50 protein-coding genes are annotated in these 57,671 nt (G+C 39.4%); 36 read left to right on the top strand and 14 right to left on the bottom strand.

What is annotated here, in order from left to right; genetic code table 11:
- Window positions 1-115: 115 nt before the first annotated feature.
- The 4 genes from cdaA to glmS all read left to right on the top strand — a co-directional run bounded on the left by cdaA (window position 116) and on the right by glmS (window position 6,660).
- On the top strand, window positions 116-940 hold the full coding sequence (gene cdaA / locus PaeCFBP13512_RS20220; protein WP_069325696.1) for a diadenylate cyclase CdaA: 825 nt from the start codon (window positions 116-118) through the stop codon (window positions 938-940).
- Window positions 940-2,538 (top strand): CdaR family protein, encoded by a 1,599-nt coding sequence (locus PaeCFBP13512_RS20215; RefSeq protein ID WP_137225628.1) that lies wholly within the window; start codon window positions 940-942, stop codon window positions 2,536-2,538. The genes cdaA and PaeCFBP13512_RS20215 overlap by 1 nt, the downstream gene beginning before the upstream one ends.
- Before the next feature lie 171 nt (window positions 2,539-2,709).
- Entirely contained in the window at window positions 2,710-4,053 is a 1,344-nt protein-coding gene (glmM, locus tag PaeCFBP13512_RS20210) for a phosphoglucosamine mutase (protein ID WP_137225626.1), read from the top strand.
- Window positions 4,054-4,827: 774 nt separating this feature from the next.
- A complete protein-coding gene (gene glmS, locus PaeCFBP13512_RS20205) occupies window positions 4,828-6,660 on the top strand; it encodes a glutamine--fructose-6-phosphate transaminase (isomerizing) (protein ID WP_069325692.1) in 1,833 nt (610 codons plus the stop codon).
- A 142-nt stretch (window positions 6,661-6,802) separates the two neighbouring features.
- On the opposite strand, the gene PaeCFBP13512_RS20200 is transcribed toward glmS, so the two are convergent.
- The 7 genes from PaeCFBP13512_RS20200 to PaeCFBP13512_RS20170 form a co-directional block, all read right to left on the bottom strand.
- Window positions 6,803-7,654 (bottom strand): carbohydrate ABC transporter permease, encoded by an 852-nt coding sequence (locus tag PaeCFBP13512_RS20200; protein WP_069325691.1) that lies wholly within the window; start codon window positions 7,652-7,654, stop codon window positions 6,803-6,805.
- A 90-nt stretch (window positions 7,655-7,744) separates the two neighbouring features.
- Window positions 7,745-8,641, bottom strand: coding sequence for a carbohydrate ABC transporter permease (locus PaeCFBP13512_RS20195; RefSeq protein WP_069325690.1), 897 nt, complete (start codon window positions 8,639-8,641; stop codon window positions 7,745-7,747).
- Window positions 8,642-8,745: 104 nt separating this feature from the next.
- Window positions 8,746-10,077 (bottom strand): ABC transporter substrate-binding protein, encoded by a 1,332-nt coding sequence (locus PaeCFBP13512_RS20190; protein ID WP_137225624.1) that lies wholly within the window; start codon window positions 10,075-10,077, stop codon window positions 8,746-8,748.
- A gap of 206 nt (window positions 10,078-10,283) precedes the next feature.
- The gene (locus tag PaeCFBP13512_RS20185) at window positions 10,284-11,567 is read right to left on the bottom strand and encodes an extracellular solute-binding protein (protein WP_137225623.1); all 1,284 of its coding nucleotides are present in this window, start codon (window positions 11,565-11,567) and stop codon (window positions 10,284-10,286) included.
- Between the two features lie 20 nt (window positions 11,568-11,587).
- Window positions 11,588-12,571: a substrate-binding domain-containing protein gene (locus PaeCFBP13512_RS20180; RefSeq protein ID WP_137225621.1), complete on the bottom strand. Its 984-nt coding sequence runs from the start codon at window positions 12,569-12,571 to the stop codon at window positions 11,588-11,590.
- Window positions 12,572-12,593: 22 nt separating this feature from the next.
- Window positions 12,594-14,378 carry a sensor histidine kinase gene (locus tag PaeCFBP13512_RS20175; RefSeq protein ID WP_137225619.1) on the bottom strand — a complete coding sequence of 595 codons (1,785 nt, stop codon included), beginning with the start codon at window positions 14,376-14,378 and terminating at the stop codon, window positions 12,594-12,596.
- Window positions 14,379-16,016, bottom strand: a complete 1,638-nt coding sequence (locus PaeCFBP13512_RS20170) for a helix-turn-helix domain-containing protein (protein WP_161594328.1) — start codon at window positions 16,014-16,016, stop codon at window positions 14,379-14,381.
- Between the two features lie 192 nt (window positions 16,017-16,208).
- Here PaeCFBP13512_RS20170 and PaeCFBP13512_RS20165 point away from each other — a divergent pair, with 192 nt between their 5' ends.
- Together PaeCFBP13512_RS20165 and PaeCFBP13512_RS20160 are read left to right on the top strand one after the other, a co-directional pair.
- Window positions 16,209-16,556, top strand: coding sequence for a hypothetical protein (locus PaeCFBP13512_RS20165; RefSeq protein ID WP_137225616.1), 348 nt, complete (start codon window positions 16,209-16,211; stop codon window positions 16,554-16,556).
- A 386-nt stretch (window positions 16,557-16,942) separates the two neighbouring features.
- Window positions 16,943-18,202, top strand: a complete 1,260-nt coding sequence (locus tag PaeCFBP13512_RS20160; RefSeq protein WP_137225614.1) for an MFS transporter — start codon at window positions 16,943-16,945, stop codon at window positions 18,200-18,202.
- A 31-nt stretch (window positions 18,203-18,233) separates the two neighbouring features.
- Here the strand turns inward: PaeCFBP13512_RS20160 and PaeCFBP13512_RS20155 are convergent, their stop codons facing one another.
- Window positions 18,234-19,133, bottom strand: a complete 900-nt coding sequence (locus PaeCFBP13512_RS20155) for a LysR family transcriptional regulator (RefSeq protein WP_137225630.1) — start codon at window positions 19,131-19,133, stop codon at window positions 18,234-18,236.
- A gap of 144 nt (window positions 19,134-19,277) precedes the next feature.
- On the opposite strand from PaeCFBP13512_RS20155, the gene PaeCFBP13512_RS20150 reads away from it, so the two are divergent.
- The gene (locus PaeCFBP13512_RS20150) at window positions 19,278-19,946 is read left to right on the top strand and encodes an O-methyltransferase (RefSeq protein ID WP_137225612.1); all 669 of its coding nucleotides are present in this window, start codon (window positions 19,278-19,280) and stop codon (window positions 19,944-19,946) included.
- Window positions 19,947-19,954: 8 nt separating this feature from the next.
- On the opposite strand, the gene PaeCFBP13512_RS20145 is transcribed toward PaeCFBP13512_RS20150, so the two are convergent.
- Entirely contained in the window at window positions 19,955-20,398 is a 444-nt protein-coding gene (locus PaeCFBP13512_RS20145; protein WP_069325681.1) for a rhodanese-like domain-containing protein, read from the bottom strand.
- A 187-nt stretch (window positions 20,399-20,585) separates the two neighbouring features.
- Here PaeCFBP13512_RS20145 and PaeCFBP13512_RS20140 point away from each other — a divergent pair, with 187 nt between their 5' ends.
- From PaeCFBP13512_RS20140 to PaeCFBP13512_RS20130, 3 genes are all read left to right on the top strand, one after another.
- On the top strand, window positions 20,586-21,482 hold the full coding sequence (locus PaeCFBP13512_RS20140; protein ID WP_137225610.1) for a LysR family transcriptional regulator: 897 nt from the start codon (window positions 20,586-20,588) through the stop codon (window positions 21,480-21,482).
- Window positions 21,483-21,625: 143 nt separating this feature from the next.
- On the top strand, window positions 21,626-22,555 hold the full coding sequence (locus PaeCFBP13512_RS20135) for a manganese-dependent inorganic pyrophosphatase (RefSeq protein ID WP_069325679.1): 930 nt from the start codon (window positions 21,626-21,628) through the stop codon (window positions 22,553-22,555).
- Window positions 22,556-22,660: 105 nt separating this feature from the next.
- Window positions 22,661-23,104, top strand: a complete 444-nt coding sequence (locus PaeCFBP13512_RS20130) for an RrF2 family transcriptional regulator (RefSeq protein ID WP_137225608.1) — start codon at window positions 22,661-22,663, stop codon at window positions 23,102-23,104.
- Window positions 23,105-23,212: 108 nt separating this feature from the next.
- Here the strand turns inward: PaeCFBP13512_RS20130 and PaeCFBP13512_RS20125 are convergent, their stop codons facing one another.
- The 4 genes from PaeCFBP13512_RS20125 to PaeCFBP13512_RS20110 form a co-directional block, all read right to left on the bottom strand.
- Window positions 23,213-24,436 (bottom strand): ABC transporter permease, encoded by a 1,224-nt coding sequence (locus PaeCFBP13512_RS20125; protein ID WP_137225606.1) that lies wholly within the window; start codon window positions 24,434-24,436, stop codon window positions 23,213-23,215.
- Complete coding sequence (locus PaeCFBP13512_RS20120; RefSeq protein ID WP_137225604.1) at window positions 24,420-25,781, bottom strand: HlyD family secretion protein; 1,362 nt, start codon at window positions 25,779-25,781, stop codon at window positions 24,420-24,422. Before PaeCFBP13512_RS20120 ends, PaeCFBP13512_RS20125 begins: the two co-directional genes overlap by 17 nt.
- A 90-nt stretch (window positions 25,782-25,871) precedes the next feature.
- Window positions 25,872-26,555 carry a MarR family winged helix-turn-helix transcriptional regulator gene (locus tag PaeCFBP13512_RS20115; RefSeq protein WP_241669443.1) on the bottom strand — a complete coding sequence of 228 codons (684 nt, stop codon included), beginning with the start codon at window positions 26,553-26,555 and terminating at the stop codon, window positions 25,872-25,874.
- A gap of 240 nt (window positions 26,556-26,795) precedes the next feature.
- Window positions 26,796-27,758 (bottom strand): bile acid:sodium symporter family protein, encoded by a 963-nt coding sequence (locus PaeCFBP13512_RS20110; protein WP_069325676.1) that lies wholly within the window; start codon window positions 27,756-27,758, stop codon window positions 26,796-26,798.
- Window positions 27,759-28,012: 254 nt separating this feature from the next.
- Here PaeCFBP13512_RS20110 and PaeCFBP13512_RS20105 point away from each other — a divergent pair, with 254 nt between their 5' ends.
- The 14 genes from PaeCFBP13512_RS20105 to PaeCFBP13512_RS20040 all read left to right on the top strand — a co-directional run bounded on the left by PaeCFBP13512_RS20105 (window position 28,013) and on the right by PaeCFBP13512_RS20040 (window position 41,001).
- Window positions 28,013-28,606, top strand: a complete 594-nt coding sequence (locus tag PaeCFBP13512_RS20105; RefSeq protein WP_206665613.1) for a DJ-1/PfpI family protein — start codon at window positions 28,013-28,015, stop codon at window positions 28,604-28,606.
- Window positions 28,607-28,643: 37 nt separating this feature from the next.
- The gene (locus PaeCFBP13512_RS20100) at window positions 28,644-29,204 is read left to right on the top strand and encodes a glycerol-3-phosphate responsive antiterminator (RefSeq protein ID WP_069325674.1); all 561 of its coding nucleotides are present in this window, start codon (window positions 28,644-28,646) and stop codon (window positions 29,202-29,204) included.
- A gap of 206 nt (window positions 29,205-29,410) precedes the next feature.
- Complete coding sequence (locus PaeCFBP13512_RS20095) at window positions 29,411-30,232, top strand: MIP/aquaporin family protein (protein ID WP_137225600.1); 822 nt, start codon at window positions 29,411-29,413, stop codon at window positions 30,230-30,232.
- Between the two features lie 47 nt (window positions 30,233-30,279).
- Window positions 30,280-31,773, top strand: coding sequence for a glycerol kinase GlpK (gene glpK / locus PaeCFBP13512_RS20090; protein ID WP_069325672.1), 1,494 nt, complete (start codon window positions 30,280-30,282; stop codon window positions 31,771-31,773).
- Window positions 31,774-31,955: 182 nt separating this feature from the next.
- The gene (locus PaeCFBP13512_RS20085; protein ID WP_137225598.1) at window positions 31,956-32,933 is read left to right on the top strand and encodes an iron-hydroxamate ABC transporter substrate-binding protein; all 978 of its coding nucleotides are present in this window, start codon (window positions 31,956-31,958) and stop codon (window positions 32,931-32,933) included.
- Window positions 32,934-33,159: 226 nt separating this feature from the next.
- Window positions 33,160-34,848, top strand: a complete 1,689-nt coding sequence (locus tag PaeCFBP13512_RS20080; protein ID WP_137225596.1) for a glycerol-3-phosphate dehydrogenase/oxidase — start codon at window positions 33,160-33,162, stop codon at window positions 34,846-34,848.
- A gap of 190 nt (window positions 34,849-35,038) precedes the next feature.
- Complete coding sequence (locus tag PaeCFBP13512_RS20075) at window positions 35,039-35,545, top strand: hypothetical protein (protein WP_069325669.1); 507 nt, start codon at window positions 35,039-35,041, stop codon at window positions 35,543-35,545.
- A 209-nt stretch (window positions 35,546-35,754) separates the two neighbouring features.
- Entirely contained in the window at window positions 35,755-37,083 is a 1,329-nt protein-coding gene (locus PaeCFBP13512_RS20070; RefSeq protein ID WP_137225594.1) for a hemolysin family protein, read from the top strand.
- A 68-nt stretch (window positions 37,084-37,151) separates the two neighbouring features.
- Window positions 37,152-37,415 (top strand): YqkE family protein, encoded by a 264-nt coding sequence (locus PaeCFBP13512_RS20065; RefSeq protein ID WP_069325667.1) that lies wholly within the window; start codon window positions 37,152-37,154, stop codon window positions 37,413-37,415.
- 143 nt (window positions 37,416-37,558) lie between these two features.
- Entirely contained in the window at window positions 37,559-37,762 is a 204-nt protein-coding gene (locus PaeCFBP13512_RS20060; RefSeq protein ID WP_137225592.1) for a YwbE family protein, read from the top strand.
- 41 nt (window positions 37,763-37,803) lie between these two features.
- Window positions 37,804-38,712, top strand: a complete 909-nt coding sequence (locus tag PaeCFBP13512_RS20055; RefSeq protein ID WP_137225590.1) for an aldo/keto reductase — start codon at window positions 37,804-37,806, stop codon at window positions 38,710-38,712.
- A gap of 135 nt (window positions 38,713-38,847) precedes the next feature.
- Window positions 38,848-39,624 (top strand): ZIP family metal transporter, encoded by a 777-nt coding sequence (locus tag PaeCFBP13512_RS20050; protein WP_069325664.1) that lies wholly within the window; start codon window positions 38,848-38,850, stop codon window positions 39,622-39,624.
- Window positions 39,625-39,758: 134 nt separating this feature from the next.
- On the top strand, window positions 39,759-40,532 hold the full coding sequence (locus PaeCFBP13512_RS20045; protein WP_137225588.1) for an alpha/beta hydrolase: 774 nt from the start codon (window positions 39,759-39,761) through the stop codon (window positions 40,530-40,532).
- Between the two features lie 151 nt (window positions 40,533-40,683).
- Complete coding sequence (locus PaeCFBP13512_RS20040; protein WP_069325662.1) at window positions 40,684-41,001, top strand: thioredoxin family protein; 318 nt, start codon at window positions 40,684-40,686, stop codon at window positions 40,999-41,001.
- A gap of 78 nt (window positions 41,002-41,079) precedes the next feature.
- On the opposite strand, the gene PaeCFBP13512_RS20035 is transcribed toward PaeCFBP13512_RS20040, so the two are convergent.
- Window positions 41,080-41,547, bottom strand: a complete 468-nt coding sequence (locus PaeCFBP13512_RS20035; RefSeq protein WP_069325661.1) for a MarR family winged helix-turn-helix transcriptional regulator — start codon at window positions 41,545-41,547, stop codon at window positions 41,080-41,082.
- A gap of 326 nt (window positions 41,548-41,873) precedes the next feature.
- Between PaeCFBP13512_RS20035 and def the strand changes: the two genes are divergently transcribed.
- From def to cyoD, 12 genes are all read left to right on the top strand, one after another.
- Window positions 41,874-42,449, top strand: a complete 576-nt coding sequence (gene def, locus PaeCFBP13512_RS20030; protein WP_069325660.1) for a peptide deformylase — start codon at window positions 41,874-41,876, stop codon at window positions 42,447-42,449.
- Window positions 42,450-42,702: 253 nt separating this feature from the next.
- Window positions 42,703-44,481, top strand: a complete 1,779-nt coding sequence (locus PaeCFBP13512_RS20025) for a sensor histidine kinase (RefSeq protein ID WP_137225586.1) — start codon at window positions 42,703-42,705, stop codon at window positions 44,479-44,481.
- A gap of 23 nt (window positions 44,482-44,504) precedes the next feature.
- Window positions 44,505-46,040 carry a response regulator transcription factor gene (locus PaeCFBP13512_RS20020; protein WP_137225584.1) on the top strand — a complete coding sequence of 512 codons (1,536 nt, stop codon included), beginning with the start codon at window positions 44,505-44,507 and terminating at the stop codon, window positions 46,038-46,040.
- Between the two features lie 241 nt (window positions 46,041-46,281).
- On the top strand, window positions 46,282-47,262 hold the full coding sequence (locus PaeCFBP13512_RS20015) for an ABC transporter permease (RefSeq protein ID WP_137225582.1): 981 nt from the start codon (window positions 46,282-46,284) through the stop codon (window positions 47,260-47,262).
- Window positions 47,263-47,293: 31 nt separating this feature from the next.
- Window positions 47,294-48,196: a carbohydrate ABC transporter permease gene (locus tag PaeCFBP13512_RS20010; RefSeq protein WP_069325656.1), complete on the top strand. Its 903-nt coding sequence runs from the start codon at window positions 47,294-47,296 to the stop codon at window positions 48,194-48,196.
- Window positions 48,197-48,296: 100 nt separating this feature from the next.
- Window positions 48,297-49,988: an ABC transporter substrate-binding protein gene (locus PaeCFBP13512_RS20005; RefSeq protein ID WP_137225580.1), complete on the top strand. Its 1,692-nt coding sequence runs from the start codon at window positions 48,297-48,299 to the stop codon at window positions 49,986-49,988.
- 98 nt (window positions 49,989-50,086) lie between these two features.
- A complete protein-coding gene (locus tag PaeCFBP13512_RS20000) occupies window positions 50,087-52,504 on the top strand; it encodes a glycoside hydrolase family 95 protein (protein ID WP_137225578.1) in 2,418 nt (805 codons plus the stop codon).
- Window positions 52,505-52,859: 355 nt separating this feature from the next.
- Window positions 52,860-53,129, top strand: a complete 270-nt coding sequence (locus PaeCFBP13512_RS19995) for a hypothetical protein (RefSeq protein ID WP_069325653.1) — start codon at window positions 52,860-52,862, stop codon at window positions 53,127-53,129.
- Window positions 53,130-53,415: 286 nt separating this feature from the next.
- Complete coding sequence (gene qoxA, locus PaeCFBP13512_RS19990) at window positions 53,416-54,447, top strand: cytochrome aa3 quinol oxidase subunit II (RefSeq protein WP_069325652.1); 1,032 nt, start codon at window positions 53,416-53,418, stop codon at window positions 54,445-54,447.
- A 68-nt stretch (window positions 54,448-54,515) separates the two neighbouring features.
- Complete coding sequence (locus PaeCFBP13512_RS19985) at window positions 54,516-56,492, top strand: cbb3-type cytochrome c oxidase subunit I (RefSeq protein ID WP_137225576.1); 1,977 nt, start codon at window positions 54,516-54,518, stop codon at window positions 56,490-56,492.
- Window positions 56,492-57,112, top strand: a complete 621-nt coding sequence (gene cyoC / locus PaeCFBP13512_RS19980) for a cytochrome o ubiquinol oxidase subunit III (protein WP_137225574.1) — start codon at window positions 56,492-56,494, stop codon at window positions 57,110-57,112. Before PaeCFBP13512_RS19985 ends, cyoC begins: the two co-directional genes overlap by 1 nt.
- Window position 57,113: 1 nt before the next feature.
- Complete coding sequence (gene cyoD / locus PaeCFBP13512_RS19975) at window positions 57,114-57,455, top strand: cytochrome o ubiquinol oxidase subunit IV (RefSeq protein WP_069325649.1); 342 nt, start codon at window positions 57,114-57,116, stop codon at window positions 57,453-57,455.
- Window positions 57,456-57,671 lie beyond the last annotated feature (216 nt).

Here is a 57,671-nt window from a genome sequence, read left to right as displayed (position 1 = left end):
CATTTGGTGGCAGGTTTGGGTAATCTTTTATACAAAACCTACTTTCTGTATATACAGTCATGAGGAAAATAATAGATTAAGGGTCCACTAGATAGAACATGACGGGGGTTTCAGTATGGATTATTTTACGAGCTTAACCTGGAAAGATTCGATCAAAGATATCATTGATATTTTAATCGTCACTTATATTATTTATCAGTTAATTCTATTGGTTCGTGGTACACGAGCTGTACAATTACTGAAAGGTATTTTGGTGCTTGTATTTATCTGGGCAATTAGTAGTTGGTTTGATTTGTATACATTGAAATGGTTAATGAATCAGGCGTTTACGTTTGGTGTACTGGCGATATTTATTATTTTCCAACCCGAACTGCGACGTGGACTAGAGCAATTAGGTCGAGGTAAAATTTTTGGTCGAACGTTAGCGGATGATGAAGAGATCACCAAGATGGTCAACGAAGTAATCAAAGCAGTTCATTATCTATCCAGACGTAAAATAGGAGCTCTTATTGTATTTGAACGTACAACAGGTCTAAATGAGTATACGGAATCGGGAATCAAAATGCAGTCGATGGTGAGTTCAGAACTGCTTATTAATATTTTTATTCCAAATACCCCTCTACATGACGGAGCTGTTATTATACAAGGTCAACAAATTTCAGCAGCAGCTTGTTATTTACCACTGTCTGAGAATCCATTTATAAGCAAGGAATTAGGAACAAGGCATCGTGCAGCTATAGGAATTAGTGAAGTTGGCGATGGCGTATCTCTGATTGTATCGGAAGAAACAGGTCAAGTATCACTGGCTATGAATGGACAAGTTATTCGTGATATCCATGAAGAATCATTGATCTCTAAATTGCATGATGCATTGAAACCAAAAGTAACCACAAAAGAGAAAAAAAGCCCGTTCTGGAAACGTAAAGGAGGGGAGCAGTAATGATGGATAAATGGATCAATAACAACACAGTTGCTAAAGTATTGGCTCTGGTTGTAAGTATACTACTGTGGGTTATGGTCCATCTGGATGGAGGAGCCGCTTCAATTCGTACAACCTCCGTTTCTTCAGCGATGGGAACCAATGTGATTGATAATGTACAGGTTCAAGCGTATGGATTTGATGAAGATAAATATGTACTCAAGTCGCTTGATCCGACACGGGTGAGTATTCAGGTAAGAGGACAGCAGTCTGATCTGACTTCATATTTCTCATCAGAGAGCTACAAAGTGAAGGTAGATCTCAGTCAAGTTACTCAAGCAGGGACAGTGACATTACCTTTAATTCCTGAACTACCAGCCAGCGTACAGTATGTATCCATGAGTCCAAGTACAGTTAAAGTCACGATAGAAGAAAAAACATCCAATGCTTTTGAACCGGAAATTGTAACTCAAGGAGAACCGGCTACAGGTAATCAAGCAGGCAATCCTGTGATTACAGATGGAACAGACAAAGTGACGGTTACACTACCTCAAAGCAGACTTGAAGATGTGCAAAAAGTTCAAGGTGTGGTCAATATTGAGGGAGCAACGGATACCGTCTCCAAAACTGTATCTCTAGTGGTCTATGCCAAAGATGGATCTGTGATCAAAGATGCTGTCGTCTCACCAGCCAGTGTCAAAGTAGAAGTGCCTATAGGGACGTCTGTGAAGACTTTACCTCTCAATCTTAGTTATACCGGTGAACTTCCTAAGAGCCTGATATTAGCCAATACAGAAGCAAGTGTGAACGAAGTGACTGTATATGGATCAGAGAAATCGCTAGCGGCGTTAGGAGATTCGATTACAGCCACAGTAGATTTAGGATCGATCAAAGAAGCAGGGACAACAAATCTCACAGTGAAGTTAGATATTCCTGAGGGTGCTGATCGAATAGCGCCGTCTACAGTTCAAGTAAAAATTACTGCGGAAGCTTTCTCACAAAAAGATATTGCTAATATTCCAGTGATCTTTAAAGGGGCTAGTGAGAATTATACCAATGTGATTACAGATCCAGCTAATCAGCAGGTGACACTCAATGTTAAAGGTACACCTGAAGCGCTAGAAGCTTTAAAACCAGCTGATATTGAAGTGTCGGCTAATATTAGTGGCAGAAAGCCAGGCACGTATAAAATTCCTGTACAAGTGATTTTGCCAGATACGATTGCTCTATCTGATCCAGCTAGCGCACCTACAGTTACAGTAACTATCAGTGAAAAAACAGATACCACAACGCCAAAGGATCCGGCGGATACGGATAATTCAGGAACAGATACTACCGATGGTACAGGTAGTGGGACTGATTCAGGTACGGGTACAAGTGGAACGACAACACCGGATACAAGTAACCCGGAAACGACAATTCCTTCAGAAGAAACGCCTACCACTCCAGAAGGAACCACACCTGAACAGAATCCTGAAAGCAACGGATCTGCCGGAGCAGAGAATGGTGGGACAACAACGATTCCTCCAGATAACAGTAACAGCAATAGTAATAGTAATGGTACAACATCAGAGGCGGCTACCAATACAAAAGCTGTTTTTCCCAGTACGTACCGATAAGTTATAGATGACGTATAGTATTGACTTTATGATGGGGTCAGCGTATAAAGGATAAGATTGTCTATTGGGTTGTATCCTGTCCTATAAGATGTATTTTCTACAATATCGTAAATGAAGTTGCTACAATCATAGAAATTATAATTTGAACAATAATAAGGAGCACAATAAATAATGGGTAAATATTTCGGAACAGACGGTGTACGAGGCGTTGCTAACAAAGAATTAACAGCAGAGATGGCTTACCAGATCGGACGCTGTGGAGGGTATGTACTTACTCATGGAGCAGAGAAACCGACAGTAGTCATCGGGATGGACACTCGTATTTCTGGTCTGATGCTGGAATCTGCATTGGTTGCTGGATTATTATCAATCGGTGCACATATCATCCGCTTGGGTGTAGTGAGTACACCAGCAGTAGCTTATATTACGCGTCTACTGAAAGCCGATGCAGGTGTAATGATTTCAGCTTCGCATAATCCGGTAGAAGATAACGGAATTAAATTTTTCGGTGGAGACGGCTTTAAATTAACCGATGAAACTGAACTTGAAATCGAAGCTTTGATGGATGCTAAAGAAGATACATTGCCACGTCCAGTCGGAGCAGAACTTGGAACAATTATTAATGACGATACATCCAAATTCAAGTACTTGGAGCATTTGAAATCTACAATCACTCATTCTTTTGCAGGGATGAAAATTGTAATGGACTGTGCAAATGGAGCAGCTTACGAATTGGCACCTACTTTTTTCAAAGAGTTGGGCGCAGAAGTCATTACGATTGCAGCAGAACCTAATGGTCTGAATATCAACGACCACTGTGGATCTACTCATCCTGAAAAGTTAAAAGAAGAAGTTCTTCGTCATGGCGCACATATCGGTCTTGCTTTTGATGGAGATGCAGATCGTCTTATTGCGATTGATGATAAAGGGGAAGAAGTCGATGGTGACTATATCCTTTGTATCTGCGGAGATGCGATGAATCGTGCAGGTAAATTGAAAGATAGCATGATTGTATCCACTGTGATGAGTAATATCGGTTTCTTTAAAGCGACTAAAGCGCTTTCTTTGGAAACGAAGATTACAGCTGTAGGCGATCGCTATGTGATGGAAGAAATGAAACGTGGAGGATATACGCTAGGTGGCGAACAATCCGGTCATGTGATTTTCCTCGACTATATTACAACAGGTGATGGAATCTTAACAGCAGTACAATTAGTAGATACATTAGTAGGCTCTGGCAAATCATTGAGCGAACTCAAATCAATGATGGATAAATATCCGCAAGTACTGGTAAATGTACGTGTAGAAAGCAAAGCACGTTATGAAGGCAATACTGCTATTGCAGCTGCTGTTAAATCAGTCGAAGATCAATTAGGCGATAACGGTCGGGTATTGGTTCGTCCATCAGGAACAGAATCTCTTATTCGTGTTATGGCTGAAGGTCCAAACAAAAATGAATTAGAGCAATATGTAGACCAAATTGTAGATGTAGTTAAAAAAGAATTAGTCGTGTAAATCATTTATATTTGAATAGAAGGTTACTAGATGACGATATTATGGGCAGATATATGCTGTTCAGTAGATCGATTCTAGTGACCTTTTTTATAGAAGATAATGCGTCAGATCAAGGAATAAGGTTAAATAGTAAGAGGCTTGTCTGTGATAAAATAGCTGGTTAGAAAGACTGAAAATGATTTGTGAGTATTTTGTCAGATTTTTATCATTGTTTTATAAAAGATTAATAGATATAATGTACAAGTTACCAAATGTAATGTAACTGTAATGTAAATGAAATCTAACGTACTCAAATATAGAAAGTGAGGATAGAGGTAGGCATAAAGATTCACTAAGCGCCAGAGCTTGATCGCTACGGAGAAATTAGATCAAGCTGACGAGGTGGAGGTGTTCGAATGTTCGGCGGGGGCCTCCCGGTGACGCATCAAACCGTGAAGCAGAATTTAAAAGTAGAGAGTGATCTCTGCGACAAAGATTCTGTTTGGTGCATATGTATACACACAAAGCTGAATGATCAGCATAAGATAGAACGACTATTTTCAAAAAAATTACTAATGTGCATAGAGCATGAGCAGGATAACAGCATCACATAGAATGTACATTGAAAGCTAAATGATTGATTAAGTGATCAATCCTAGGACTCCAAACTAAATATGGTTCAGAGATAAAACACAGTGCATACCTATTCTAATGTCATGATCTGTATATCCCTGACTCTTGTTCTGATGTGCAATTCACGTCATTAGACGAACATTCGAACGGAGGAATACAACGATGTGTGGTATTGTTGGATATATTGGGAATAAAGATACGCAAGCTATTTTGGTGGATGGACTTCGCAAGTTAGAATATCGTGGTTATGATTCAGCGGGGATTTCTGTTTTTACAAGTAAAGGATTGCAAGTGGTTAAAGCTTTGGGTCGCATGACGAACCTGGAAGCAAAATTAGAAGATCATCCTTTGGTAGGTAATGCAGGGATTGGACATACACGCTGGGCAACTCATGGTAAACCATCTGATCTTAACTCTCACCCACATACAGATGGAACAAGCAAATTCTCTGTTGTGCATAACGGAATTATTGAAAACTATTTGGAGCTTAAAGATGAATTGATCTCTTCTGGTGTTGTATTTGTATCGGAAACAGATACAGAAGTTATTGCTCACCTTGTGGCTCGTGAATATGACGGAGATATCGTTAAAGCTGTACAAAAAGCAGTAACATTTATGCGTGGTGCTTTTGCACTTGGCGTATTAACAGAATATGAGCCTAATAAATTAGTCGCTGTACGTCAAGCAAGTCCGCTTGTTATCGGTGTAGGTAAAGGCGAGAACTTTATCGGTTCCGATATTCCTGCAATCTTGAAATACACCCGTGATGTGTACATTTTGGAAGATGGCGAAATGGCTGTATTGACTGAAGATGCAGTAGAATTGATGACGATTGAAGGCAACTTTATTTCTCGGGAAATATTCCATGTCGATTGGGATGCAGTAACCGCAGAAAAAGGCGGATTCGACCATTTCATGTTAAAAGAAATTTATGAGCAACCTAAAGCTTACCGTGATACAATGCTTGGTCGTATTAACGAAGATGGTAAAGGTGTTCATTTCACAGACTTGAAATTAACTAAAGAACAAATTAAAAATATTCGTAATATCCAGATCGTTGCTTGTGGTACAGCGTATCATGCAGGTCTTGTAGGACGTAATATTATTGAAAACCTAGCGAAGATTCCTGTAGAAACAGATGTAGCTTCTGAATATCGTTACCGTTCACCAATCATTGCTAAAGACACTTTGGTGATTGTAGTGAGTCAATCCGGTGAAACAGCAGATACATTAGCGGCTCTACGTGAAGCACAAGCAAATGGTGCTCATGTTATTGCTGTAACGAATGTCGTGGGTAGTTCGATTGCTCGTGATGCCAATGATGTTATTGCTACATTAGCAGGTCCAGAGATTGCTGTAGCTTCTACTAAAGCGTACACGTCTCAATTGATTGCTTTCTACCTACTAGGTCTATATATGGCTGAAATTCGTGGAACGAAAACTACTGAAGAAATCGCTCATATTCTTGCAGCAATGGATTCATTGCCTGAGCAAGTAGAGCAAGTATTAACACAAGCGCCGATCATCAAAGAATATGCAGAGCATATCGCTCAACATAAACATTTGTTCTTTATCGGACGTGGTGTGGATTATGCGGTAGTACAAGAAGGTTCTCTGAAATTAAAAGAGATTTCTTATATCCACTCAGAAGCTTATGCAGCAGGCGAATTGAAGCATGGTACACTTGCTTTGATTGAAGAAGGTATTCCTGTAATTGCGCTAGCTACACAAGAAGATGTGCTTGAGAAAACACTAAGCAACATCAAAGAAGTGAAAGCTCGCGGTGCAGAAGTGATGGTTGTAAGTTATGAAGAACGTCGTGAAGAGCTAATGAAATCGGTAGATAAAGTATTATCGATTCCAAGAACATTGCCATTATTGACTCCAGCATTGTCTGTAGTTGTATTGCAGTTGTTAGCTTATTACGCTTCACTAGCACTTGAGCATGATGTGGACAAACCACGTAACCTTGCGAAAAGTGTAACGGTAGAGTAGTATTTCCGAGTGATTAAAGTTTAATTTTTTACAAAATAAGATTTAACCATATGAAAAAGCCGAGTACTATTCAGGTTCATTCCTGATAGTGACTCGGCTTTTTTTGCTCATAAGCACATATTAAATGATTCGACTATAGTAATTACTTCACAGCACCTGCGGTAATCCCACTAGCAATCTGACGCTGGAAAAAGATATACATAATCAATACCGGTACAATACTGATAAACAATCCTGCAAACAGTGGACCCCACTCTGTACGATACTGCATCTCAGCTTGCATTACAGCGATACCAATTGGGAGTGTATAATGATCAGGATCATTGACCAATACCAGTCCAACAAAATACTCATTCCAGATATTCAGAATATTAACGATAGCTACGGTGACAAGTCCGGGTTGAGAAAGGGGAAGCATGACTCTAAAAAAGGTACCAAAGTAAGAAGCACCATCAATTGCTGCGGCTTCTTCTAATTCTTTCGGTAATGTTTTGAAAAAGCCAACGAGCACAAACACTCCAAAAGCGATCAATGTAGTGGCATATACCAGAATCAAACCGATCGAAGTATTAATCAGATTAAGCTTGTTCATTAAGAAAAATAACGGAATCAATGCCAGACTAAATGGAACCATCATTGAACTGATGTATAAAAGAAACAATACGTTACTACCTCTAAATGGATAACGAGCCAGTACATAAGCTGTAGTTGCTGATAAAACCAAGCCCAAAACAGTTGAACCCAGTGTGACGATTAATGAATTTGTAAAATATTTACCGAAGTTATACGTTTCCCATACATACGTAAAGTTGCTCCATAACAAAGGAACATCCGGTAACGCCCACGGAGGGTTGGCATAAAATTGTTTGTTATCTTTGAGTGCATCGAGCAATGTCCATAGTAGTGGATAAAGTACGGTAATACTCCAAGCACCTAGAATAAGATAGAAAAAGATACGAATAATAGGATGACGAATACCCATAATACTGCCCATCGAACTCCTCCTTGATTAACGCTCTGATAACCCGCGATGTGGAGTCAGACCGATTGAATAATGTGATTTACATCAATTAGGGTAATTCTATTAATTCATTTCGACTGTTTCCTGACGCATAATACGCTGTAACGCTACGGTAGTAATCAACGACATGATCAAAATGACAACACCAATTGCCGCTCCATAACCAAAGTGGAATTGTTGGAAAGCCATTTGATAGAGATAAGAACCCATAACTTGCGTCGAATTATCCGGACCCCCATTGGTCATAATCATAACGATCACAAATGAACCATTGAGCGTAGTCATCATAATATTCAGAACGGATACTTTGATCTGTTCCCAGATCAGCGGTAGCGTAATATGAGTGAACTGATGCCACTGCCCTGCACCTTCCAGTGAAGAAGCTTCATAATACGATTCAGGAATACCTTGAATCGCTGCAATCAGCAAAATCATATAGAAACCAATACCTGCCCAGATCGAAGGCGGTAATAACATCCAGATCGTATGAAAAGGAAAGCCTAACCATGCTGTTTTGACTTCAGTGCCTGTAATCAATGAAAGAATCGAATTGAGAAAACCGATCTGTGGATTATAGATAAATGCCCATAATACCCCGATGACAACAACAGAAATGATATTTGGAATAAAAAAGATAGAGCGGAAAAATAAAGCGAATTTGAGACGGAAGCGAGTTAATGATACTGCAAAAAAAGTAGCTAACAACATAATGCCGATCATTTTACCAGCAACTAGAAAATAATCATTACCGATCGCTTGCCACATAATTGGGTCATGCATCAGATCGACAAAGTTTTTGAGACCGATAAAGTCTTTATTTTCAGAAGAACCTGACCAGTCAAATAAGGAGTAATATAATGCCTGTATAATCGGGTAGACCATAAACAGACAGTATAGAATAAGCGTAGGTAAAATAAAGGTTAAAATAAATACATTCCGTTGCCAATGTCGTGAAGTCATAAGTACACCATCCTTTTCTTCGATCCCGCCTATTTAATATCTAAAAGTAAAACAGGAGACAACCGGATGATAAGCATCGGGCCGTCTCCTGTAGTTAATAGATATTAATTAGCTGCTTTTTGAGCGGCAGCCGATACGCGTTCAATCCATCCGTTAGGATCAATAGTACCAATTGTTAATGCGACTGTAGCGTCATTCATTGCTTTTTCTACATCAGCATTGAACGTAATGGTAGGTACGACAATGGTATCTTTAGAGTTCAGGTATTCTGCGGCTTGTTTTACAAAAGCAGGCGCATTAGAAGCACTGATATCTCCTTTGATATTAGAAGGAGCACCACTTAATTCAGCCCATTGTGAAGCTTGCTTTTTGGCGAAAATAAATTGGATAAAAGCATAAGCGGCTTCTTTATTTTTGGCTTTGGCAGCGACACCTACTGTAGCTGTAGAAGTGACTGCAATAGATTTACCACCGGGTTTCTGAGTAATAGATGGCATAAATCCAAAGTCGAACCCTTCAGGGACATCTTTAGACATTTCATTAGGCATCCATAATCCGTTAGCGATAAAAGCATCTTTGTGTTGCAAGAATAGCATTTGAGAATCGGTATGATTTAACTGTACAGCGGCTGGATCGATAATACCGTCATCTCGCATCGTGACGATCTGATTCAGTGCTGTCATCACAGCAGGGCTTTTGAATGCTTCTGGATCATTAGCAGCTATTTTTTGCAAAATAGAGAAATCATCATTATTGGCAGACACCATCGCTGGATACAAGATAGAGTTGTTAATATAATAAGGATAGATCCCTGTATGAATAAATGGGGTAATGCCTTTAGCTTTAATCTCTTTGCTTACAGCGACAAAAGAATCGAAGTCTGTTGGTGCTTTCCAGTTATTATCTGCGAATAATTTTTTGTCCCAGAAAATACCCCATGAACTTAAAGCGAGTGGAATATTGTAAGTTTTACCACTGTAATCTTCAGGCGCTTGAGTAAGAGATTCAGAGATCAGATCACCATCAACGGTTTTGGCTGTTTTGTACCATTCGGTTAAGTCTTCTAGTTGTCCATCTTCAATCATTTGACGAGCATTCAGACCCGCACCATCAATATATACAAAATCAGGTGGATTACCACCTATCCAGCGGGGTTTCATTTGATCGTTTATTTTTGGTCCTGCGCTGACTTTAATCTTCAGATCGGGGTTAGCGGTTTGGAATTCCTCGACGACTTTTTTCCACCAGGCATCACCATAACCACCTACAAAATATTGAACTTCGAAATCTCCTGTCAGTCCTTTACCTGATGAAGCTGTTGTTCCTGTGTTTGCCGTTCCACTTGCTGCATCGTTGCTACTACCACAACCTGATAATGTAAATACAGTCAGCAATGCCGCTGCACTTAATACAGATAACCTTTTTTTCCATGACATAAAAAATCAAACCCCCTATTGATAATTTAAATCACGCTAAATGTTAGTCCTGCAACGATTTGGCGTCTTCATTTATCATAAAGGATTTGATTGTAAGATTATATTGAATATATTATTTTAAATCTTGAATATTTTACGAGATATGAGTTTATTCGTTAATTATAGGTTAAATATAGTTACTTACTATGTTATATATGTGATATATTTCACTGAGTAGGGATCTGATAGAGTGTTTGCTGTCGTTCGGCGTATTGTTGTACTTGATTCAGTGCAGCTTGTGGACTAACACCATTGTATAAAATAGCATTACCCATTTTGCGAGTTAATGCCATAATATCTCCCCATTCCGGTTGTTGAAGTGGATAGAAGTATGCACTTTCCAATCGTTGAATATCAGCTTCCATGATAGGGTCTTCCAAAGACAATTTACTCGCTACCGTAGTGGTTACTGGAATCATGCCTTCTTGCCGTATCATTTCTTCATAATTCTCATCATTGTATAAATAATCTAAAAAGGTAGATAAAGCTTCTCTATTCGTATGATCTGTTTTAAATGATAACATCACATCTTGCACACCAAAATTCATTGGAGGCTGACCGTCTTTTACCGGAATGGCCCCATTACCCCACGCTGTATTTGGAAATTCACGTTCTGTGACAGAAGCAAAATAATTGCCACTGATCATCATGCCTAATTGCCCATCACCGAGAATACGTTGTTTTTCATCTCGAATGGTAACAGTCGGTTCAGGATCGGTTAATCCTTGTGTATATAATTGCTTGAGGTACGTAAGTCCGGCAACATTTTGTGGAGAATTAATATCCCATTTTCCGTTCTTCATCCAACCTCCCCCTGCACCAAAAAAGAAATACGATAAATAAGCAGGGATTTCATTATCGGTTAAATCGACACCAAAGCCATAAGCTCCAATTGCTTTGAGTTTGATTGCATCTTGCGTCAATTGTGACCATGTCTGTGGAGAACGAGTGATACCGGCTTGTTCAAAAAGATTGTGTTCGTAATACAACTTGCGAATTGTAGCTACATAAGGAATCGCATACTGTTTCCCCTGAATACGATCAAGCTTGGATAAATGAGGTGAAAGTTTATTTTTAAGATCATCGGATATCAGATCATCCATATTATTGAGTAAGTCATCATGTCCAAAGCGAGCATACATATTCATATTCAGTAAGTCTGGCGGATGTCCTTCACTAATCATCGATGTATATACGCCATCGATTAGATCCCAATTGACCACTTGTAGTTCTACTGTAATCGAAGGATTTTCACGCATAAAGTTACGAACCAACTTTTCCAGTAAAGGCTTAGTACTTGAACTATACTCGGCAGCTACAAATTGGATCACAGCTTGTTGCTCGGTAGTGCCCACAGGAGCAGGAGCAACCGCAGATGATGTACAGGCACTGAGCAGCAACATCAAGCATAAACTACCAAGCGTTATCCCAATCAAACGATTAGATCGCATAGATTAACCATCTTTCTGTTTTATTTTTCGTAGAAAGGAAATAGTAATTTTTGATTTTCAGGCGTATACATTGTTGTTGGTGTAATGACTGTCGAAGGAATCATCGTGATAGAGTGTTGGCTGCTTAGAGAATTAGAATCGGTAAGAACTTTTTGCACAGCCAGATACCCCATATTAAAAGGTTTTTGTACAATTAAAGCATCTAACGTTTTTTCCTCTAGCAATTCGATCTCATAAAAAGAACTATCAAAAGCGATAAACATCATCGAATCCATATGACGTTCTTTGAGTGCACGAGCAGCACCGACTGCAATAGGTTCATTCATAACGATCAATGCATTAGGTCTAGGGTATTCATCAAGTAATTTGGTAGTGAGTACATAGGCTAGTTGTTCTGATTCTCCGGAATAGTATGTCGTGGTGTGACTGTTAGCTACTGCACCCAATACTTGCTTAATTCCTTGTTCACGTGCTTTGAAAATACTAGAAGATTGATAATCGCCAATAATCGCTACATAGGGTGCACTATTGGTCTGATAAGCCGCCATTCTCCCTGCTTGCATCCCCATCTGCACATGATCACTAGAAACAGAAGAAGGCGCATTGTTTACAGGTAAAGGCGTATCCATCACCACTACAGGAATATGGGCATTTTGTAGACGAGTAATCCCATTCAGTACACGTTGATCATTCAAAGGAGCAATAACAACAGCACGTGGCTTAAGAGTCAGTGCGTCTTGAAGAGCATTTAACTGACTATTGATATCTGTATCATCGAGAGGGCCAGAGACTAGAAATTGAACTCCTTTTTCTTTGGCTGCTTCTTCAGCACCACTACGTACGGTTTGCCAGAAATCCGATTGAGGACTATTGGACTTCAGAATAATCATAATCGTTCCTTCTTCTTCATGAGCTGAGGTGAACCAGACAAAATAACTAATAATATAAAGCGCTCCTGCGACTAATAAAATAGCGATCCACCAGATGATACGTTGATTCCTCATACGCAATCTCACTTTCTCTTTTTCACAAAATAACAGGTACGCGGATCGTCACGATAGTACCTTCGCCAAGTATACTGGTCATCGTCATTCCATACGTTGTTCCAAAATAAAGTTGAATCCGTTCATTCACATTGCCAATTCCGATACCATGTTGTGTATTCGTAGCTACCGTTCCTTGAGTGACTTCAGCTAATCGTTCGGCTGTCATCCCCAATCCATTATCTCGCACTTCAAAAATCAATTGCTCGTCTTCTTGCCATGCTGAAATGTAAATGATTCCGGGTGTCGTCTTGCTACGAATGCCATGATAAATCGCATTTTCGATAAAAGGTTGAAGTAGAATTTTGACAGTTTTATAGTGCAAAATATGTGAAGGAATATCAAATACATAATCTAATTGCTCACGATAACGCATTTTCTGAATAAACAGGTACTGACGAATATGTTCGATTTCGACTCGGATCGATACCAATTCTTGATCACGAGTAATACTAGCACGGAACATTTTGGCAAGAGCAGAAGTCATATCGACCACTTCTTCATGCTTTTCTTGTTCAGCCATCCAGATAATCGAATCTAACGTATTGTAAAGGAAATGAGGATTAATCTGTGCATGTAAAAGCAAGAGTTCAGCTTTACGTTTTTGCTCACTATTTTGGACAGTTTCATCCATCAGATGCTTGATTTCGTTGACCATCACATTGAACGATTGACCTAATTGATTGATCTCATTATCTTCTTCAAGGGAAGTCTGGATATGAAAGTTACCCAATTCAACTTGCTTCATATCACGCTGTAATCGTTTGATCGGTTTGGTTAAATGTAAAGATAGCAATAACGAGATCACAATTGAGATTCCGATACCTAGCAGAGCATACAGTAAAATAGAATGTTGAATAGAAGATTTGTTAGCGATCAGATCATCACTGTAAGTAACCCCTACGATTTTCCAACCTAAGCCGGTATCCTGTACCGAATAGATTCGTTTGCCTTTGGTATCATCGACTGTAAACGATTGACCACTTGAAGTACTTAACACTTGTGGAATTTCTTCTGTGGCTAGACTGCTATATAACAGTTGTTGTTGCGGATGATAAATAATATTGCCTGTACCATCTACAATAAAGACATAGCCTTTTTTGCCTAAATAAATCTGGCTACACATCTCGTCGATCACACTCAAATTCAGATCCACCACAAAAATACCTTCAGGCGTAATCCCATCATTGCTTTTAAGTTCACGACTGAGTGAGATCACCCAGCGATATTCACCCCGAATTACATTTTGAATATGAGGCGGAGAAACGATCGACTTGCCATTCATTTTCTGTGCATCGATATACCATGATTGTTGCTTGGGATCGATATTAGGATTGAGTGCGGTAATTCGGCGATCGGATACGGTGCGACCGTTGTAGCCAAATACCATAATCGAAGCGATATCGTTACGGCTATACAGAATATTTTGAAATAAATCAGAAATCCGCTTCTCATACGGACGACTATCGCTTTTGCTAATAAAGCTATTGCTCGAAATATAATAGGTGACATCTTTATTGGTTAAAGCGAGTAATGAGATATTTTCCATATTATCAATATACGATTGGATATTGGTATTGACCTGACGCATAATTTCTTGAATATACACCTGAGAATTCTGTTCTGCGGCATCAACAGTCAACCGGTAATTGTTAAGACTGATAATCGCGATCACGATCAGAATCAGACCGGAAAAAGCAACCAATAAGCTGGTCGTCAAGCTTTTCCATTTCCAGGTGGTAAAGATTCTGAATAGATCACGTAGCATTTATGGGGACAACTCCTTTACTTGCCGATGCTGTTCCCGATATTGTTTGGGAGTAGTACCTGTATGCTTTTTGAATGAAGAACTAAAGTAATTGGGATCGGTATAGCCTACCTTTTCAGCAATTTGATAAAATTTATATTCAGTCAAACGCAGTAATTCTTTGGCTTTATCCATCCGAACACGTGTTAGATACTCTACATAGGTCAATTCAGTATGTTGTTTAAAAGCTTGGCTGAAACTGCTTGTACTCATAAGCACATGACTGCATATTTCTTGCAAAGATAAATGGGCTTCAGCATAGTGTTGTTCGATATAATAGATGGCTTTTTGAATATGTTGCTGGCTATGAATCTGTGTCTGTTCGTTAAGAAGAGTAAATGTAGCATAAAGAGCATCGTTCCATTGTTGCAACATCTGTTCTAGTGTAGGAGCAGTGAGCCACTGAGATTGCTGAATCCAATCATTCCAAACTGATTCTAGTCCTAAATGAGATAACCAATCTTGTATGCGTGTAGCGACCTGTCGAAATTGTGAGCGACATTCAGTAGGTGTTGTTCGCTGTAGTATCATTTGCTGTGCCATATGTTGCGATGCACGTTGTGCTTCAAGCAGGTGATTGTTGCTTAACTGCGCTACGATGTCTTTTTCCCAATCGGTAAAGCTTGTAGAAGGGAGTAAGGACGGCTGAATATCAGAGAACGACAACAGAGTACCTGTCCCCAAAAGAAAGCGATAATCTAAAGCTTGGATAGCTTGTTGATATTGCTGAGGAATATCCAACAGATCCGAACAGCCTGTGCCGACTCCTGTTGTAAATGAGATCGTTATATCTGGATGATCCAAAGCATACAACTGCTGAAATACAGCTTCGATCTGTACAGACATTGTAGATGCAGATTCTTGATCGACAGCAGTTGAAGCGAATAGATACACACAGCGAGATGAATAGATACAAGAAGCAAAAACGAATGTAGCTGGTAAAATAGTCGATAACACACTAGAAAGTTGTTGATCCAGTTGTAAGACATGTTGCAAAGAAGGAGATGTAGCATATTCTATCGTATGGTCGATATCCGGTTCGATCACAGCCATATAATAAGGAGAAGCAAGAGGAGGTAAAGCAAATTGAATTCGATGTTGTTCCCATTCTTCATGATCGACTCCTGTCGTTAATACCTTGTCCCAGAAGCGTTCTTTCAGTAAAGGTAGACTTTGTGACCACTGATCATGTAATAGGTCAATATTGTTGTGCAATTGACGTTGATCATCCATTTCTAGCTTAATCTGTTGTAATAATGTACGAATTTCTTTGGCGGTAATCGGCTTAAGGATAAAATCAGATACTTTTAACCGAATGGCTCTTCTAGCATATTCAAATTCGTCAAATCCAGTTAGCAGTATCATTTTGATATCTGGATAGTGATCATGTACAAATTCAGCAAGTTCTAATCCATCAACAAATGGCATACATATATCAGAAATAATCAGATCAGGTGGATCAGCGACAATAGCGGCTTGCGCTTCAAGCCCGTTGGCATAGTCACCAACCCATTCAAATCCATGAGTTGCCCAATCAATCCGAGTCTTCAGACCTTCACGTATAATGACTTCATCATCAACTAACATCACTTTGTACATAAGGTTCTCTCCTCTCCAAGATTCTGACATTTTTGACAAAATATTTATCAAAGAGTAACTAAAGTTAGTGGTATGTTATATAATGTATCTTTATTTATAAGTTATTATCACGTAGGAATTTGTTCACTTTATCATGTTTTAAAAAGACTGACAACTGCTATTGTGACTATATCAACAGGTAGGAAGAGGCACATGAAATCCAGTAAAGAATCGATATCATTAGAGGATATCCAGCGCTTTTTGCAAAAAGAAATCAGCTTCGAATCAGACTCATTGTCTATCAAGCAAATACATAAAGGATTTTCCAAAGATCAGAAATATATAATGGATGACAGATATCTATTAAGAATGTTCTCATCTGATGAAGTTGTGCAGCGACAACAAGAAGCAGACACAGTCAAACAGTTAGCGCAGTATTCTGATACTATTCCGAAAGTAATACAATTTGGATTACGGGAAGAGTGTGAATTGGGATATATGTTGCTGGAGTATATGTCAGGTACTCTTTATATGAAGCCATCCATCTTGTATCTGCATTAGTATGGGGAGAAAAACAAGGCACAGAACAATATGAACTATTATTCAATTATTCTATGGATGTGCTGGAATATTATGATTTTTTCCAAAACTCTATTCCGTCATGGTATAATCAGTCAAATTATTTAAATAGATCGACAAAGGAGAAATAAACAATGTACATATTACAACGACAGCGAAGCATCTCAATGGATCTCAACGACTACGTAATAACAATGATTACCATACCCAAAAATATCAGGAATAGACACTGGATCAGACCATAGCTATGTATAGACTGGATCAATATGTGAGTAGCTCTACATTTTAAAAGCTAGTAAACCACGATAAGAACATACATAGATTTATGATGACCTGAAAGGTGTCTTTGTCCTCAAGGAGACCTACTTATGAATAGCAATACTCATTTCTGGAAATATCCTTCTATTTTGCTTACAGGTGTAGCCATTGCAAATATTGGAGATTGGATTTTTTTGATAGCGCTGAATCTAACGATGCTTGATATGTATGGATCACCACTTGCTATTGCAGGACTGTATATTCTCAAACCATTTGCCACATTATGTACCAATAGTTGGGCAGGGAGTATGGTCGATCGACTGAATAAACGTCGCTTAATGATTGGGTTCGATCTGGTGCGAGCAGTACTTATTTTCACCCTTCCTTTTCTTCATCATATTAGCTTGATCTATATCGTTGTGCTGGTCATTAATATGGCAAGTTCTATCTTTAAACCTACATCCATGGTATACACCACCAAGTTAATTCCAACAGAGTACCGTAAACGATTTAATTCGATTCAAAGTTTGATTCATTCCGGTGCTTTTCTAATTGGACCAGCAATAGCAGGTTTGTTATTTTTGATCACCAGTCCTCAAATGGCGATTTTTGGCACTGCACTAGCTTTTGGTGTGTCTAGTATGATGACATGGATATTGCCTGATTTAGAAAAGAAAACTGTTACAGTGGATGAGTCTATACATAACGAACAATTAACCAAAATGACAAAGTCCAGTCGTTCTTGGCAAATGATTAAACAGGATTGGCAATTAGTAATTAGATTTAGTCGGCAAGCTTGGAATGTGATGTTAATTTATTTTCTTTTTCAAATATTGATGGTAGTAGCGGCAGGACTAGATTCGATGGAAGTCGCTTTTGTTAAAGAAGTATTGTCAGGTACAGACAGTCAATATAGCTATCTGGTTAGCGTAGCAGGGATAGGATTAGGGGTTGGCGCACTGGTGAATATGATAATCGTTAAGCGTCTAACGGTAACGATATTATTGACGGTCGGTGCAATTGGATTTGGCACAGGTTATGTGATCTATAGTTTATCGCATACTTTTGCAGGTGCCGCCGTTGGATTTTTTGTACTAGCTTTTTTTATGGCATTTATGAATACAGGATTTACAACTTTTTATCAAAATCATGTACCTGTTGATATCATGGGACGGATCAGCAGTATCTACAGTCTGGTCGCAGCTATGATGCAAATTCTATCTGTGTTTATACTGGGGTTAACTGCGCAGTTATGGTCGATTTCATGGTCAGTGATTATCGGTTCATGTATTCTGTTAGGTATCACTTTGGTGCTTGCTCTGGCGGTTCGTCTCTATATGCCGATGTCTCCACCAGAAGAAGCAACATAAATGATTGAATGCTTAAATAGATAAGAATCATTTACTTTACCATAGAACTATCCTGCCGGATCGTATGAACAAATTGCTGACTGGCTGTAGATAAAGGCTCATGGAGACGAGTGCAAATAGCAATACTATTTTGCAAATACACATCGTTGACGAATACACGTGCTAATTGTCCTCGTTCTACATAGTCTCGTACCACGAATGAAGACACAAAGTTAGCACCATAACCACCAATAACGGCTTGAATTGCTTCTGGCAATCCATTAAATTGCAAAGGAATCTGCGGAGGAGGGGTATTGTGAGTTCGACATAAGGCTAATAAACGCTCTCGTGTCGAGCTTCCTTGCTCACGCATTACAAAAGGTTCTTTCATCATCTCTTGTAGTGAAATATGTTGACCGGCATAACGATGATTAGGTGCTACAACAAACCAGAGTTCATCTCGAAATAGTTCTTCTGCTTGAATATCTGCTGTCTGTTCTTCAGCAAGTCCTCCATAAATCGCAATATCGACTTCCATTTGTAATAACTGACGTAAAGCATCGGTAGAATTGGTGGTGGTTATCGTCATATCTACATGTTCATATTGTTGCTTGAACTTGGCGATCCATGTAGGCAGTAGAAAATGAGCAGGCAAATAAGTAGCTGCTAAACGAATCTGCCCACGCTGTCCTTGATGATACTGCTGGATCCATTGTTCGACCTGTCCAGTTATCGCAAAAATACGCTGTGTAAATCCCAACAATTCTTTAGCTTCGATCGTTAAAGCAATCCCTCGTCCTTGCGGAATAAATAAAGTAATCCCTATGTCTTTTTCCAACTTCTTAATCTGTGTCGTAATCGCAGGCTGACTAATATTTAATAGATTAGCAGCTTTAGTTACACTGCCTTGGATAGCAATCGTATGAAATAAATAAAGAGCATGCATATTCAACATTGCTATTGTCCCTACTTTCGTATGTATTCATATATTTTAGATATAAATAACTATAAATTATATATTATTAATATGAATAAGTACAAGGTACAATACTTATAGGAATTCTAACAAGCCTTTACAAACAGGAGGACGATAAGTATGAGTGATATTCAAGTATGGATTCAGATGGATCAGTATATTGAAGAGAACCTTATTCCCAAAGATGCTATTCTAGAACAGGTATTAATTAACAATCAGCAAGCCTCTTTACCCGAGTATGATGTATCGCCTGCTCAAGGTAAATTACTACAATTAATCGTGATGATGAACAAAGCCAAACGTATTTTAGAAATAGGTACATTGGGTGGATACAGCACCATATGGATGGCGCGTGCTTTACCTGTAGATGGACGGTTAATTACGCTAGAATATGATCCTCACCATGCCAAAGTAGCCGGGCAAAATATTAAATTGGCTGGACTAGAGGACAAAGTTGATATTCGGATCGGTGATGCATCAGAACAATTAGGTCAGATGGAAGCAGAACAAATAGAAGCTTTTGATATGATTTTTATTGATGCAGACAAAAATAATAATGCTCGTTATCTACAATATGCTTTGCAAATGTCTCATCCGGGTACTGTTATCATCGGAGACAATGTAGTTCGAGAAGGAGCTATTTTGGATCAACACAGTAATGATGGCCGTGTACAAGGGATTCGCCAATTTTATGAATTATTAGCTGAAGATCCTCGTATCACGGCTACATCTATTCAGACGGTAGGTAGTAAAGGGTATGATGGTTTTGCGATTGGAATTGTCATCTAGTTAGTGGATTAGATAGACCAGTACATCGGAGCTTCTACACCTAATGTACCTTCAACAGGTCCGCCTTCTTTACGCCAGTATTCGATTCCACCGAGTAATTCTTTAACTGGAAATCCGAGGCGGGCTAATTTGGCAGCGGCTTTGGTTGCTCCATTACAAGCAGGACCCCAGCAGTACGTTATAATCGTTGTGGTTGGATCTAAATGGGCTGTCGTTTTCTCATTGATCTGTCGACCGGTAATATGGATTGCACCCGGAATATGACATTGCTGATAAGTTGATTCGTCTCGTACATCTACTATTACAAAGGGCGGATTTCCTTTTTGACAATCGATCATGACATCGGCGACATCTGTTTCATAAGCAGCTTTAGCTGTGAAATAGTTGTACGCATCGGTTGTATTCGCAGCGGGTGTTTCAAGTGTAAGGGAAAAGCGTGGAGAATGGTTCATCAGTAGACAACTCCTTCAGTCGTAGGTTATGTTGAACACGGATAGGCTATCGATGTTCTGTTATGATTGTATAAAAGACAAAGCATACAAGTGCTGTAGAGTTATAGATACCAACTATCGATCTTATCGATAATACATACGCTATGCGAACAATACAGTACTATCCTTGTGCAAAGGAGTGATCTTAATGGAACTGTTATATCTCAAAACATTTTGTGAATTGGTCAAATGGGGCAACTATACACGTACTGCGCAAGAGCTAGATTATGCGCAATCCAGTGTGACCCATCATATTCAGCGATTAGAACAATTGTATGGTGGACAGCGCTTATTTCAGCGCAAAGGAAATGTTGTGATTTTAACCGCAGTTGGACAAAAGCTGTTACCTTATGCTCGTCAAATGATTGAATTGCAAGAGCAAGCGAAGCAAGCACTTTCTACTACAGATTTGGATCAGACTACACTAACGATAGGTACGATTGAGAGTCTGTCTTTATATTATTTGCCATCTATCTTAGAACAGTTCCGGCAACAGTATCCACATATACAAGTCAAAATTATTTTAGATCAAGAACAGCAATTAATTCGCCGTGTGCGAGAGCAACAATTAGATATTGCTTTGATTTTGGATACACCATGTCAGGCATATGGTATCGAAGCCATATCTCTTTTTGATGCGCAAATGAGAGTCGTTATGCACCCACAGCATCCGTTAGCAAGACAATCCTCTATATCTTCGCGAGATTTGCATCAACAACCGTTGATTGTGACGGAAGAAGGATGTACGTATCGAGCGTACCTTATCGACAAAATGAAATCACAAGGACATGCCAGTGATATTCATTTAGAGCTCGGAAATATCGAAGCCATCAAGCAATCGGTCGCTAAAGAATGGGGAATCGCCTTTTTACCTCAGTTTGTGTTGGAACAGGAAAGAAATAATCAGGCACTATGTATAGTGCCTTGGGCAGAAGAAGATCCACAATTGTATAGCCAAATTATTTACAATTCTACAAAATCATTGAGTAGTATAGCGACAGAATGGGTTACTTTATGTAGAGCGCATTCGATAATGAAAGTATAAAAATAAAAATTTATACAGTTATTCCTATACATTTAATAGGAATAAACTTCATTTTCATTTGAAATCAAGGTATACTATGGAAGGAAACTTTGAAAAAAGGATTATCTTTTTTTCGCCAAAACAGATTACGAAGGAGTGTCATTATGTCAAAAGTATTAGTTTTTGGTCATAAAAATCCGGACACGGATACGATTACAGCTGCGATTGCGTATGCAGCATTGAAAAAAGAATTAGGTGTAGATGCTGAAGCGATTCGTCTAGGTGAAGTGAACGGCGAAACACAATACGCTTTGGATTATTTTAAAGTAGAAGCTCCACGTCTTGTGGAAAAAGTAGCTGTAGAAGCGAAAGAAGTTATTTTGGTCGATCATAATGAGCGTCAACAAAGCGCTGATGATATTGATGAAGTAACAGTTATCGAAGTGATCGATCATCACCGTATTGCTAATTTTGAAACAAGTGGCCCGTTGTACTACCGTGCAGAGCCTGTAGGTTGCACAGCGACCATTTTGAACAAATTATACAAAGAGCATGGCGTATCGATCTCCAAACAAAATGCAGGATTGATGTTGTCTGCAATCATCTCTGATTCGTTGTTGTTCAAATCGCCTACATGCACACCACAAGATGTAGAAGCAGCGAATGAATTGGCTCGAATTGCTGAAGTGGACATCGCTAAATATGGTCTGGATATGCTTAAAGCTGGAGCAGATTTGAGTGACAAAACTGTAGAGCAATTGATCACTTTGGATGCAAAAGAATTCCAAATGGGTGATGCTAAAGTTGAAATCGCTCAAGTCAATGCTGTAGACGTTAATGATGTATTGTCTCAACAAGCAGCGATTGAAGCAGCACTAACAGCGGTAATCGAGAAAAAAGGTCTGGATCTATTTTTGTTCGTAATCACAGACATTTTGAACAACGATTCTGTTGGTCTTGCTCTAGGTAAACGTACCGATGTTGTCGAAGAAGCATACCAAGTAAAACTTGAAAATAATCAAGCAGTGCTTAAAGGTGTAGTTTCTCGTAAATCTCAAATCGTACCTGTATTGACAGATACATTTGCTAAATAATAAAATCGTATGCTACATAAGCATATTGTAATCACGAAGGCGGTTGGAGCTAGATTCCAATCGTCTTTGTTGTACATCATATAGGTGCAGGAGGACATATTATATATGAAGACACAAGCTAAATTGATTGGACCTGCACGCTTTAGTGTGGCGGTACATACGCTTGCTGGACTGGCTTCAAATGGTGGGACGTTATCCAGTGCTATGATTGCAGCTCAAGTTCATTCTCATCCTACCTTTTTGCGAAGAATATTAGCGACGTTAGCCAGTCACAATATTGTAGACACCCGTGAAGGAAGAGACGGTGGTTATACGCTACGTATACCTGCGGATCAATTAACATTGTCTGCTATTTATCTAGCAATTCGGATAGAGCAACCTATTCATGATCTACCTCAGCCCGATGGGATTCAAGATAGTGAAAAGATGAATCAACGGTTGAGTAGCATTATGAAAGGAGCCGAACAACAAGTGATCGATTATCTGGAGCAGTATACACTAGCTGATGTAATCGATGATTCAGATATTACAAAGATGCCTGATAGGTAACTCGTATTAGGTCTATTAAAGTAATCATTACGATGTAAAAACACCTATCAATCAAAAGCCTGTAGCCTCTTGATCGATAGGTGGTGGTTGAACGATGATATGATTTTATTATCCTTTGGATGGTTCCGGTGTAGGTGTGCTTATAGCAGTAGGTGGAGCACCGGGAAATGGCTTTTCAGAATGAGCAGGTGAAGGTGCTTTTTGAAGTTTGGCTAGTTTTTGCTTTTCCCATAATCCTCTAGCAACGACTAGCATAGCCAGAACAGCTACATACAACATCATCGAACCTAACTCAGGTAACATTTCTTGAAAAGAAGCTCCTCGTAATCCCATACTACGAAGAAATTTGAACATCCATACAAATGGGAAAAAGTCACTAATTTGCAAAGCCAAAGGTGGAAAAAGTGCTCTTGCCATCGTGCCACCTGATAGTACAAAAGCAGGCATAAAGATAAAGATCATTCGCCCTATCGCTATGCCTGGATGTGCGGCTCCCCAAGCTACCAGTATATTAATACAGACAGAACCGAATACATAGAGTACAACAGGGATCATAAATAAAGCCACATTGCCTTCAAATCGACTACCACCGACCCATTTCAAAACCCCCATCGCAAAAATCAATCCTGCTGTTGAGAACAATACATAAGGTAATATACGAATAAGTGGATTGAATGGATTACGGAGTTCACCCGCTAATCGATGCGATACCCGAAGTCTAGCGATGATAGGAAGACTGTTAATATTAAGCATCATAAACGAGAACATACATATAAATGTAAGGATAGACGTATTGTCGTAACTACTGGTCGGATTGAACAATGATCTGACTTCTACCGCCAGATTACTAGCTGTTCCTTGTGCTTGCTCTATACTCATGCCTGTTCTGGATAAGGCAGGGATAGCCAATTGCATATTTTCATAGCCTGTAATTTCTTGCATTGCGGTTCGAATAAAGGTAACCGCTTGAGAATTGGTATTATCTAAAATCAACCCGATTCGATTCGGTAAAGAGCGATTATGATTTTCTTCAAGTCCTTTGGGCAAAGAGATTACGGCTAGATATTGCTCATGGTAAAAGTAAGATTCAGGATTATTCGTATAGGAAATAATCTGATCGACCTGTATATATTGAGAAGCATCTATCTTCTGAATCAATTGCCGGCTATAGGAAGTATTATCTTGATCCACTACAATCACTTTGGATTCATTGATTTGACTGCTTGGCAGTAGCAAAGAGTAAGCTAACACAGCTACCAATGGGAAAATGATCGCAATGATAGGATATTTCGATTTGATTAGATAATGCCATTCATCAAGAAGTGATTTCATCAATATTCACCTCAGTAGTCATGCCGGGCAATAAGCTAGCTGACTTGTCTACATAAATACGAACCTGAAAAGTAGCCACATCGGCTTCGCCTTTTTCGCGTGCCATTTTAAGATTTGCAAATTGAGGAGCAGCGGTAATATAACGAACTTCACCATTTAAGTCTTTGTGAAGAGCAGGAATATTCACTTTTATTTTTTGTTTAGCATGGAATTTGGTGGCTTGATCTTCACTCACATAAAGATCAAAATACATTTTATTCGTCTCTAAGGTAACGATAGGTGCGCCTTGACTGATATTTTCGCCTACTTCTGTACTGATTGCTGTAATTTTGCCGTTACTTGGGGCTTTGAGAATCAATCTTGATTTTTTGAGCAATAATGTTTTTAATTCGATTTGTTGTGCATCTTTTTGTTGTTGAAGTAAATCTACAGCAAGTTCTTGATCTGCTAATTGTTGACGTGCTTGTTGGACAGTATCCAATTGGGTCTGAGAAGTCTGAATCGCTAATTCTGCACCATGCAACTCTGTCTGTGCTTGTGTCACACTTACATTTGCCTGATTGGATTGTTCTACTGCTTGTTGGGTACGTTCATTGGCTTGTGCTCGTTCTTCTAAAGTTGCACCGTTATTCAGCTTCGCTAGCGCTTCTTGTTGTTGGTTTAATTGATTTTTAGCAAGGGTCAAAGACTGTTCTACATTGTCCATATCGGCTTTGGTACTGAGCCCGGAATTGTATAATTTTTGTGTACGATCATAATTGATTTGAGCCGTTTGAAGACTTTGGGTCGCTGATTGGATAGCAATTTGTTGTTGCTTGATATCTTCTGCGCGTGCGCCATTGTTGACTTCTTTTTCAGCCGCTTGTACTTGACGATGAGCAGACTGTGCTTGGCGCTGAGCCGCTTGAGCACTTTTGAGAGCAGACTGACTTTTGCTCTGAGATACTTGGGATTGTTCTATCGCTAATTGGGCTTGTTTTTCCTGTGTGCTTGCTTTGGAATAACCCAATTGAATCGATTTTTGCTGTTGCATGATTTGTGTATCATACTGTTTTATTTGTTTTTGAAGTTTTTCAATTTGCAAGTCGACATCTGTAGAATCAAGAGTCATTAAGATGTCTCCTTTTTTAACTATTTTTTCTTCTGTAAAAGGAATGTTGACGACTTTACCACCTACTTCTTCAAAAGAAACATGGACGCTGTCTGAACTTAAAGTAGAACTTTTGGAAGTCTGTGAGACAGTAACTTGATCATGCCCTTTGGCTTGCAACAAGAATCCACCACTAAGTAAACATACAATAGAAATAACAGGAATAATAAGACTAGCCACTTGACTGCGATTCATGAATTAAACGCTCCTTAATCTAATATAGAGAATGTTATAATGGATTTCTGAAAATAAAGTAAGCCGGCTAACTAAATGATGGAAAAGACACTATTTATGTCTGATCTGATAAGAGTTATAGACTTCTTCACCTTCAGGAATACCTAATTTGATTTTTTGAAGCAATAACAATAGCATTTCTTTTTCTTCTTCAGAAAGACCGCTCATAATTTTAGAAGTACTGAGAAAATGAACAGGTAATAACTCATTCATTAATGCCATGCCGGTATCTGTAAGATGCGCAATACTCATACGACGATCAGAAGGGTGATCTTTTCTAAAAATCAGATGATCACGTTCCATACGTTCTAACAATCCCGTTACGGTTGCTTTGGTAATACCCGCTCTTTCAGCTAGTTCTGATGCAAGAAGCCCTGTATTTTGATTGCGATATAACAAGATCAATAGAGCGAACTTACCACTAGAGACATCGAATTTTTCAAATCCATTCGAACTGACTTTGAAAATGTTAGAAGCGGTACGCATAAAAAGAAGCATGGCTTCCGTAGCCGAAATATCAATTTCAGGTACAGATTTTGAAAATTCTTGAAGCATTTCTCTGGTAGGTAGATCACGTATATCAAAGTCCATATCTAATTCGTCCCTTTCAAACAGATTAGCCGTCATATCCATGTATAGTGAAGCAATTTCGACAGCTGCCCGATTCGTTATCACCTGATTATACAATGGAAGTTCTTGAGATGTCTCATGTTCTGACGAAATTAAATAATCCAAAAATACCAAACTCCTTTATTGTTTATTTTTTAGTAAGCCGGCTAACCATTTGATAAAAAAATATAGAACGACTTTTAGAATAGGATTGTGATTCCTTTAGCTACGTTATAATAATTCAAATTTATTCTTTTGACAAGCTAAATATTTTTGAATATCCTACTTCTTAGCATCCCCAAACCTGAAGAGACGCATATGTAAACGCCATCTCCAGAAGGGAACAAGATCATTTTTTAGCTGTTATTATTTCTTAATCCAATCGGTTGTCTGTTGCTCTTCTTTAGCAGCGCGACGTGCAAACCATGTGGCTAACAATGATCCGGAAATATTATGCCATACACTGAAGATTGCGCTTGGAACAGCCGCTAAAGGATTAAAGTGAGCTGCGGCAAGACTTGCCCCTAGCCCTGAATTTTGCATACCAGTCTCAAAAACGATCGCTTTACGTTGAGCAGGATTCATACGGATCGCTTTGGCAAATAAATAACCAAGCAGATATCCCAGTCCGTTATGTAAAATCACTACTAGGAAAATCAATAATCCTGTTTCTACGATTTTGTCACGATTTAAACCGACCACTATCGAGACAATCAGTACGATTGCGAGTGTAGATACAAAAGGCAACGCCACGGTAGCTGCTTCGGCTTGTTTGCGAAATAATGATTTTACGATTACACCCAGTACAATCGGAACGATAACTACTTTAAGAATATCAAGAATAAGACTGCTTGCACTGATATCCATCCATTGTCCAGCAAGTAATGAGATCATCGCAGGTGTAGCTAGTGGAGCAATCAAAGTCGATACAGAAGCAATAGATACTCCAAGCGCCACATCTCCTTTGGATAGAAAAGTCATCACATTAGAAGATGTTCCACTTGGACAACAACCGACTAGAATAACACCTACAGCAATATCCGGTGGAAGTTGTAACGCAATCGCTAGACCATACGCAAGTAAAGGCATAATAATATAGTGTCCGACTACCCCGAGCGCTACATCCAGTGGACGGCGAAAAACTTCGCGGAAGTCAGCGGAAGATAATGTTAACCCCATACCAAACATCACAATTCCAAGCAATAACGAAATCTGTCCTTTCAAACCGGTAAATAAAGTGGGCATAAAAAATCCAAGTAAAGCAAACAATATCACCCAGATCGAAAAGGTATCCCCTACAAACTTACTTACTTTGGCAACAGCATTCATGATGTGATCTCCTATTCTACGTAATATAGTTCATCCCACGTTGATTGTCTCGACAATAATATTCAGGTAGATAGCACCTTAATTATATTATTCTCCACCAACGCTTTAATGCGTAAAAACTAAAGTATGCAAATTTTACTATAAAAGATTTTACATGGCTATTGTTTTTTATTTCACATATAAGGCATGATAGATACATAAAAGCCAACTTCATTTGATAAAAAGGAGAGTCAAATATGCCTACAAACAGTGATATTGCTCAGCGTTATCAAGTCGGTATTTTGTTATTTGATGAAGTAGAAGTGATGGATTTTGCAGGACCATTTGAAGTATTTTCGCTTGCTGAGACTGTGGATAAGCAGAAATTATTTCAAGTCCATACGTTATCTCCAGATGGTGAACTTATCAGCGCTCGTAATGGATTAAAAGTACAACCTGACTATGCGATTCAAGATATGCCAATACTTGATATTTTGATTATTCCGGGCGGGTATGGGGCGGAAGAGATCATTATTCATGATCCAGTGATTATCGAGTGGATTCGTACACAAGCCACTCAGGTCAAGGTACTAGCTTCTATCTGTACAGGCGCATTGGTGTTAGCAGAAGCGGGATTATTGGATGGACGGGAAGCCACCACACACTGGATGGATCTTGATCGGTTACAACAAGATTATCCTGAAGTAATCGTCAAATCAGGTGTGAAATTTGTAGATCAAGGATCGATTATGACCTCCGCAGGCATCTCCGCAGGGATTCATTTGGCATTACATATTGTAAGTAAATGGGTTAATATAGAGTGTGCTCGTACAGTGATTAGACGAATGGATATAGATATTGAGATGTAACAGAAAGCACTTATTATGGAGAAAAGAGTGATTAACGATGTTTCACGGTCAGGCGATTTTGCCAGCAGCCAAAAGTATGAAGCAATTCGAACAAATCTTATCCAGTTCGTATGAATATGGTGTGTTTTTGGATACTCATATTGCACAACTCAAAAATATTTATAAAATGGCAAATCAACATCAGAAGAAAATGTTTTTGCATGCCGATCTGGTACACGGGCTTAAAAACGATGAATATGCCGCAGAGTACTTATGTCAGGAAATTAAGCCTCATGGGATTATTTCTACGCGTGGTAATATGATTTTGAAAGCCAAACAAAAAGGGGTAATTGCGATTCAGCGTGTATTTATGCTGGATACAATCGCATTAGAAAAAAGTTATGCTCTACTGCAAAAAACGCAGCCTGATTATATCGAAGTGTTGCCGGGTGTTGTACCACATATGATTAAAGAAGTGATTGAACGGGCAAATATCCCTGTTTTTGCAGGAGGCTTAATTCGGACTGCTGATGATGTAGAACAGGCGCTTGCGGCAGGTGCTACAGCGGTGACGACATCTAACGATCATCTGTTTGCTCACTACCGTACAGACAAGTGAAAAAACACCAATTATGAAGATCACATGAAAATTGTCATGTTGACACCGCTTACATGTTACGATATGATGAACTTATCAAGTTAATAATGTGACGGAGAACCGGAGAGCCACGCAAAGACCCCCTGTACCTGATGGGGTGGTTTGCAGTGGCTTTTTCTGTTGTCTATCGGTTGAAATAACTTGCTACTTTGAATGGAGGGAATTTAATGTCACCATTTATAGCTGAATTAGTAGGAACCATGATTCTTATTGCATTAGGTGCTGGCGTTTCTGCAGGTGTTGCTTTAAAAGGATCATTTGCAGAAAGTTCAGGCTGGATGGTTATCACTGCAGGTTGGGGTCTTGGAGTAGGAATGGCGGTGTATGCCGTAGGCGATATTAGTGGCGCACATTTGAATCCAGCTGTAACCTTAGCACTTGCATTTAATGGCGATTTTGCATGGAGTCAAGTTCCATCGTATATTTTGGCACAGATGATCGGAGCGATGGCAGGTGCATTGCTGGTCTACTTACAATACTTACCACACTGGAAAGCAACTCCAGATGCAGCTACCAAATTAGGCGTATTTTCAACGTCTCCAGCGATTAAGCATCCTGTGGGAAATATGTTGAGTGAAATTATCGGTACATTTATTTTTGTCATGGTATTGTTATCTATGGGTGCAAATCAATTTACAGAAGGTGTTCATCCATTAATTGTAGGTTTATTAGTCGTTAGTATCGGCTTATCGCTTGGAGGAACAACCGGATATGCGATTAATCCAGCGCGTGATCTCGGACCTCGTCTGATGCATACTTTATTACCGATTGTAGGCAAAGGACCTTCCAATTGGAGATATGCTTGGGTTCCATTTATCGGCCCATTGTTAGGCGGTTCAATTGGCGGCTTATTTTACAAAAATGTATTCCAGGGTCAAAGCACACCGATATTATGGGTGCTGTTAGTGGTGACGGCTGTTTGTTTATTTGTCGCTCATCGTTCAGGTCGCAAAACACAAGATTCTGTTTCTCACAAAGCAACAGCTTAAATTAAATACATTCATATTACGTATATCACTCGAGGAGGAACTTATTTATGGAAAAATATATTATGGCACTGGATCAAGGAACAACAAGCTCACGCGCAATTTTATTTAACAAAAAAGGTGAAATTGTGTATATGGCACAACGTGAATTCCCGCAATATTTCCCTAAACCAGGTACTGTTGAGCAAAATGCGAACGAAATTTGGAGTTCAATTCTAGCGGTTATCGCTTCTTGCCTTTCTGAATCGGGTATCAAGCCTGTACAGATCGCAGGAATCGGTATTACAAACCAACGGGAAACGACAGTAGTCTGGGATCGTAAAACAGGTGATCCAGTCTATAACGTACTGGTATGGCAATCTCGTCAAAGTGCTGAAATTTGTGATGATCTTAAAAAACGTGATCTTGAACAGACATTCCGTGACAAAACAGGGTTGTTAATCGATCCTTATTTCTCCGGTACTAAAGTCAAATGGATTCTGGATCATGTAGAAGGTACACGTGAACGTGCAGAACGTGGTGAATTGATGTTCGGTACAATTGATACATGGCTCATCTGGAAATTATCTGGCGGTAAAGCACATGTGACGGATTACTCCAATGCTTCTCGTACTTTAATGTACAATATTTATGAGCTGAAATGGGACGAAGAATTACTGGATATCTTGGGTGTTCCTGCTTCCATGTTGCCAGAAGTACGTCCGTCTTCCGAAGTCTATGCACATACCGTTGATTATCATTTCTTTGGTCAAAATATTCCGATTGCTGGCGCAGCAGGAGATCAACAAGCTGCATTGTTCGGACAAGCTTGTTATGAAAAAGGATCAATCAAAAACACATACGGTACAGGTTGCTTTATGCTGATGAACACAGGGGAAGAACCGATTCGTTCAGAGCATGGTCTAATTACAACGATTGCTTGCGGTGTAGACGGCAAAATTCATTATGCGCTAGAAGGAAGTATCTTTGTAGCTGGTTCTGCTATTCAATGGTTACGTGATGGTCTACGTATGTTCCGTGATGCCGCAGACAGTGAAGCTTATGCTGCTCGTGTAGAATCGACAGATGGCGTATATCTTGTCCCTGCTTTTGTCGGATTAGGAAGTCCATATTGGGATAGTGAAGTCCGTGGAGCGGCTTTCGGTCTTAGCCGTGGCACAACCAAAGAACACTTTATCCGTGCAACACTTGAGTCATTAGCGTATCAGACCAAAGATGTATTAACCGCTATGGAAAGTGATACAGGGCTCAAAGTCGAATCACTTAAAGTGGATGGTGGGGCAGTGAAGAATAAATTCTTAATGCAGTTCCAAAGTGATATTCTGGGTGTTCCTGTAGATCGTCCTGTAGTCAATGAGACAACTGCTTTAGGCGCCGCTTACCTTGCAGGACTTGCAACAGGATACTGGACAAGTCTAGATGAGATTGCAGCAACACATGAAGAATTGAATGATCAATTTACACCGAATATGGAAGAATCTCGTCGTGAAAGTCTATATGCTGGCTGGCAAAAAGCGGTTCATGCAACTATGGCTTTTAAATAAACGATCCATTTTTATAGCTCTAAAGTAGAACCCTTTCTCGCAGTAAGAGAAGGGGTTTTGCTCTGCCTATTTTCAAAAAGTTAATGCAATACCATTTATAATATGCTAACATTTCAAATGATAATGATAATCTTTATCATTTGAAAGAATCATATACTATAAATAAAAGGCGGTTATAGAGCATGTCTATTTTCAAAACATTCGGTATGATCTTTACCACAATTCTCTGTGTAGCAATTCTAGCAGCTTGTGGTCAAAGTACAACACCAACAGCTTCAACATCTGCACCAACATCAACAGATACACCAGCACCAGCGACTGATTCCACTATTACATATCAAGCGGCAAATGGAGAAGTTAAGGTTCCTAACCATCCTCAGCGTGTTGTAGTACTTGCAGATAGTTATTATGGGTATTTATATGCGTTAGGGATTAAGCCTATTGCAACGATCGATTATGTTTTTCAAAGTACATTTTTGAAAGAGTCAACAGAAGGTGTCACTAATCTTGGCGATAAGCCAGATGTAGAAAAAATATTAGCCCTGGATCCAGACTTGATTGTCGTCTGGGATAATGATGCGAATATAGAAAAATATCAGCAAATTGCACCTACAGTAGCGATTAAGTATGGTCAATATACGTATCAAGAGCAATTACAAGAAATCGGCAAAATGACAGGTACAGAAGATAAAGCCAAAGAATTAGCAGCAACATGGGAATCTAAAATTAATGAAGCCAAACCTAAAGTACAAGCGGCTTTAGGTGATAAAACCATTTCTATTCTTCAGCCATATGCAAAAGGCATCTATGCTATGGGGGATACCTATGGTCGTGGTGGAGAAATTATCTATGGAGCTCTAGGTCTCAAAGCTACACCAATGATGCAAAAAGAAGGAATCGATAGTGGTGCAGGTTTTGCGAGTATTTCTTTAGAAAATCTACCTGATTTTGCAGGCGATTATATTTTCACTTCACCATGGGGTGGAGACGATGATAAAGACGGGAACACCGTATACAACAGTAGTCTATGGAAAGACTTGCCGGCTGTGAAAAGCAATCATGTGTACCGAATTGATCCGGTCGCCTATTATTTCAACGATCCTATTTCAATGAATGCGCAGTTTGATTATATTGTGAAAAGCTTAACTCAATCCCAATAGATCGCTCAAAATGTCTAAAAAATTGTCTAAATTCTTTGCTACCCTAAAGCATCTATGGTACAATAGAGTTAACAAGTTAATAATAACGTCATGAGACTTTGGAGAGACCACGAGTACACGCGGTAGATAGTAGCCGTTTTAGTGTAATTATTCGTGGTCTCTTTTTTATTGCTTATGATTGGTAAAATAAACCATGTACAGCGTTAAAAATAAGGAGGACGTAAAAATGAATACAACATTTTCAGCACAAAATAGAGCAAATGCTTTAGAGCATATGAGTAGTGAAGTATTAGATGTATTGGTTATCGGTGGCGGAATCACTGGATCAGGAATTGCACTAGATGCGGTCACACGCGGTATGACAACAGGTCTAGTCGAAATGCAAGATTATGCAGCAGGTACATCCAGCCGTTCTACCAAATTAGTTCACGGTGGATTGCGTTACTTGAAGCAATTTGAAGTGAAAATGGTAGCTGAAGTCGGTAAAGAACGTGCAGTCGTTTATGAAAATGGCCCGCATGTCACTACACCGGAATGGATGCTTCTTCCTTTCCACAAAGGCGGAACATTCGGTAGCTTCAGTACTTCGATCGGTCTACGTGTATACGATTACTTAGCAGGCGTCAAAAGAAATGAACGTCGCAAAATGTTGAGTGTCAAAGAAACAATGGGTAAAGAGCCATTGATCAAAAAAGATGGTCTGCAAGGTGGCGGTTATTATGTAGAATACCGTACCGATGATGCTCGCTTAACGATCGAAGTGATCAAAGAAGCGGTAAAACGTGGTGCTTATGCAGCTAACTATACCAAAGCTTCTGAATTTATTTATGAAAATGGCAAGCTGAAAGGTGTTAAAGTCACCGATACGATCAGCGGTCAAGAATATAGCATTTTCGCACGTAAAGTGATTAATGCAGCAGGCCCATGGGTGGATACACTTCGCCAATTAGATAAATCCAAAAAAGGTAAAGTGTTACAAATGACGAAAGGAATTCATTTGGTGATCGATCATGAGCGTTTCCCACTAGAACAAGCTGTGTATTTTGATACACCGGATGGTCGGATGGTCTTTGCGATTCCTAGAGATGGCAAAACGTATGTAGGAACAACCGATACGGTCTACAAAGCAGATCCTATTCATCCGCAAATGACACTGGAAGATCGTGATTATGTATTAAAAGCGATCAACTATATGTTCCCAACAGTCAAAGTAACAGCGGCTGATGTCGAATCAAGCTGGGCAGGTGTACGTCCACTGATCTATGAAGAAGGTAAAGATCCTTCTGAAATTTCGCGTAAAGATGAAGTATGGCAATCGGCAAGTGGATTGATCACCATCGCAGGTGGTAAATTGACCGGATATCGTAAAATGGCTGAAATGGTTATCGATCTAGCTGCTGAATTGATCGGTAAAGAGCAAGGCAAAAAGTTCAAAGCTTGTCAGACCAAACACATGGCGATGTCTGGTGGCGATGTTGGTGGTTCCGCTAACTTACCTGCTTTTATTTTGCAACAAGGGGATAAAGGTAGACAAGCAGGCTTAACACATGAACAAGCTGAATATTTAGCAGGATTCTACGGATCAAATGTAAGTAAATTATTTGATCTGGTACGTCAAGCTGATCCGATTGCAGATGAGCTAGGATTGCCAGCAGATATTCGCGCACGTATTGCTTATGCGATTCAAGAAGAAATGACTGTAAAACCTGTCGATTTCTTTATCCGTCGTACAGGCGCATTGTTCTTCAATATCAACTGGGTGCATGAATGGAAACAACCTGTGATCGAGTATATGTCTAGACGATTCAACTGGACAGCTGATCAAAAACGTCGTTATACCGATGAACTAGAAGGTCATTTACATGATGCTGTAGTGCCTTCAGATGCTCCAACTAAAAGCGAATTTGCTGTTTAAAATAGATTGAAATATAAGTGTTCTCTAATCCAAGACTCTTCCTTTATAGGGAGAGTCTTTTTTGTATTTAACGCAGTCAACTACGACTTTAGTCTAGGATCTTTTTCTTCTATAGGCTGATGAGTTGCTGATCAAGATATGCTACAGTGTAATTAAGAATAAAGGTATAGAAAAGGGGTGTGTAAGGATTATGATTAAACGGGCTGTTCTTGCACCAGTATTGTTGTTATTAGGGGTATATTTATTTTTGAATCCAGGTGGATCGACAGGAGTAGGTACGATTTTTGCTACATTTTGGCCAACACTATTTGTGATTCCGTTAGGGCTATTTTTTCATTGGTTACACTTTTCGCTTTTGGAATCGAAAAAGACAGGGTTGTTAATTCCAGGAGGTATTTTACTTGGAGCAGGTGTAGTGAGTCAGATTGCTGCATTATTTGATCTATGGTCAGTCGTATGGCCGGGTTACATACTGGCAGTAGCAGTAGGATTATTTGAATTTTACTGGTTAGGTTCGCGTAACAAATGGTTGTTGATTCCGATTAATATTTTAACGGTATTGGGATTGTTGTTTTTGGCTGTATTCTCTTTAGATTCAATGTTGCATCATGTTGTATTTGTACAACCTTTAATCGCACTGGCTTTTCTATTAGGTGGAGCATGGTTGTTAGTAGATCGGAAGCATAAAGTAAAATAACATATCGTACGATGCGCCAAAGGAAAAGTACAAAAAAAAGTGATTAGCCCCTACATAGGATGCTGATCGCTTTTTTTGTGCTTGATATCTAGCCTTTTTTTGAATTTTCTAAAGCATAATTAGCAAAAATGGGTAATATACTTCATATGTCTACATGTATACATACATTGATCTTACATACAGATAGATCATACAAAGGGGAGCAAGGTATGGAATTTTTGAATTTGATATTGGTTATTGTGCTTATTTTATTAACAGCCTTTTTTGTAGCATCTGAATATTCGATTATTCGTGTACGTATTTCTAAGATTAATCAACTGGCTGAAGAAGGCAATAAAAATGCAGTCGCTGTCCAGAATATTATTTCTAAATTGGATGAATTTCTATCTGCTTGTCAGTTGGGGACAACATTAACCTCGCTAGCACTAGGTTGGTTAGGAGAATCCACGATTGAAGAATTACTGCATCCTGTATTTGTCTGGGTACAAGTACCAGCAGGATTGGAATCGATTATATCGTTTATTATTGCTTTCTTATTATTGACCTATTTCGAAGTGTTGATCGGCGAACTGGTTCCCAAATCGTTTGCGATTCAATTGGCAGAGCCGATGGCGTTATTTTTTGCTCGTCCGATGATGGTCTTTTACCGAATCACATATCCATTTAACTGGGTGTTAAGTCGTTCGGCACGTCTGATTACAGGTTTATTCGGAGTTAAGCCGATCTCTGAGCAGGATGCAGCGCAAAGTGAAGCTGAATTGCGGTTCGCTCTGTCTGAAGGATTCAAAAGTGGAAATATTACACCGACCGAATATCGTTATTTGAATAATGTATTTGAATTTGATGAATTAGTCGGTAGTGAAATTATGGTTCCACGTACAGAGATGAAGTATATCGGACATGAAGCCCAGTTGACTGACTTCTATGAGCTGGTTAAAGAAGAACCGTACAGTCTTATTCCGGTGGCTCTAGATGGAGATAAAGATCGAATTATTGGTTTGCTCAATGTCAAAGAAGTCTTGCGCGATGCTGTTAGTCACCCGCATACACCAACAGATCCTATCGCTCCTTTTATCAAGCCAGTACTGCAATTAATTGAGACGGTGCCTGCTCGTGAATTGCTCGGACAAATGCAAAAACAAAATATTCATATGGCGGTATTACTAGATGAATATGGTGGGACAGCAGGTATGGTGACATTGGAAGATATTTTGGAGGAAATTGTCGGTGATATTCCGTCCAAGTCCGATATCGAACCCGCGGCTACGCCTGCTATTCATAAGCTAGGTGACAAGCATTATCGTCTACAACCGTTAGCATTGATTCATGAAGTGAATCGTCGTCTAGGCACAGATATTGAAGCGGGTGAAGCCTATACGATTGGTGGTTGGATCTGGGCGCAGAAATTCAATATTCATGAAGGTGAATCGGTACGTGTGGAAGATTATGAATTTACGGTGACTCGTATGGAAAATCGTCATATCAAAGAAATCGAAGTGACTACGTTTGAGGAAGAAGATGAAGAAGAGCAAGACTAATCATTTTCGTCTATTCCATGAGAATGGTATACTATAACAAGTTCGTATACTCAAAGAGGTGATTATAGATGGCTAAGAAAAATAGAGCATCTGCAAGACCAACTGCTACACCAGCACAAGATCGACCAGCCACACTCAAAGACATGCTAAGCGCTGATGTACTGGATAAGCTCAAAGCACAAGCCAATGAGCTTAAAGTCGAAGAGCAACAACGCAAAGAACAACAGCAACAAGAAGCAGATGATGCACGTAAAGCAGAACAAAAACGTCGTGATAACGATTTTGAATATTTGCTTGAAAACACCAAACAAGACTGGAAAAAGTTCAAATAAATAGATCAGTTATGATGCTGAATCTACAAGCATTATAGTCTTGAACAGGTATACAGAAATGAACTAAATGCCGGTATTGTGCTCGCAGGAGTGCCGTATCGGCATTTGTTATACATGCTAAATACAGAAAGTAGGAATGAGTTATGAGCGGGCAGACAAGAGCAAATATCAAAGCAGGCATTGAAGTCGATATTGTACTCAAACAAGATCAACGAACTAATAAATTAACAAGAGGGATTGTCAAAGATATTTTGACTAATTCACCGAATCATCCACATGGGATTAAAGTGCGTCTTCAATCAGGAGATGTAGGACGGGTTAAAAATATTATTAATAGCAACGTGTAATGTTTAATGTCTAGTAGAAACAGTCGAAAGGATGATCACTAATGAAAAAGAATAGACTCGGTACATCCGATTTAATCGTAGGTGAGATTGGGCTAGGTTGTATGTCTCTTGGAACAGACGAGAGCCAAGTGATTCCGCTACTTCATGAAGCACTTGATCTAGGCATTAACTTTTTGGATACGGCTGATATTTATGATAACGGGCATAACGAAGAATGGATTGGAAAAGCGATCAAAGGTCGCCGCAGTGAAGTGATTATTGCTAGCAAAGTAGGAAATACCCGTGTAGAAGGTCAAGAAGGCTTAGTCTGGAATCCTTCCAAAGCGCATATTATGGAAGCTGTGAAAGACAGCTTACGACGCTTACAGACAGACTATATTGATCTATATCAATTGCATGGTGGTACATTGGATGACAATATGGATGAAACGATCGAAGCTTTTGCGCAATTAAAAAGAGAAGGGCTTATTCGCGAATATGGTATTTCGTCGATTCGTCCGAATGTTATTCGAGAATATGTGGATCGTTCCCATATTGTCAGTGTCATGAGTCAGTACAGTATTTTGGATCGTCGTCCTGAAGAAGAAGTATTGCCATTACTCACGCAAAAAGGGATCAGTGCGATCGTACGTGGAGCTGTCGCAAGTGGAGCATTAGCAGATGGACGCGAAGACAAAGCACAGAAGGGCTACTTGGACATTAGCGGGGAAGATGTTGTAAGTCTACGACAACAATTAGAACCTCTTACACAAGCAGATAGAAGCCTTTCACAGACTGCTATTCAATATGTGCTGGCTCATCCGGCAGTTGCTGTACTTGCAGCAGGAGCAAGTTCTTCCCAGCAACTTCGTGAAAACGTAGAAGCAGCTTCTTCACCTGCGTTAACCGATGATGAATTGCAATTGATTCGTTCAATTCGTCCGGCTAATCAATACACACAACATCGTTAAACTTAATCGTTAAATATATGAAAAAGCATTCATATTCACATTTTAAATAATTATTCTATTTTTTTGTGCTCATATCGGTCTAACGGTCTTATTTTGGGTTAATAATAAGACAGTGTAGTTGAGAGGAGAATAACAATGTGGAATGCGCTAATGTGGGGTGCGATAGCAGGCTCTGCTGTTTTATTGGGAGCTTTAGTTGCAATGTATTTCAATATGCCCAAAAAGATTATCGGCTGGATCATGGCATTTGGTACGGGAACACTGATCGGTGCGGTTGCTTTTGAATTACTATCGGATGCGGTAGAAGATGGAGGAATCTGGGCAACAGGTATAGGATTTATGGTAGGTGCGATTGTATATACGGCATTTGATCTATACATATCCCGTAAAGGGGGAGCCAACCGTAAGCGTTCCTATATGAGCAATGGAGAACCTTCTTCATCCTCTACGTCATCATCCAAAGAAAAAGAAGGAAGCAGTCAAAGTGGACTGGGTATATTTGCCGGTACAGTAATGGATGCGATTCCTGAATCGATTATGATCGGAGCCAGTCTACTTGCAGGTCAAGGTGTTAGTCTGGTATTGGTTATTTCTATCTTTGTCAGTAATATTCCTGAAGGGTTATCCAGTACCGTAGGACTGAAGCAAAGTCATTACTCACGAGGCAAGATTTTTGGTATGTGGGCAGTCGTGTTAGTGATCTCTGCATTAGCATCGATGGCAGGCTATCTATTCTTAGAACTACTACCTAATGAGATCAAAGCAGGTATCGGTGCTTTTGCCGGTGGAGGTATTATTGCTATGATCTGTTCTACGATGATGCCGGAAGCTTATGAAGACGGTGGCCCATTAGTAGGATTGATCGCTTCACTAGGTCTATTAACAGCACTATTATTAAGCATTGGATCGTAATTGTTAATCACATTCTAGCTGTGTTACAAAAAGAGCTTATTCGGTGTATATTCTATCGATAAGCTTTTTTTGTCATCTTCTCAATCATTTGGTATACTAATTGATAATCATTATCAGTAGGGGGAGAGAGTCGTATGCGGGGAACACTTTTTACAGAAATGTACGCAGGTAGAGACTTGCTGATTTATTTACCACCTTCTTATGATAAAGCATCGTATCCGTTGCCAGTGGTATATGTCCATGATGGTGGAGATGTATTTGATTTGGTATTGAACGGGACATTATATAATTTAGAACAACGCTTTGCTGCTGGAACTTTACCTGAATTAATTCTAGTAGGGATTGCTGCATATGATCCTCTGGTTGAATATACGCCGTGGTATGCACGTGCTCTTTATCCGGGATTGGGTCATGGGGATTTTGGCGGACGAGCAACTGAATATTTGAATATGATTGTCCATGAGATCAAACCGTGGATTGATCAGCACTTTTATACAGATGATCGTCCAGAGATGACAGGGATTGTGGGTAAGTCTTTGGGTGGTCTGGTGTCTTTATTTGCCGCTTATGTCTATCCCCATGTATTTGGTAGAATCGGATTAATGTCGGCTTCGCTCTGGTATGAAGGCTTTATCGAATTTATGAGAGAGCGTCAGCATTTATCTTCTGATCTGCGGATCTATATGGATCTAGGCAATCTAGAGGGTGTAGGCAAAGCGAATCGTCAGCGCTTGATTCAGACCTGTACAGATGAAGCAGTGGATATTTTGTTAAATAATATTCCAGCGTCACATTTCTACTTTGAACGCATCAAAGGTGATGATCATGATCCAGAAACGTTTTATCAGCGTTTTCCTGATCTGATGGGCTGGTTATTTGATAAAAAAACAGTCGGTTTATTGAAATAATGAATCCTTTTAATCCAGTGATCATATACTATTCTTGCTAAATAGGCATAAAGAGCAGATAATAAAGATAGCAACATCTTCATATTAAGAGATTATATTTAGTTATTGTTGCTTTTTAATATCCTAAATCTAAAGGAGGCTTCACTTCCTAATGGAAAGAATAGAATCGGAAGATCAATACCGCAATTTGATTAATGGTGATGACCTGACTGTGATCAAATTTGATACCAACTGGTGCCCGGATTGCAAAACGCTTGATCGTTTTATGGTCGATATTATCGAAAAAAACAACGATAAGCAGTTTTTTGCCATGGATGCTGAGAAGTTTCAAGATTTGGCAGAGCAAAATGAAGTAAGAGGTATCCCAAGTTTATTGGTATATCGCAATGGTGAGAAAATCGCTCATTTGCATAGTAAATTTGCTAAAACACCAACCCAAGTTGCTGAATATCTAGCAACTGTAGAGTAAGACACACAAAAACGCCCGAATGGAATAATTTCCGTTCGGACGTTTTTATATACATATTATAATGCTATAGAGATATAATTAGCTTTGTACAGATAATTCACTTACCGTTAAATCTTTACGCTTCATAATCAAATGTTCCACACTTCTGAAATGCCCTAACAATTCATGAGCCTCATCATCACTTAGACCACGAATACTTTCAACTAATTTATTAGACATGATTTTGTACATGCCATCTAGTGCTTCTTCACCTTTACTGGTGATCGAAATACTCACATATCGGCGATCCTGATCGGATCGTGTACGTTCAATCAACTCTTCTTGTCCTAACTTATCGCAGATTTGTGTAACGGCACTAGTAGTCAGACCTGTTGCCCGGACAATGTCTGTACCATATTGACTGCCGTTTGCTAGCAAGAAGTGTAGGATATACACTTCTGTAGCATTGGACTTAAGTTGTCTCATTAAGGTGGGAAGTTCCATAATACGTGGCATACGATCCACAAGTGTTAAATAACTTTTGAGAAGTTCATTAGACGTTTCCAAATTGTAAATCCTCCTTCGATATATATAAATAAAACTCTTAATTAACTATCGTTGCATACTGCACTATACAACAACAATTAACAGTAAAAAACGAAAGTAAATATGAAAAAGATACTAAGGTTTCGAACATTCTTAAAACTTCCTTAACATTATAGTAATTTGTTACCATACTATCGTCAATGCAAATTCGACAGATTGAGACAAGTAAACGTTATCATTGACGTAAAATTGAACATTTTTTATAATTAAAACTAAAAATATTGTATTTGGCTATCATTTGGTGTGATGACCAATCTATTACAAATCATAAAGGTGGCTGCTATACATTGAATAATTCTTCACTTTCTTTTATAACGATGGATGAAATTGTGCGTGAAGGTGATCCGATTTTGAGGAAAGTGGTCGATCCTGTCAAACTTCCATTATCAGAAGAAGATCGAAAACGCGCGAATCGAATGATGGAATTTCTAAAAAAATCACAGGATGAACAGTTAGCCGAAAAATATGGGCTACGTCCGGGCATTGGATTGTCAGCTAACCAGATTGGTTGGAATGGAAGAGTGTTTGTTGTGTACTTTACGGATGATCAAGATCGTCAACTGGAATATATTTTTTGTAATCCCAAATTAGTGAGCCATTCAACAGCAATGGTATATCTTGAGCATGGAGAGGGATGCTTGTCAGTTGATCGTGATGTAGAAGGGTTCGTACCACGATATGAGAAAATAACAATTAAAGCATTTAATCCTGAGGGTAAGCCGTTTACTTTGAAGCTAAAAGGTTTTGCAGCTGTGGTGATGCAGCATGAATTAGATCATTTGAACGGTGTGATGTTCTATGATCACATGGATAAAAAAGATCCTAACCGCTTGCCAGATGTCGAATTTATCCGCCCACTGTAATGAAGATTGCGGTTATATGTTCTTATTATAACACACCGTTGGATATTATGGATGAAAATGGATTAATATTATTAATAAACTAAGTTATTATTATATCGGTGAAAAGACTGCTGTTATGAAGGCAGTCTTTTTAAATTCGTTATATGATATGATAAATAGAACGAAACAAAATCTCAAAGTATGGTATGATTCTGATTTCTGTAAGCGTTTTATCTAAAACGGCAAACAGATGTTGTAGAAAGTAGGGTGAGTCATGTGGAAGCCGTTTATTGAACGAATTAATAATGTGAAAATAAAAAACAAATTGATTTTTGCATACATTTTTATTGTTGCGCTTCCTATATTGGGAATAGGTGGGGTTGTAGTCGATTATTTTAGACAATCCGCTTTGGACAATGCGATTGCACAGACCACTAATAATGTAGAACGTGTCAAAAACCAGATGGATACGATGTTACGTGTACCGATCGATATTTCCAATAAGTTATTATTTGATTCCAGACTTAGCGATGTAGTCAATACAAGGTACACCAAAGTATATGATCTTGTGGTGGCTTACAATAATTATCAAGAATTTCAAGAATATCTACGCTTATACTCTGAAATCTCAGCAATCCGATTTTATACCACTAATAATACGATTCAAAATAACTTGGAGTTTATGAAAGTAAATAGTGAAGTACGGGATAGTAAATGGTATCAGACCGCTATCAATAGTCGCAAAATCAACTGGATCTATCGCAATGATGTGGAGATTAGTGAGACCAAAAAATTAAGTCTGGTACGCAAAATTAATTTTACTGACTATACAACCAATGGTGTGTTAGTGATTGAACTTAGCCAATCGTATCTTAATTCGATATTGAGTGCAGAGCCATTTGAGACGATGATTCTGGATAACAGCGGGTATGTAGTCGCTGCTAAAGATGTGTCTTTAATCGGCAAAACGTTAGGTGACCCCGAGTTAGGGATTGGAACAGATCTACAAGGTAAAGGAATCTATGAACGCAGTGTCAAAGGACAACTGTCCAATATTGTAGTCGATGAAGTGATGCCAGAAAGCAGTGACAATGGCTTGAAGATCATTTCAGTCTTTGCGAATGAAAGTATTGTTCGAGACTCGAATCGTATTATTCTTATTGGTACTGGGTTACTGGTGTTAATTTTATGTACAGGATTAATGTTCTTATACTTGATCTCTCGCCTGATTACACGCCGTCTATCCGGTCTAAGCCGTCAAATGAACAAAGTAGGTACCGGCGACCTTAAAGTGGTTTCTCATATTGCAGGAGCCGATGAGATCGGTCAATTATCACGTAAATTCAATGATATGGTAGTTAGTATACGGACATTGATGGATCAAGTATATGAATCCAATGAACGTAATACTCGCCTTGAAGTCAGTCAAAAAGAAATCAGCTTTAAAATGTTAGCGAGTCAGATCAATCCTCATTTTTTATTTAATGCGTTAGAATCGATCCGAATGAAAGCTCATATTCGCGGAGAGCAAGAAATCGCTTATATTGTACGTTTACTGGGCAAATTGATTCGTAATAATTTAGAAATTGGTATGAAAAATACCACCTTACAAGGTGAAATGGAATTAATTAAATCATATCTGGAAATTCAAAAGTTCCGATTTGGTGAACGATTGAATTATGAGTTACTGATTGATCCTCAGACCAAAGATGTAGCGATTCCGCCGCTGATTATTCAGCCACTTGTCGAAAATGCGATTATTCATGGTTTGGAAAGCCGTGAAAATGGTGGACTAATTATTATTCGTACACTGCGTATTGATCATGATGTCATGATTGATGTGATCGATAATGGAACAGGAATATCAGAGGAACGATTACAATGGGTCAAAAATTCTCTTAAAGTGGATGAAAGTCTGGAAGGCGATCGTATCGGACTACGCAATGTGCATCAGCGCTTAATTCTGTCTTATGGTGCGTCCTATGGACTTCATATCTCAAGTATGATCGGAGAAGGCACTCAAATCTCATTTAAAGTACCAGCAACAGATTGAATAAAGTCAGGGGGCAATAAATAATGTTTAAAGTAATGATCGTAGATGATGAACCGGCGATTCGTGAAGGACTAAAAACAATTATTAATTGGAACGAGATTGGATTTGAAGTAGTGGATGCTGCTGTGAATGGACGAGATGCACTACAAAAATTTGAGCGTTGGAAACCAGATTTGACGATTATGGATATTCGTATGCCGGGGATGAGCGGGCTGGAAGTGATTGAACAGATTCGAGAACAGTATCAACATGCTCATTTCTTGATTTTGAGCGGACATGCAGACTTTGAGTATGCACGTAAAGCACTTGGATACGGGGTCGATGGATATTTACTCAAGCCTGTTGATGAAGATGAGATGCAAGATGAATTACGCCGTGTGTATGGATCTCTTCATCGGCACCAGCAAGATATGATTGTTCATATTCCTGAGACACCCTTATATGAAAAAGTAGAACAATTTCTAGGCTCTTCTTCTGCTTCTCAACAAGGAGAGGACATACTTGATCTAGATTGGGAACGTTACCAAATGATTATATTGGAGTTTTGCCATTTGCATGGTGAGGAAAGTATTCAATTATTTGCTCAATTGCAGAAGTTCTCAGATTGTACTTCCGATCAACATCATCGCCTGATTTTTCGAGCAGGTCAATATATCGGGCTACTTACCGAAAAGCCGTATGTCCAAAATCATGAATTAATACAATTGAAAGAACAGCTATGGTCATTGCTACATGCTCAACCTGAAATATATCTAGGGGCAAGTGATGTGGTTAGCGATCAGGAGGATCTTCGTTCCATCTATCAAGAAGCATTATCTTTTATGGGGCAACGATTCTGGTCTGATGATCATGGCGTATTATCGAAAGAACTGGCTGAAATCTGGAAAAAAGAAGAATCCAGTGCTGAAGCCCCGTTAGCAGGAGAATGGTCAGATCGTCTTTATTACACCGTTGATATTCGCAATCTAGCTGCGGCAGAACGTGTACTGAATGAATTATGTGACGTATGCTGGAAAGCTCGCTTATCCGAACGTGAAGTCAAAAGCTTGTGTTCTCATGTGTTATCGCTGGCGCTTAGTCGATTACCTGCTAGTGTGCCAGGTTCAGGATCGGCTGTACAACAATGTCTATCTTTGATTCCTGAATTGTATGCTGTATCTACAACCAAACAGATGATTGCTCTGGTAGTGAGTCGATTAGATCAATTGTTACAGTCGATCAACCATGGGACTCATGAATCGGTGATGAAGCAGATGACTGATTTTATCCAGCGTAATTACAGTGACAATCTCAAGCTTGAACTGCTGGCTGAAATTTTTAACTACAATAGTGCTTATCTTGGCAAAATGTTCAAAACCCATACGGGTGAATCATTCAACCATTTTCTAGATCAGGTACGGTTAGAGCAAGCCAAATCATTGTTGGCACAAGGAATGAAAGTGCATAAAGTAGCTTCACAAGTTGGCTATGCAAATGTTGATTATTTCCATAGTAAATTTAAAAAATATACAGGAATATCTCCTTCTGCGTATCGAGATCAAGAAAGTACAGACTCCTAATCACTAATTAGTAGGGGGTGTTTAATCTATTTTGGACAAGCTATGGAGGGATAAGTTTACTTTCAAACTGGTAATGTAAGCGATATCTAATTTTTATATGAATTTATGTATAATTTAGAAGGTATAAATAGAAAGCGCTTTCTTTTATAATCGGTATATACCCCTAAGTCGTATGACAATAGGGATGAAGAAGCGGACCCGTAAGGGATGAATGATCGATTATAGGAAGGTGGACTGTATTATGGACACAACAACCAAGCGTGCTTCTTCTAAAAAGGGAGAGCAAGTATCCAAAACAACGATCAAAAGAGGCGGCGGCTTCTGGAAATTATTTAAACAGCAAAGATATCTTTATCTGATGTCACTGCCGTTTGTAATCTGGGCATTTATTTTTAGTTATGTTCCTTTGTGGGGCTGGACCATGGCTTTCCAGAATTATAAGCCAGCCAAATCGTTTTTTGATCAGAAGTGGGTTGGATTTGATCAATTTACAGCCTTATTCGCAGATCAGCAGTTTTACTTAGCTCTCCGCAATACGTTAGCGATGAGCTTTATGGGTCTGATTTTTGGATTCGTTGTTCCTGTAATCTTCGCTATTTTACTTAATGAAGTGAAAGGGATGTTTTTCAAAAGAACGGTACAGACCGTTTCGTATCTTCCTCACTTTGTATCATGGGTCGTTGTAGCAGGTATTGTAACCAAATCGTTATCGACTGATGGTGGTATTGTCAATGAACTATTAGTATCGATGCATATTATAGATCAACCGATTCAATTTATGGCTCAGGGCAAATGGTTCTGGGGAATTGTAACCGCTTCAGATATTTGGAAAGAGATGGGTTGGAATACGATTATCTATCTTGCAGCTATCACGGGTATTGACCAGGAACAGTATGAAGCTTCTCGTGTAGATGGAGCAGGACGCTTCCGTCAGATGTGGCATATTACACTTCCAGGTATGCGCACCACGATTACCGTGCTGTTGATTATGTCGATCGGACATTTGGTGAGTATCGGTTTTGAGAAGCAATTCTTGCTCGGTAACAATTTGGTACAGGATTATTCACAAGTGCTTGATTTATACGCGTTGAAATATGGATTGGAAATGAACCGTTATTCTTACGGTACAGCTATTAGTATTTTCAACTCGGTGATTAGTATTATCTTGTTGTTTACAGCTAATGGAATTTTCAAGAAAACAACCAAAGAAAGCATTATGTAAATAATTCGTATTCAAAAGGAGGCGAGCGACCATGGCAGCAAACAAAGCATTTAATGCGACCAGAGGCGATAAAATATTCGATATTTGTAACACGATAGTGATGTTAATGGTACTTATAGTCACGTTATATCCTTTCTTGAACGTACTGGCTATTTCGTTAAATCAATCGACAGATACGGTTCGAGGCGGTATTCATATTTTCCCGAGAGCGTTCACTTTAGAGAACTATGCAACTATTTTCCAGTATCAAGGATTGTTAACAGGGGCATGGATCTCGGTACTCAGAACAATTGTAGGGACTATACTTGGATTGCTTAGTGCTTCGATGCTGGCATTTACACTAAGTCGGGTCGATTTTCAAGCTCGTAAATTCATTTCTACATTTCTAGCGTTAACGATGTATGTGACTGCTGGTCTTGTGCCTACGTTCTTGTTGATGAGAGATTTGCACTTGATCGGAACATTCTGGGTCTATGTATTACCTGGTATCGTCAGTGCATTTAACGTATTTATTATCCGCTCCTTTATCGATGGCTTACCATACGCACTACAAGAATCAGCGAAGCTAGACGGAGCGAATGATTTTACAATCTATTGGAAAGTTATTTTGCCACTATGTAAGCCAGTACTAGCTACGATCGCCTTGTTCCTAGCTGTTGGACAATGGAACTCATGGTTTGATACGTATCTGTATAATGCAAGCAGTCCAGAATGGACTACCCTACAGTACGAGTTGATGAAAGTATTGCAACAAAGTACACAACAAAGTGGTGCAGTCAACGCAAACGATATGGCAAAACAGATGGCAAGTATTTCACCAGAATCGATTCGTATGGCGATCACGATTGTAGTAACGTTACCGATCTTGGCTGTGTATCCGTTCTTGCAAAAGTATTTTGTAAGCGGTATGACACTGGGTGCTGTTAAAGCTTAATGTTGGCTATCGGGTGGTGTCTCACCACCTTAGCATATAGTGTTTTCTAACCTGCTCTATGATCAAAGTAATATCTATATTCAAAAGGGAGGCAATTTTAATGCCGAGAAAATTATTCAGATATGCTTTAGCTCCACTATTAGTGGTTGCACTTGCGAGTGTCACTGCATGTGGAAGTTCAGATCCAGTAGAAACAGAAACATCTGATGTATCTACACCGATGACGATTTCATTTTTTGGTTCTGATGCGAACCCAACGTGGAATGGTATGCAAGACGAAGTTGGTAAAGAAATCACAAAAGCAACCAATGTTACAATCAATGCCGAGTATGATGTAAGTGGCGGAGGTACACAGAAAATTGCTTTGATGACGGCTTCAGGTACGTATCCAGATATGATTTTCCCTAAAGGCTCCATTACCAAATTAGTCGAAGCAGGGGCATTGATTGACCTGACTGACCTTATTAATAAATATGGTCCAAATATCAAAAAAGTATATGGAGATGACCTTGCTCGTCTACAATACAGCAAAGAAGATCCTTCGATCTATGTATTACCAACCAATGCTGGCGTAGGGCAAACAAGCTTTGACGCAGGTGGTGGATTTGAAGTTCAACATGCTGTGATGAAAGAAATGGGCTATCCTAAAATCGAAACTGTTAAAGATTTCGAAAAAGTATTAAAAGATTACAAAGAAAAACATCCAACAATCAATGGACAACCAACGATTCCGTTGTCATTGAATGCTGATGATTGGAAAATTATGATTACGGTTACAAACCCTGGTTTCTTAGCAACAGGTGCACCGGATGATGGAGAATTCTATATCAATCCTGAAACGTATGAAGCACAACTTCATTACAAACGTCCAGAAGAAAAAGAATACTTCCGCTGGTTAAACCATATGTATAACGAAGGTTTGTTAGATCCTGAGACGTTCACACAAAAAACAGATCAATACAATTCTAAAATTGCGAGTGGACGTGTTCTAGGTCTAATCGATCAGGATTGGGATTACCAACAAGCTGAAAATGCTTTGAAATCTTCAGGTATGCCTGAACGCACATACGGTCATTATCCTGTACAGTTAAATACAGAAACAAAAGATCGTTCTTTCCAAGATATCGGAGCACCTGTAGGTTATGGTGTAGGGATTACAACATCTGCTAAAGATCCTATTCGTATCATCAAATTCTTAGATTGGATGTCTTCTGATGAAGCACAAATCTTGAATCAATGGGGTATCGAAGGTAAGCACTATGAAATGAAAGATGGCAAGCGCGTTATTCCTGCGGATGTTCAAGATAAAAAAACCAACGACAACACGAACTTTGTTAAAACAACGGGTGTCAGTGGATATACTGCATTTGGTGTTCATTATGGGGATGGAGTAAAAGATTCAACAGGTAACTACTACACTACCAACTTCCCTGAACAAATCATTGCTGGTTACACTGCTGCTGAAAAAGAAACATTAAAAGCTTATGGTGCAACAACATGGAAAGATATCTTCCCGCAAAAAGATGAGTTCCCTGTTAAACCATGGGGTGCGGCTTATAACTTACCAGCACCAGATGATCAAGAGTACACAGTAAACTTCCAAAAAGGACAAGATATTGTTCGCAAACGTATTCCTGAAGCGATCTTAGCTTCTCCAGAAGAGTTTGATACTGTTTATGATGAAATGGTTGCTGAGCTAAGTACAGAACCGATGAAAAAAATGGAAGCATCGTATACACAATTAATCAAAGATACGGTTGAATTGTGGAGCAAACCTGTAGCTGCCAAATAAACAGGAACTACACATCACAAAAAAGGTAACACTATAACAAGAGGGGCTTCGGATTCACGAAGCCCCTTTATGTATGAATTGAATAGGGAGGTCAAAATATGATCGATCAACAGAACAAGCCATTATGGCAACTATGGTACAACCAACCTGCACAACTCTGGGAAGAAGCGTTGCCTATTGGAAATGGTCGTCTGGGTGGAATGGTATTCGGAGGAATCCAGCATGATCGTATTCAATTAAATGAAGATACATTATGGTCAGGTAAGCCTCGTGAGACAATCAACAGAAGCAGTCTAGCTCAATTGTCCAAAGTACGAGAACTTATTCTGGATGAGCGATTAGAAGAAGCACAGTCGATCATTAATACTCAAATGTTAGGGCAAGATACAGAAGGGTATCAACCGGCTGGTGATCTGTGGGTGGATCTCAAGTATTCTTCCGATGAACCTGTGATTACAGATTACCGACGTGAGCTACTATTAGATCAAGCTCTAACTCGTACTTCATGGCAAGCAGATGGACAATATATAGAAAAAGAAGTATTTGTCAGCTATCCGCAGCAAGTTATGGTCTACCGCTTGCGTACTCATGGAGAGCAGCCACTGAATATCCGTGTGCGCTTAGATAGTGTGCAACCTCATCGAATCTATACACAAGATCATGAATTATCTTTAAGTGGATATTGCTTACCAAGTATTGAAGATTATCGCCAGTATGAACCACCGTACAACTATGATGCCGAAGCAGAACATGGTATTCATTTTCATATGGGGGTCAAAGTGTATCTGGATCATGGTCGTATTCAGGCTCAAGAGGAGCAATTATGGATTCAAGATGCTCATGAAATCATGATTGTATTGTCGATAGTAACTGATTTTGAAGGGTACGATAAGCCCTCTGGAAGCAGTGGACGTAGCTTGTCCGAAGAAAGTCTAGCGTTTATCAATGAAGCAGGAAGTATCGGATACGAATCATTGTTACAACAGCATGTCGATGATTACAGCCGTCTATTTAACCGTGTAGAGTTAGAACTAGGCGAGGAACAAGCTCAAGAGACTTCCACTTCTGTTGTCAATCATGAATTACCGACGGATCAACGGCTACAGCAGTATCAACAACATCGTCATGATCCAGCATTAGAAGCACTTTATTTCCATTATGGAAGATATTTGTTAATTGCGTCTTCGCGCCCCGGAAGTGAGCCTGCTAATCTACAAGGGATATGGAATGAACATGTCCAAGCACCGTGGAATAGTGATTACACAACCAATATCAATACCCAGATGAATTATTGGCCTGCTGAAGTATGTCAGTTGTCTGAATGTCATCAGCCGTTATTCCGAATGATTGAAGATCTGAGTCAGAGTGGTCAAGAAGTGGCGAAAGTACACTATGGGGCTAAAGGTTGGACGACACATCACAATAGTGATCTCTGGCGACTAGCTGTACCGACCCAAGGCGATGCAAGCTGGGCATTTTGGCCATTAGGGGGCATCTGGTTATGTGCCCATTTGTGGGAGCATTATGAATACAATCGAGATTTGGACTTTTTACGTGATTCTGCTTATCCCATTCTCAAAGAAGCTGCACAATTTGCGCTTGATTGGTTAGTAGAAGATCGTCAAGGCTATCTCGTGACGATTCCGTCCACTTCACCAGAAAATAAATTTCTGACCGCAACAGGTGAACCATGCAGTACATCAGCGGCATCAACTATGGATATGACTCTGATCCGTGAATTATTTCAGCATTGTATTACCAGTACAGCATTGCTAGAAGTCGATCAAGAGTGGGCAATCACACTCCAAAAGGCTTCTGAGCGCCTATATCCTTTTCATATTGGTCGTCATGGTCAGTTGCAAGAATGGTATCGTGATTATGAAGAGCACGAGCCAGGTCATCGTCATGTGTCTCATTTGTATGGTCTTTATCCCGGCAATGAAATCAATCGTTATCAGACTCCTGAGCTTGTAGAAGCTGTGCGTGTCTCGCTGGAACGACGTATTCAGCATGGTGGCGGACATACAGGTTGGAGTTGTGCATGGTTAATTAATCTCTATGCTCGTCTATTAGATGGAGAGACGGCTCATGAATTTGTAAGTACATTACTGGCACGTTCTACATATCCCAATTTATTTGATGCTCATCCTCCATTTCAGATAGATGGTAATTTTGGTGGAACAGCAGGTATTGCTGAAATGTTGCTACAGAGCCATTTACAAGAACTGCATCTACTACCTGCTTTGCCAAAAGTATGGAATAAAGGCAAAGTCAAAGGGCTGCGTGCGCGTGGTGGATATATTGTTGATATGAGCTGGCATCAAGGAGAATTGCTTGAAGTTACAGTAGAATCACCGTTTCATGGAACATGTCGATTAGTGAGTTCTACGGCTTTGCAATTAGATGATCCGTTGACTGCTTGTACGGTTACTGAACCGAATCATTCACAACATGACTTTGTACTGGAGTTTACTGCTGAAGCAGGCAGAAGTTATAGATTGATAGCAAATAGCTAAATATCTCAACCTATTCGTTGTCAAAATCAATGAATATGACGCTTATTTATCTTTTTCCTTCTATATATAAATATATTCTTATTAAATATGAAAATATTATTATAATAATGAGATCGAGGAAAAAAGCCATACTTTCTGTTCAAAGCAGAGAATATGGCTTTTTTCTATAAGAATATTCACGATTTGTTTATATTTTCAAAGAAATAAAAGAGAAATTAAAAGAATATGAATGAATACCGAATCAAAAAGGGTGAATTGTGGTAATAGATACTATAACCTAGCAACGTAATTGGTAAAGTGCTCCTACATTTGGAGTCACTATGGCTACTAACATGAAGAGGGGAGTGCTTTAATCATGGCGACAAATACAAAAGGCCGTTCAAATTCACCCGGAAAAAATGCTCGTGGATTAACTCGTTTGCTAACGATCATCGGTTGGATCGCTTTTGCTGTGGGTGTAGTAACGATTATTTTGAATATCCAACCTTTTAACGATAACAATGCTGGACTGATGATGGGGATCGGATGTGTAGTAGGTAGCGTGTTTATCTACTTTATTGGTAAATCGATCGGTTCAATGCAAGTGCGTAATGAAGAAGGAAAAGAAAGTATCAACGACGATTAATCGTATCTTTTGTAACAGAACGTTAACTTTTTCAATTAAATACATGCTCCTTTAAGAATTAGTTCTTAAAGGGGCTTTTTTACGGAATCACAATATGATAATATATAAATAATGTGAAAAGATTCACGATAACCTGTTAATAAATTGACAGATTTGTTAACAAGTCAAAAAAATGTGGAATTTACACCTTCTATGGATACGCAAATAGCACACTTAGTGTTAACATAGAAATGTGTGGTTTCAATATTATGAACGTCTTAAACGTTATGTGAGAAAGGGGATTAAGATGAACAAAAAACCGGGTTCTCGTCTTATGATGTGGGTTATGATTATTGTGTCGGTTCTGTCACTGGCTTTGACAGTATGGGCGCTTTATGCAGGTAGCCACAATTACTTTGTTCTCGATCCGAAAGGACCTATTGCAGCAGGACAAAGAGATCTAATCGTGATTTCAACGATTCTAACTGCCATTGTTATTGTTCCGGTAACAATACTCACTTTTGTTATAGTGTGGAGATACCGTGACAAACCAGGTAGAAAGGCAAAATACGATCCGGATTTCAACCACAGCACCAAACTTGAAACCATCTGGTGGGGGATTCCAATCATCGTTATTGCTGTACTTGGTATTGTAACTGTTCGTTACACCTATGCATTAGAACCTTCTGTAGCGATTCAATCACAGAAGCAACCTATTACAATCCAAGTAGCATCTATGGACTGGAAATGGTTATTTATGTACCCGGAAGAAGGTATCGCTTCTGTGAACTCGATTACGATTCCAGAAGATACACCTGTACGATTTGAACTGACTTCTGATGCACCTATGAACTCATTCTGGGTTCCAGAACTTGGTGGACAAATTTATACGATGTCGGGTATGGCTATGACATTGTATCTACAAGCTGATCATCAAGGAACATTCTTTGGATCAGGTGCTAACTTCAGTGGTGAGCACTTTGCCCAAATGAGATTCGATGTGAATGCTGTATCTGACGAGCAATACCAGACTTGGGTGAATAAAGTTAAAACCGAGTCTAAACCTATGAGTATGGAAACATACCAATCACTAACGGTTCCAGGAACAGCTGACAAACAGACGTTCTCTGCATTCCCAGAAGGATTGTTCCAACAACTCGTAACCAAATACTTGCCAGGTGGTTTGGCAGGCGGTAAAGATCGTGCTACTCATACTACTCCTTCAACTCAGATCAATGAGAAAGAAAGTGAAGAAGGACAAAGTGATATGGGAACTAATGAGCATGATGGTATGGAAATGAACGATCAAGAAAGCACGGACACGAATACTAGCAATTAAGTTCAAAGTTATTTGAAATTAGTTGTACCGTAGCGTGTGACATAAAAGACAGGGAAAGGAGCTCCCCGATGCTCGAGAAAATTAAAGATTTTGCATCTGACTTTTTCGTCACCGGCGACCCACTAATTTACGGTGCAGATGTATCTATCGGACTTGCGATGATTGCTATCGTTGTGGGACTCACCTATTTCAAAAAATGGGGCTGGTTGTGGCGTAATTATTTAACAACAGTTGACCACAAAAAAATCGGTATCATGTATATTCTTGCTTCGATTTTGATGTTGTTCCGTGGCGGCGTGGATGCCATTATGATGCGTACTCAACTCGCATTCCCAAATCTCGAATTTTTACATCCTGAACATTATAATCAGGTCTTTACCACGCATGGCGTAGTTATGATCCTGTTTATGGCGATGCCATTTATGTTCGGTCTCTTTAATATCGTGGTGCCTCTTCAATTAGGAGCACGCGATGTAGCTTATCCATTCTTGAACGCACTAAGTTTCTGGTTGTTCTTCTTGGGTGCAATGTTATTTAACTTATCTTTCGTTATCGGTGGTTCACCGGATGCAGGATGGTTAAGTTATCCACCGCTATCAGAACTACAATTTAATCCAGGACCTGGACAGAACTTCTACATCTGGGGTATTCAGATCTCAGGTATTGGTTCACTTGCAACAGGTATTAACTTCTTAGTAACGATTATCAAAATGCGTGCTCCAGGCATGACATTTATGAAGATGCCTATGTTTACATGGTCTGTATTTGCAACATGTGTCATTATCATTTTCGCTTTCCCAATTTTGACTGTTACACTAGCACTATTGTTTATTGATAGGTTTGCGGGGGCTCACTTCTTTACACTCGATGGTGGCGGTAACCCGATGATGTATATCAACTTGATCTGGATGTGGGGTCACCCTGAGGTATACATTGTTATATTACCGGCGTTCGGTATTTTCTCCGAAATCGTCAGCGTATTCTCACGTAAAAAGCTATTTGGTTACACATCCATGGTATTCGCCATGTTGATTATTGCATTCGTATCCTTCTTTACCTGGGCGCATCACTTCTTCACGATGGGTTCCGGCGCAGATGTTAATGCGTTCTTCGCATTATCTACGATGCTTATCGCTATTCCAACAGGGGTTAAAATCTTTAACTGGTTGTTTACGATGTATCGCGGTCGAATCAGGTTTGATCTACCGATGCTTTGGACGATCGGATTTATCCCATGTTTTATTATCGGTGGTATGACAGGGGTTCTATTGTCTGTAGCTCCTGCTGACTTCCAGTATCATAACAGTTACTTCCTTATTGCTCACTTCCACCAAGTTCTTATCGGTGGTGTAGTATTCGGTTACTTTGCTGGTATGTACTACTGGTGGCCAAAAATGTTCGGTTTCAAACTGAACGAAACATTAGGTAGATGGGCATTCTGGTTCTGGAACATTGGTTTCTATGTATGTTTCATGCCTCAATACCTGCTTGGTCTAATGGGTATGACTCGTCGTATTAGTACATTTGATTGGGACACTGGCTGGGGTCCATTAAACGTTGTATCCACTATGGGTGCATACTTGATGGGTGTTGCGTTCTTGTTCCAAGTTCTACAAATTGCTTACAGTATCAAACATCGTGAAGTCGATACGACTGGCGATATCTGGGACGCTCATACTTTGGAATGGAGTATTCCTTCTCCTGCACCAGAGTATAACTTTGCAGTGGTTCCAGTTGTGGATAGTAGAGATCCGCTATGGGTTGAGAAACAGCGTCGTGCGGCTGGTAAGCTTCCGAAGAATCCGCCGAAACCTGTATATGCACCAATTCATATGCCGAAAAACTCTTCGATTCCAATTATAATGTCAACATTCTTCTTTATTGCCGGATTCGGCTTTGTCTTCTTATGGACATGGATGGCGGTTCTTGGTCTGATTGGTGTAGCAGGTTGTATGATTGCTCGCTCGTTCCAATACGACACCGACTATTACATTCCAGTTGAAGAAATTGAGAAGACGGAAGCATCGATAAGGGGGACGGTCTAATGGCACAAGCTGTATCACAGCATGGTCACGACCATGATCATAGTCATGACCACGGGCATCACGATCCGCAAGAAATGAAACTTCTTGGTTTCTGGATCTTCCTAATTACCGACGTTATCTTGTTCGGTACATTATTTGCAACGTATGTAGTTCTTCATAAAAACACTGCCGGTGGTCCCGGTGGTGCAGAAATATTCGAAATGCCAGGCGTTATTGCTGAGACATTTATCTTGTTAACAAGTAGTTTCACAAGTGGACTTGCTGTACTTGCTATGAACAGAGGAAATGTTAAACAACTGATTTCTTGGTTGATCGTTACTTTTGTTCTAGGTGCGGCATTTATCGGGCTTGAAGTCACTGAGTTCGTGAAATTGATTGAAGAAGGACACGGAATCTCTGCAAGTGCATTCCTGAGTGCATTCTTTACGCTTGTCGGGACTCACGGACTTCACGTTTCAGTTGGTCTCGTCTGGATGTTGTTATTGATTATTCAATTGTCACGTCGTGGAATCACTGATGTGACACGCGGTAAGATTAACGTCATCAGCTTGTACTGGCACTTTTTGGACGCGGTATGGATCTTCTTGCTATCCGTCGTCTACTTGTTGGGGGTGATGTAATATGGCGCAGCATTCAACAGATTCACATGCACATGGTGAAGATCATGCTCATGGCTCGCTTAAATCTTATATCATTGGTTTTATCCTTTCGATCATCTTAACGATTATTCCGTTAGTTGTTGTTATGAACCATATGTTCCAAGCAACAGCAACGATTCTAATCATTATGATCACTGCGGTATTGCAGTTCGTTGTACAGCTATTCTTCTTCATGCATGTACGCGATCGTACGGGTAACCAACCTCGTTGGAACGTTATGGCTTTGATCTTTGGTCTAGCGATTGTACTGGTTGTTGTATCTGGTTCTGTATGGATCATGGCTTACAACGGCGTAGGATACTAATTTTTTAATTATGTAGAAAAAGCTCATCTTTCATATTAAACAGATAAAAGTTTAATATGATATAGATGAGCTTTTTTATTACGAATTATTTAATATTTTAAGCATTAGGAGAAAAATTTCATCATGAAATTCTAAAACAATTAACTCCGAAACTCTAATCGAAGGGGTTCCTTTTTGACTAGGATGAGAAATTGAATTGAAGTTACGATAATTATA

The organism is Paenibacillus sp. CFBP13512 (genome assembly GCF_005233705.1).
Classification (GTDB): Bacteria; Bacillota; Bacilli; order Paenibacillales; family Paenibacillaceae; genus Saccharibacillus; species Saccharibacillus nuruki.
Note: the sequence above shows the minus strand (reverse complement) of the source record. Positions and strands in the feature narration are given on the sequence as shown.

What these genes read in the sequence shown, in the direction of transcription:
- cdaA (WP_069325696.1), top strand. Translation starts at nt 116, where the DNA reads ATGGATTATTTTACGAGCTTAACCTGGAAAGATTCGATCAAAGATATC.
- PaeCFBP13512_RS20215 (WP_137225628.1), top strand. Translation starts at nt 940, where the DNA reads ATGATGGATAAATGGATCAATAACAACACAGTTGCTAAAGTATTGGCT.
- glmM (WP_137225626.1), top strand. Translation starts at nt 2,710, where the DNA reads ATGGGTAAATATTTCGGAACAGACGGTGTACGAGGCGTTGCTAACAAA.
- glmS (WP_069325692.1), top strand. Translation starts at nt 4,828, where the DNA reads ATGTGTGGTATTGTTGGATATATTGGGAATAAAGATACGCAAGCTATT.
- PaeCFBP13512_RS20200 (WP_069325691.1), bottom strand. Translation starts at nt 7,654, where the DNA reads ATGGGCAGTATTATGGGTATTCGTCATCCTATTATTCGTATCTTTTTC.
- PaeCFBP13512_RS20195 (WP_069325690.1), bottom strand. Translation starts at nt 8,641, where the DNA reads ATGACTTCACGACATTGGCAACGGAATGTATTTATTTTAACCTTTATT.
- PaeCFBP13512_RS20190 (WP_137225624.1), bottom strand. Translation starts at nt 10,077, where the DNA reads ATGTCATGGAAAAAAAGGTTATCTGTATTAAGTGCAGCGGCATTGCTG.
- PaeCFBP13512_RS20185 (WP_137225623.1), bottom strand. Translation starts at nt 11,567, where the DNA reads ATGCGATCTAATCGTTTGATTGGGATAACGCTTGGTAGTTTATGCTTG.
- PaeCFBP13512_RS20180 (WP_137225621.1), bottom strand. Translation starts at nt 12,571, where the DNA reads ATGAGGAATCAACGTATCATCTGGTGGATCGCTATTTTATTAGTCGCA.
- PaeCFBP13512_RS20175 (WP_137225619.1), bottom strand. Translation starts at nt 14,378, where the DNA reads ATGCTACGTGATCTATTCAGAATCTTTACCACCTGGAAATGGAAAAGC.
- PaeCFBP13512_RS20170 (WP_161594328.1), bottom strand. Translation starts at nt 16,016, where the DNA reads ATGTACAAAGTGATGTTAGTTGATGATGAAGTCATTATACGTGAAGGT.
- PaeCFBP13512_RS20165 (WP_137225616.1), top strand. Translation starts at nt 16,209, where the DNA reads ATGAAATCCAGTAAAGAATCGATATCATTAGAGGATATCCAGCGCTTT.
- PaeCFBP13512_RS20160 (WP_137225614.1), top strand. Translation starts at nt 16,943, where the DNA reads ATGAATAGCAATACTCATTTCTGGAAATATCCTTCTATTTTGCTTACA.
- PaeCFBP13512_RS20150 (WP_137225612.1), top strand. Translation starts at nt 19,278, where the DNA reads ATGAGTGATATTCAAGTATGGATTCAGATGGATCAGTATATTGAAGAG.
- PaeCFBP13512_RS20145 (WP_069325681.1), bottom strand. Translation starts at nt 20,398, where the DNA reads ATGAACCATTCTCCACGCTTTTCCCTTACACTTGAAACACCCGCTGCG.
- PaeCFBP13512_RS20140 (WP_137225610.1), top strand. Translation starts at nt 20,586, where the DNA reads ATGGAACTGTTATATCTCAAAACATTTTGTGAATTGGTCAAATGGGGC.
- PaeCFBP13512_RS20135 (WP_069325679.1), top strand. Translation starts at nt 21,626, where the DNA reads ATGTCAAAAGTATTAGTTTTTGGTCATAAAAATCCGGACACGGATACG.
- PaeCFBP13512_RS20130 (WP_137225608.1), top strand. Translation starts at nt 22,661, where the DNA reads ATGAAGACACAAGCTAAATTGATTGGACCTGCACGCTTTAGTGTGGCG.
- PaeCFBP13512_RS20125 (WP_137225606.1), bottom strand. Translation starts at nt 24,436, where the DNA reads ATGAAATCACTTCTTGATGAATGGCATTATCTAATCAAATCGAAATAT.
- PaeCFBP13512_RS20120 (WP_137225604.1), bottom strand. Translation starts at nt 25,781, where the DNA reads ATGAATCGCAGTCAAGTGGCTAGTCTTATTATTCCTGTTATTTCTATT.
- PaeCFBP13512_RS20110 (WP_069325676.1), bottom strand. Translation starts at nt 27,758, where the DNA reads ATGAATGCTGTTGCCAAAGTAAGTAAGTTTGTAGGGGATACCTTTTCG.
- PaeCFBP13512_RS20100 (WP_069325674.1), top strand. Translation starts at nt 28,644, where the DNA reads ATGTTTCACGGTCAGGCGATTTTGCCAGCAGCCAAAAGTATGAAGCAA.
- PaeCFBP13512_RS20095 (WP_137225600.1), top strand. Translation starts at nt 29,411, where the DNA reads ATGTCACCATTTATAGCTGAATTAGTAGGAACCATGATTCTTATTGCA.
- glpK (WP_069325672.1), top strand. Translation starts at nt 30,280, where the DNA reads ATGGAAAAATATATTATGGCACTGGATCAAGGAACAACAAGCTCACGC.
- PaeCFBP13512_RS20085 (WP_137225598.1), top strand. Translation starts at nt 31,956, where the DNA reads ATGTCTATTTTCAAAACATTCGGTATGATCTTTACCACAATTCTCTGT.
- PaeCFBP13512_RS20080 (WP_137225596.1), top strand. Translation starts at nt 33,160, where the DNA reads ATGAATACAACATTTTCAGCACAAAATAGAGCAAATGCTTTAGAGCAT.
- PaeCFBP13512_RS20075 (WP_069325669.1), top strand. Translation starts at nt 35,039, where the DNA reads ATGATTAAACGGGCTGTTCTTGCACCAGTATTGTTGTTATTAGGGGTA.
- PaeCFBP13512_RS20070 (WP_137225594.1), top strand. Translation starts at nt 35,755, where the DNA reads ATGGAATTTTTGAATTTGATATTGGTTATTGTGCTTATTTTATTAACA.
- PaeCFBP13512_RS20065 (WP_069325667.1), top strand. Translation starts at nt 37,152, where the DNA reads ATGGCTAAGAAAAATAGAGCATCTGCAAGACCAACTGCTACACCAGCA.
- PaeCFBP13512_RS20060 (WP_137225592.1), top strand. Translation starts at nt 37,559, where the DNA reads ATGAGCGGGCAGACAAGAGCAAATATCAAAGCAGGCATTGAAGTCGAT.
- PaeCFBP13512_RS20055 (WP_137225590.1), top strand. Translation starts at nt 37,804, where the DNA reads ATGAAAAAGAATAGACTCGGTACATCCGATTTAATCGTAGGTGAGATT.
- PaeCFBP13512_RS20050 (WP_069325664.1), top strand. Translation starts at nt 38,848, where the DNA reads ATGTGGAATGCGCTAATGTGGGGTGCGATAGCAGGCTCTGCTGTTTTA.
- PaeCFBP13512_RS20045 (WP_137225588.1), top strand. Translation starts at nt 39,759, where the DNA reads ATGCGGGGAACACTTTTTACAGAAATGTACGCAGGTAGAGACTTGCTG.
- PaeCFBP13512_RS20040 (WP_069325662.1), top strand. Translation starts at nt 40,684, where the DNA reads ATGGAAAGAATAGAATCGGAAGATCAATACCGCAATTTGATTAATGGT.
- PaeCFBP13512_RS20025 (WP_137225586.1), top strand. Translation starts at nt 42,703, where the DNA reads ATGTGGAAGCCGTTTATTGAACGAATTAATAATGTGAAAATAAAAAAC.
- PaeCFBP13512_RS20020 (WP_137225584.1), top strand. Translation starts at nt 44,505, where the DNA reads ATGTTTAAAGTAATGATCGTAGATGATGAACCGGCGATTCGTGAAGGA.
- PaeCFBP13512_RS20015 (WP_137225582.1), top strand. Translation starts at nt 46,282, where the DNA reads ATGGACACAACAACCAAGCGTGCTTCTTCTAAAAAGGGAGAGCAAGTA.
- PaeCFBP13512_RS20010 (WP_069325656.1), top strand. Translation starts at nt 47,294, where the DNA reads ATGGCAGCAAACAAAGCATTTAATGCGACCAGAGGCGATAAAATATTC.
- PaeCFBP13512_RS20005 (WP_137225580.1), top strand. Translation starts at nt 48,297, where the DNA reads ATGCCGAGAAAATTATTCAGATATGCTTTAGCTCCACTATTAGTGGTT.
- PaeCFBP13512_RS20000 (WP_137225578.1), top strand. Translation starts at nt 50,087, where the DNA reads ATGATCGATCAACAGAACAAGCCATTATGGCAACTATGGTACAACCAA.
- PaeCFBP13512_RS19995 (WP_069325653.1), top strand. Translation starts at nt 52,860, where the DNA reads ATGGCGACAAATACAAAAGGCCGTTCAAATTCACCCGGAAAAAATGCT.
- qoxA (WP_069325652.1), top strand. Translation starts at nt 53,416, where the DNA reads ATGAACAAAAAACCGGGTTCTCGTCTTATGATGTGGGTTATGATTATT.
- PaeCFBP13512_RS19985 (WP_137225576.1), top strand. Translation starts at nt 54,516, where the DNA reads ATGCTCGAGAAAATTAAAGATTTTGCATCTGACTTTTTCGTCACCGGC.
- cyoC (WP_137225574.1), top strand. Translation starts at nt 56,492, where the DNA reads ATGGCACAAGCTGTATCACAGCATGGTCACGACCATGATCATAGTCAT.
- cyoD (WP_069325649.1), top strand. Translation starts at nt 57,114, where the DNA reads ATGGCGCAGCATTCAACAGATTCACATGCACATGGTGAAGATCATGCT.